Raw genomic sequence first — 49,190 nt, forward strand, 5'->3', positions numbered from 1 at the left:
CACCAGTGGTGCCGATGGCGCGGATGCTACCCCTTCCGGCAGCTTGTCAACACTGGTTCGGACACCGCTTCGATGGGCCATCCGGGCAGTACAGGAGGGGCGGACACTCCGAACACCACCCCCCGGGGTGAGGGCGGGATAAGCGACCGACATAATGTCGGCGTGGCGACAGCAACGACAGTAGACACCGGGCACGCGCACCCGTCGGTCAATCGACCGAACCTCACCAGCGTCGGAACCATCATCTGGCTGAGTTCCGAGCTGATGTTCTTCGCGGCCCTCTTCGCGATGTACTTCACCCTGCGATCGGTGACCGGCCCCGACTTCTGGTCGGAGAAGGCCGACACGCTGAACTTCCCGTTCGCGTTGACGAACACCACGATCCTGGTGCTCTCCTCCCTCACCTGCCAGCTCGGCGTCTTCGCCGCCGAGCGCGGTGACGTGAAGAAGCTCCGGGCGTGGTTCATCGTCACGTTCGTCATGGGCGCGGTCTTCATCGGCGGTCAGGTCATCGAGTACACCGAGCTGGTCAAGCACGAGGGCCTGTCCCTCTCCTCCGACCCCTACGGCTCGGTCTTCTACCTGACCACCGGCTTCCACGGCCTGCACGTGCTGGGCGGTCTCTTCGCCTTCCTGCTCGTCCTGGGCCGGACCTACGCGGCTCGGAGGTTCACCCATGACCAGGCGACGGCGGCCATCGTCGTGTCCTACTACTGGCATTTCGTCGATGTCGTCTGGATCGGCCTCTTCGCCACGATCTACATGATCAAGTAGGCGGACCCGAATCCGCGCGCTCGAAGAAGCGCACCCACCAGAAGCATCGACGCAGAAGATCCTGACACCGGGGTAATCCGTGAAAAAGCTCTCCGCACGACGACGCCACCCGTTGGCGGCGCTCGTCGTTCTGCTCCTCGCGCTGGCATGTACCGGGGGGCTGTACGCCGTGTTCGCACCCGCGAGCAAGGCGCAGGCCGACGAAACCGCCCAATCCCTCACCATCGAGGAGGGCAAGAAGCTCTACGCGGTCGGCTGTGCCAGCTGCCACGGCACCGGTGGGCAGGGCACCAGCGACGGCCCCAGCCTGGTGGGCGTGGGCGCGGCGGCCGTCGACTTCCAGGTGGCCACCGGCCGTATGCCGGCCGCCACCTCGCAGGCCGCGCAGATTCCGAAGAAGAAGGCCGTCTACACCCAGGCCGAGATCGACCAGCTGGCGGCGTACATCGCCTCCCTGGGCGCAGGCCCGGCCGTCCCCACCGAGGAGCAGTACAGCCCCGAGGGCGCCGACATCGCCAAGGGCGGTGAGCTGTTCCGCAACAACTGCGCGCAGTGCCACAACTTCACCGGCAAGGGCGGTGCGCTCACGCACGGGAAGTACGCCCCGAACCTCGAGGACGTGGACCCCAAGCACATCTACCAGGCCATGCTGACCGGCCCGCAGAACATGCCTTCGTTCCCCGACGGTTCGCTGTCGGAGCAGAACAAGAAGGACATCATCGCCTACGTCAAGACGGTCAACAGCAGCGACAGCGTGAGCCCCGGCGGTATGTCCCTGGGCGGGCTCGGCCCGGTCGCCGAGGGCCTCTTCGGCTGGGTCTTCGGCCTCGGTACCTGTATCGCCGTCGCCGTGTGGGTCGCAGCCCGGACCGCAAAGGCCAAGAAGTCATGAGTAGCCAAGAGACTCCCGAAGAGAAGATGCCTGCTGTGCAGGACGCCCCGCACGGCGCGGTGCGCGTCGCGGACGAGGAGAACCCGTTCGCCGACCCGGGGCTGCCGCCCCACGAGCCGCGCGTCCAGGACATCGACGAGCGGGCCGCCAAGCGGTCCGAGCGCACGGTCGCCCTCCTGTTCACGCTGTCGATGCTGGCCACCGTCGGCTTCATCGCCTCGTTCGTGGCGATCCCGCACGACGAGTCGATCTACGTTTTCCCGATCGGGCACATCAACGCGTTGAACTTCGCGCTGGGCCTGACCCTGGGCGTGGCACTGTTCACCATCGGTGCCGGCGCGGTCCACTGGGGCCGCACGCTGATGTCGGACCACGAGCTCACCGACGAGCGGCACCCGGTCTCCGCGTCGCCGGAGGTCCGTGAGCAGGTCATGGACGACTTCCGCCAGGGCGCGAAGGAATCGGTGATCGGTCGGCGCAAGCTGATCCGCAACACGATGTTCGGCGCGCTGGCCCTGTTCCCGCTCTCCGGTGTGGTCCTGCTGCGCGACCTCGGGCCGCTGCCCGAGAACAAGCTCCGCCACACCCTGTGGGCCAAGGGCAAGCTGCTCATCAACATGAACACGGACGAGCCCATGCGGCCGTCCGACATCCTCGTGGGCTCGCTGACCTTCGCCAAGCCCGAGGGCCTGGACGAGCACGAGCACGGGTTCCTGAACGAGATCGCCAAGGCCGCCCTGATGCTCGTCCGTATCGAGCCGGAGGACATCAAGGACAAGCGCGAGCTCGAGTGGTCGTACGAGGGCATCGTCGCGTACTCGAAGATCTGCACCCACGTCGGCTGCCCGATCTCCCTGTACGAGCAGCAGACGCACCACGCGCTGTGCCCCTGCCACCAGTCCACCTTCGACCTCTCCGACGGGGCCCGGGTCATCTTCGGTCCCGCCGGTCACGCCCTGCCGCAGCTGCGCATCGGTGTGAACGACGAGGGCTATCTCGAGGCGCTCGGCGACTTCGAGGAGCCCGTCGGTCCTGCATTCTGGGAGCGCGGATGAGTACTACGACCAGCACCACGAATCCGTCGGGCGCCGACCGGCCGGGCCGCTCCCGTGGAAAGGCCCCGGCCGGCGAACGCGTCGCCGACTGGGCCGACGGCCGGCTGGGGATCTACTCCCTGGCCAAGGCCAACATGCGCAAGATCTTCCCCGACCACTGGTCGTTCATGCTGGGTGAGATCTGCCTCTACAGCTTCCTCATCATCATCCTCACGGGTGTGTACCTGACCCTGTTCTTCCACCCGTCGATGAACGAGGTGGAGTACCACGGCAGCTACATCCCGATGCAGGGCCAGCTGATGAGCGAGGCGTACAAGTCGACGCTCGACATCAGCTTCGACGTCCGCGGCGGTCTGCTGATCCGGCAGATCCACCACTGGGCCGCGATCGTCTTCATCGCCGGCATGTTCGTGCACATGATGCGCGTCTTCTTCACCGGCGCGTTCCGCAAGCCGCGTGAGATCAACTGGCTGTTCGGCTTCCTGCTGTTCGTCCTCGGCATGTTCACCGGTTTCACCGGTTACTCGCTCCCGGACGACCTGCTCTCCGGCACCGGTGTCCGCTTCACGCAGGGCGCGATCCTGTCCGTGCCGATCGTCGGTACGTACATCTCGATGTTCCTGTTCGGCGGGGAGTTCCCGGGGGACGACTTCGTCGCCCGGTTCTACTCGATCCACATCCTGCTGTTGCCGGGCATCATGCTCGGCCTCGTGGTGGCGCACCTGATCCTGGTCTTCTACCACAAGCACACGCAGTTCGCGGGTCCCGGCAAGACCAACAACAACGTCGTGGGCATGCCGCTGCTGCCGGTGTACATGGCGAAGGCCGGAGGCTTCTTCTTCCTGGTCTTCGGCGTGCTGGCCATCGTCTCGGCGATCGCGACGATCAACCCGATCTGGAACATCGGCCCCTACCGGCCGGACATGGTCTCCACCGGAGCCCAGCCCGACTGGTACATGGGCTTCGCCGAGGGCCTGGTCCGTGCCATGCCCGGCTGGGAGATCAACTTCTGGGGCCACACGCTCGTCCTGGGTGTCTTCATCCCGCTCGTGGTCTTCGGACTGTTCCTCGGGGTGATCGCGCTCTACCCGTTCATCGAATCCTGGGTGACCGGGGACAAGCGCGAGCACCACATCCTGGACCGGCCGCGCAACGCCCCGACCCGGACGGCGTTCGGTGTCGCCTGGATCACGGGCTACATGATCACGCTGATCGGCGGCGGCAACGACATCTTCGCCACGCACTTCAACCTCTCGATCAACGCGGTCACCTGGTTCGTCCGGATCGGATTCTTCGTGGGACCGGTCGTCGCGTTCATCGTCACCAAGCGGATCTGTCTCGGCCTCCAGCGCCGGGACCGGGACAAGGTGCTGCACGGCCGCGAGTCGGGCATCATCAAGCGCCTGCCGCACGGTGAGTTCATCGAGGTCCACGAGCCGCTCAGCCAGGAGCAGCTGCACACCCTCACGGCGCACGAGCAGTACCAGCCGGCCGAGATCGGCCCGCTCGTCGACGAGAACGGTGTCGAGCGCAAGGTGAAGCCGGTGGAGAAGCTGCGCGCCAAGCTCAGCAAGGGCTACTACGGCGAGGAGTCCCAGATTCCGAAGCCGACCGTCGAGGAGTACAGGGAGATCACGAGCGGCCACGGCCACCACTGATCCCCCACCGCTTCAACCGCCTGCCCAGGCGGCCAAGTCGCCACACGACTGCGAAGGGCCCCCGTCCGAGGACCGGACGGGGGCCCTTCGTCGTGCCCCGGGGTCGATAGGGTGGGGGCGGAACCCCAGCCATCCGTCCGTCGAAGACCCATCTGTCTGCCGAGGACGTCGAGGACCCAGGAGCGGCCGATGAGCGCTGTGACCCCCGCAGGAGGCAACACCGCGGCGGGCCGCTCCTGGCCCACCCTGCTGAACGGTCTGCTCGACGGCCACGACCTGTCCGCCGACGACACCGCCTGGGCGATGGACCTGATCATGCGGGGTGAGGCCACCGACGCGCAGATCGCCGGGTTCGCCGTCTCCCTGCGGGCCAAGGGCGAGACGGTCGAGGAGATCACCGGCTGCGTCCGGGCGATGTACGACCACGCCATCGGCATCGAGGTGCCCGGCGAGACCGTCGACATCGTCGGCACCGGCGGCGACGGCGCCAGGACGGTGAACATCTCCACGATGTCCTCCGTCGTCGTCGCCGGCACCGGGGCGAAGGTCGTCAAGCACGGCAACCGGGCCGCCTCCTCCGCGTCCGGCGCCTCCGACGTCCTCGAGAAGCTCGGCGTCAACCTGGAGCTGACCCCGCAGCGGGTCGCCGAGGTCGCCGAGGAGGCCGGGATCACCTTCTGCTTCGCGGTGAAGTTCCACCCGGCGCTGCGCCACGTGGCCGCCGCGCGAGGACAGCTGGGCATCCGGACGGTGTTCAACTTCCTCGGCCCGCTGGCCAACCCGGCCCGGGTCAGGGCCCAGGCCGTCGGGGTCGCCGACCGGAGGATGGCTCCGATCATGGCCGGCGTGTTCGCCGGGCGCGGCCACTCCTCGCTGGTGTTCCGCGGCGACGACGGTCTCGACGAGCTGACCACCACCGGCCCCTCGACCGTGTGGGTGGTCCGGGGCGGCGAGGTGACCGAGGAGCGCTTCGACCCGCGCGACGTCGGCATCGAGCCCGTGCCCCTGGAGGCCCTGCGCGGCGCCGACGCCTCGTACAACGCGGAGGTCGCCCGGCGGGTCCTGGACGGCGAGCGCGGCCCGGTGCGGGACGCGGTGCTGCTGAACTCGGCGGCGGCGCTGGTGGCGCTCGAACCGGGCACGGGGACGCTGGCGGAGCAGATCCGGGCCGGGATGGCCAAGGCCGCCGCATCGATCGACTCGGGCACCGCCCGGCGGGCTCTGGAGCGCTGGGTGCTGGCCAGCAACGCGTGAGCCGCGTACGAGCGGTACGGCAGGTGTGAGGGCGCGGTCCGGTCCGTCCAGGATCCGGACCGCGCCTTGCGCGTGCCGCAGGCCCGTGTGGCAAGATGTGGGACCAGGTCATGAGCGACAGCCATCAGGCCCCGGCCGGCTGTCCGGCAACCCTCCGTCCGTGGCGGGGTGCCCCGGGTGAGGACCAGGCCGTGAGCAGCAGGGCTCGCGGCAAGCGCGGACCCCTCGCACTCGATCGAGTGAGACACCAGGGGTCCTGGTCGTTCGAGGGAGCCTTCCGTTGAGCAAGCGAATGCGTTAGGGCGCTTCTGACGGGCCTTTCCAGGCCGCAGAGCCCCGCCTCCGCAGATTCCTCTTCGTCTTCTTCTCCCACGCTCGAGCCGTGTGTGCCCGCGTGGTGATCTTGCCTGCTGTCACGGGAGTCCAGCCATGTCTGTTTCCACGCTTTCCCCCCTCTCCACCGCTCCCGCCGCTCCCGGCATCGCCGGCGCCGCCGCCGCACCGCCCGGCTGTGCCCCGCTGCCCGTGCTCGGCCGGGACGTCGCCGTTCCGCTCGTCACCGGCGGGGAGGTCACCTACGCCGCGCTCGACTACGCCGCCAGCGCCCCGGCGCTCCAGCGCGTGTGGGACGACGTGGCCGCGTACGCGCCGTACTACGGCAGCGTCCACCGCGGCGCCGGCCACCTCTCCCAGCTCTCCACCGAGCTGTTCGAGAACGCCCGCAGGACCGTCGCCGGATTCCTCGACTGCCGGGAGGAGGACCAGGTGGTCTTCACCCGGTCCACCACCGACTCGCTCAACCTGCTCGCCGCCGCGCTCCCCGACGACTGCCAGGTCTTCGTCTTCGAGACCGAGCACCACGCCGCCCTGCTGCCCTGGCGCGGCGCCCGCGTCACCTTCCTCGACGCCCCGGGCAGCCCGGAGCAGGCCGTAAGGACCCTGGAGCACGCCCTCGCCGCCCGTGACCCCCACGGCCCCGCCCTGGTCTGCGTCACCGGTGCCTCCAACGTCACCGGCGAGCTCTGGCCCGTACGGGAGCTGGCCGCCGCCGCCCACGCGCACGGCGCCCGGATCGTCCTGGACGCCGCCCAGCTCGCCCCGCACCGCGCGGTGAGCCTGCGCGAGCTGGACGTCGACTGGGTCGCCTTCTCCGGGCACAAGCTGTACGCCCCGTTCGGCACCGGCGTCCTGGCCGGCCGCGCCGACTGGCTGCGCCGGGCCGAGCCCTACCTCGCGGGCGGCGGCGCCAGCCGCAGGGTGGCCCGGCGCGCGGACGGGGGAGTGGACGTCCAGTGGCACGACGGCGCCGCCCGCCACGAGGCCGGCTCGCCCAACGTCATCGGCGCCCACGCCGTCGCCTCGGCCTGCAAGGCGCTCGGCGAGGCCGGGTTCGGCGCGCTGGCCGCCCACGAGGAGCGGCTGATCCGCACGGTACGGGACGGACTCGCGGACGTGCCCGAGGTGCGCTTCCTGTCGCTGTTCGGGGACGGCGCGCCGCGCGTCGGCGTGCTCTCCCTCGTCGTCGACGGCTGGAACAGCTCCCACTTCGCCGCGGCCCTCTCCGCCGAGTACGGCATCGGCGTACGGGACGGACTGTTCTGCGCCCACCCGCTGCTGCGCGTCCTGCTCGGCGGCGATCCGCAGGACCGGGGCGAGTGCGGTGCCCCCGGGACGGCGCCCGGCGAGACGTCCCTCCACGCGATCCGCGTCAGCTTCGGCGCGGGCACACCGGACGAACACGTGGAGCGCTTCGTCCGCGCCGTCCGCGAGCTCGTGCGCGGCGGCGCCCGCTGGAGCCCCCGCACGGCCCACGGCCGCTGCGTGCCGGACACTCCTGCGTGAGCCCCGGCCACCCGCCCCGGTACGCGCGCCCCCCGCGGCCCCCTCTGCCGTACCGGGCGGCCCGGGTGCCTCGGGCCGGCCCGCTCAGCTGTCCAGACCGATCGCGAACGCGGCCTCCAGATCGTGCTGCGAGTACGTACGGAACGCCACGTGCGTGTCCGTGCCCTCCACGCCCGGGATCTTGTTGATCCGGCCCGGGATGACCTCCGCCAGGTCCTCGTGCTCCCTGACCCGGACCATGGCGATCAGGTCGTAGGTGCCGGTGACGGAGAAGACCTCGCTGACGCTGTCCAGCGCGGCGATCCGCTCCGCGATCTCGGGGATCCGGTCCACGCTGGTCTTGATGAGGACGATCGCGGTGATCACTGCTGGTTCTCTCCCTCGGGGGCCGGAGCTGGGGTTGTCCTCACTGTAGTCGCCGCCGTGGACCGCACCCACGCCCAGCAGAAGCCCAGCACGAAGCCCACCAGGTGGGCCAGGTACGCCACCCCCGGCCCCTCGGAGGCCCGTCCCGCCGCCAGCCACTGCAGTGCCGCCCAGAACGGCAGCACCACCCAGGCCGGGAAGCGCACCGGCAGGAAGAACAGGAACGGCAGCAGACTGGTCACCCGCGCCCGGGGGAACAGGAAGAGGAACGCGCCGAGGACCCCCGAGATCGCCCCCGAGGCGCCGACCAGGGACTGCGTCGCGTCCGCGTTGGCGGCGGCGTACCCGAGCAGGGCGAGGTAGCCGCAGCCGACGTAGAACAGGAAGAACCGCAGGTGGCCCATCCGCGCCTCGGTCATCGTCCCGAAGACATGGAGGAAGAGCATGTTGCCGAGCAGATGTACCCAGCTGCCGTGGACGAACAGGGCCGTGGCGGGAGTGAGAACGCTCCAGAGGGATCCCTCGAACACGTCTGCGGGGATCACGCCCCAGTGGCGGAAGTAGCCGCGCTGCGCGGCGAGCAGCTCGTCCCCGGTCCCGTACCCCGGATCGAGCCCCGAGGCCGGACCGATCAGGAAGACCAGGCAGCATGCGGCGATGAGGGTGTGGGTCACCGGCGCCGAGGGGCGTTTCAGTGCCCCGGAAACGGTCGCGCCCCAGTTGCGGATCATGAATACAGAGCATGGCGCAACCGGACGCAACCGCACAGACCGCCTCGCCGCCGTGGACGGGCGGGCGGCGAAGACCTGCCAGGCCGTAGGGTTACGTGCCACACGCGCCGGGTGCCCGGCGCGTCACGGACACTGGAAGGAAGGCGAACAGCCACGATGACGGTTCCCCTGCCGACTGCCTCGACGCGGTGGCGCTGCACCCTCTGCGGCAACCTCACCCGTTTCGACGTGACCCGCTCGTCCAAGGTCGTGGAGTACGTCCACCTCGATCTCGCCGGGGAGCCGAAGGTCGAGGAGCGCGAGGTCCTCGGTGAGACGATCGAGTCGGTGCGCTGCCGCTGGTGCAACGCCGTGGACCAGGTGGAACTCGTCGACAGGCCGGGCGCCGGCTCCTGAGGGGAGCGGGCCCCGCCCGGGGGACCCCGTACGCGGGGTCGGACACAGGCATTGGGGTGTGACGGATGGTGGAGACCGCGGGCGGGGGGCCGGAGGACGGCACCGCCGAGGTGTTCGACCGTCCGCTGCCCGAGGGCGTGCGCCGCCGGGTGGTCCGGATCGTCTCCGACGGCTTCGGCCAACTGACCGTCTCCGAGCTGCCCGCCCAGCTCAGGCAGTACGCCCGGTTCACCCCGAGCCGCCGCGCCAAGTTCGCCGGCAACGCGATGGCGGCCGCCCTGGAGACCGACCCGCTGTTCCGCCGGCGCATCGGGGAGCGGCTGAGAGAGGCCCAGCCGGAACTGGCCGGCGTCCTCGAATCGGGCTCCCCGCCCCCGGCCGCGGACCCGCTGGACGTGGCGGCCGCGGCCTACGTCGTGCGGCCGCCCGGCTGGGTGAAACTGGTGACCGCCGCCGGCGAGGAGGCCCAGCGCGCCGACGCCGAGCGCGCCGACGACGAGACCCGCGCCGAGCTGGAGCGGCTGCGCGGCGAACTCGTCCGCGCCCGCGAGCACACCAGGGCCGAGACCGAGCGGCTGCGCACCGACCTGGAGGCGGCCAGGAAGGAAGCGGACTCCCTGCACCGCAAGCTGCGGTCCGCGCTCAGCGACGTCAAGCGCGGTGCGGCGGCACTGCGCAAACTGCAGGGCGAGATGGACGCCGTCCGCGCCGACGGGCAGGTCCAGGTGTCCGCCGCCGAGAGCGAGTCCCGGCGGCTCAAGGCACGCCTCGGCGAGTCCGAGGCCGCCCTCGAGGCCGCCCGCCGGGCCGCCCGTGAGGGCCGCAGCGTCGAGGACATGCGGGTACGGCTGCTCCTGGACACCGTGCTGGACGCCGCCCAGGGGCTCCGTCGCGAGCTCGCGCTGCCTCCGGTGTCCGTCCGGCCCGCCGAGACCGTGGACGCCGTCGAGCCCGGCAGCATGACCCCCAAGGACATCGCCGCCCGCGCGCTGTCCGACGACGACCCGGCCGTCCTGGACCAGCTGCTGGCGCTGCCGCAGGCGCATCTCGTCGTCGACGGCTACAACGTCACCAAGACCGGCTATCCCCAGATGCCCCTGGAGAAGCAGCGCCTGCGACTCCTGGGCCAGCTCGCCCAGCTCGCCGCGCAGACCGGCGCCGAGGTCACCTGCGTCTTCGACGGGGCCGAACTGGCCGCCCCCGTCCTGCTCGCGCCGCCGCGCGGAGTGCGCGTGCTGTTCTCCAAGCCGGGGGTCACCGCCGACGAGCTGATCCGCCAGCTGGTCCGCGCCGAGCCGCCGGGGCGGCCCGTCATCGTCGTCTCCACCGACCGCGAGGTCGCCGACGGAGTGGCCAGGGCGGGCGCCCGCCCGGTCGCGTCCGCGGTCCTGCTGAGGCGCTTCTCCCGGGCGTAGGCCGCGAAGCGCGGTACGTCCCATCGGAAACGTATACCCCAACCGCAACGTACCTGTCGATTGCCCGGATTGGCGCGATAACGGCGCAACGCAGTGTCAGTGCGACGTCACCGCAGGTGAGTTGATGGCAAAGAAACCCGATGTGGCCGAGAATTCACGGCCGGGGATTTGAAGTGATCACAAGAGAATCACTAGGGTCAGGCCTCGAACCTCCGCTCGGTTGATCGTTCACATGGGGTGGCGACGGCGGAGGCCCCGCCCACCGGCGTGTCGGTAGGCGGCTGGAGGAAGAAGGAGCTCGCCTCCGTGGCGTCCCACCGTCGTCCCAAGCAGCCGAACCGGGCACGTGTCACTGTGCTCACCACCGCTGCCGCAGCTGCCGTCGTCCTGAGTTCGCAGGCCGCCAACGCGGCCCCCAGCGAGAAGCCGAGCAAGGACGAGGTGAAGGCCAAGGTCGACAAGCTCTACGAGCAGGCTGAGCAGGCCACCGAGAAGTACAACGGCGCCAAGGAGAAGCAGGAGAAGCTCCAGAAGGAGATCTCCACGATCCAGGACAACGTCGCCAAGGGCCAGCAGGAGCTCAACGAGCTGCGTGACGGCCTCGGTTCGATGGCCAGCGCCCAGTACCGCAGCGGCGGCATGGACCCCTCGCTCCAGCTCTTCCTCTCCGCCGACCCGGACGACTACCTCGACAAGGCGTCCGCCCTCGACCAGTTGAGCACCCAGCAGGTCGACGCGCTGAAGGAGATCCAGGAGAAGCAGCGCGAGCTCGCCCAGCAGCGCTCCGAAGCCTCCGGGAAGCTCGAGGACCTCGCCTCCACCCGCACCGAACTGGGCAAGAAGAAGACCGAGGTCCAGAGCAAGCTCGGCGCCGCGCAGAAGCTGCTCAACACCCTCACCGCCGAGGAGAAGGCGCAGCTCGCCGAGGAGGAGGAGCGCGCCACCCGCGCCAGCGAGCGCGAGGTCCTCAAGGCCACCAGCACCGACACCGGCAGCTCCGCCTCGGTCGGCAGCGGATCCGGCCGCGCCGGCGCCGCCTTCGCCGCCGCCCAGAGCAAGCTCGGCTCCCCGTACGTCTACGGCGCCACCGGCCCGTCCTCCTACGACTGCTCGGGTCTCACCTCCTGGGCCTACGCCCAGGCCGGCGTCGCCATCCCGCGCACCTCCGAGGCACAGACCGGCGCGGGCACCAAGATCTACTCGGAGAGCCAGCTCCAGGTCGGCGACCTGGTCTTCTTCTTCAACGACCTGCACCACGTGGGTCTCTACGCGGGCAACGGCCAGATCATCCACGCTCCGCGCAGCGGCACCGTCGTCCGCTACGAGTCGATGAACACCATCGGCGGCCCGTTCATGTTCGGCGTCCGCGTCTGACGTGGTGCCGCGTGCCCCCGTTCGGGGGAATCGCGGCACCGCCGACCGGCCCCACGCCCCGCCTGTGACCTGCGTCAGAGGCGGGGCGTCACCGTGTGTGGCCGCCGAGGGCGTTGGTCGCCCGCCCGTCCCACGGCTACTGTCTCCCGCGTTTCTTGTCCGCCAGCGGAAGGAGCGCGGTTCCCCGTGGGGTCCCATCGCCGCCTTGAACCGTCCCCCGGCCCCGGCCGGGGCACCACCGTCACCGTCGGTCTCCTGTCCGCGGCGGCAGCCGCCCTCGGAGCCGTACCGGCCACGGCCGCCCCGCACGAAGACCCGAGGGCCGCGGTGGACCGCCTCCACGAGGAGGCCGAGCGGGCGACCGAGGCGTACAACAAGGCCGACGAGCGCGCGGACACCCTGCGGGGTCAGGTCAACGCGGCCCGGGACGAGATCGCCCGGCAGCAGGAGCGCGTCAACACCATGCGGGAGTCGCTCGGCTCGCTGGCCGGCGCCCAGTACCGCTCCGGCGGGCTCGACCCGTCCCTCGCGCTGCTGTTCTCCGACGACCCCGAGGACTACCTCGAGCGGGCCTCGGTGCTCGACCGCCTCACCGCCCGCCAGGCCGGTGAGCTGAGGGAACTCCGGGAGGCGGTGCGCTCGCTGGACCAGGACCGCGCGGAGGCCTCCCGCAAGCTCGGCGAGCTGGACCGCAGCCGCAAGGCGGTCGCCGCCCACAAGAAGACCGTCGAACGCAAACTCGCCCAGGCCCGGCGGCTGCTCGACACCCTCCCCGACGACGGGCGCGCCGCGCACGGGCGGAGCACCCGCTCCGGCCGCGGCGGCCCGCCCGTCCCGGACGGCGCCGCCGCCTCCGGCCGTGCGGCAGCCGCCGTCGCCGCCGCCCGCTCCGCCCTCGGCAAGCCCTACGTCTGGGGCGCCAACGGGCCCTCCGGCTTCGACTGCTCCGGCCTGATGCAGTGGTCGTACGCGCAGGCGGGGATCGCCCTCCCGCGCACCTCGCAGGCCCAGCGGCACGCGGGCACACAGGTCCCGCTCGCCCAGGCCCGGCCAGGCGACCTGGTCGTCTACCGGCCCGACGGCAGCCACGTCGGCATGTACACGGGCAACGGCCAAGTGATCCACGCCCCCTACCCCGGCGCCCCCGTGCGCTACGACCCGGTCGGCATGATGCCCGTCTCGTCGGTCACGCGGGTCTGAAGCGGGACGGGCGGGGGCCGGGGCGGGCTGCCCCGGGCGGCCCGGCGGCCGTACCCTCACAAGGGTGGCTGGTCGAAGGCGGGTGCCCGGGGTGCCGGTGGCGGCGCAGTGTCTGCTGCTCGTCTCCCTGCTCGTCGCCCTGGTCGCGTGCGGCCAGGGGCCGGCCGCCGACGGCGTCCGCACCGAGGTGCAGGCACTGCTCGACCGGCGGGCCGACGCCGTACTCGGCCGTGACGCCGCCGCCTACGCCCGCACCGGCACCCGGGCCGGGTACGACAGCCTGAGCGAGGTGCCCCTGGCCGACTGGAGCTACCGGGTCACCGACGTGTACCGCACCGGCGCCACCGCCACCGCCACCGCCGACCTCGGGTACCGCGTCGAAGGCTACGACCGGGCCCCCGTCACCACCGCCCGCGCCCTGCGGCTGAGCCGGGACGAGGACGGCCGGTGGTCCGTCGACTCCGACCTGCCCGCCGGGAAGTCCGGCCGCCAGCTGTGGGACCAGGGCGCGGTGCGCGCCGTGCACGGCGAACGGAGCCTGGTACTCGGTGTCGGCCGGCCCGACGCCGAGCTGCGCGACTACGCCGCACTGGCCGACCACGCGGTGCCCGCCGTGTCGGACGCGTGGGGAACCGACTGGCCGCGGCGCGTCGTCGTCCTGGTCCCGCGGTCCCTGGAGGACATGGCGGGACTGCTGGGCTCGCCCGCCTCCTCCTACCGGGGGATCGCGGCCGTGACCACCGGCGAGACCGGCGGCGACGCGCAGGCGCCCGCGGACCGCGTCATCGTCAACCCGGACGCCTTCGGGATGCTCGGTGACCCGGGCCGGCAGGTCGTCCTCACTCACGAGACCACCCATGTCGCCACCCGCGCCCACACCACCGCCGCGACCCCGCTGTGGTTGTCGGAGGGCCTCGCCGACTGGGTCGGCCACCGGGACGGCGACCGCCTCCCGGCCGAGGCGGCGCCGGAACTCGCCCGCGCGGTGAGCCGCGGCGAGGTGCCCGCCGGACTGCCGGCCGACGACGACTTCGGCTTCACCGACGACGCCGACGGCCTCGCCCGCGCCTACGAGAGCGGCTGGATGGCCTGCCGCCTCGTCGCCGAGCGCTGGGGCGAGGAACGCCTCGGCGCGTTCTACCGGGCGGTGGGCGCGAGCGGGCAGCGGGACGGCGCGGTCCAGGACGCGATGCGGCGCGTCCTCGGCACCACGCCGGAGGAGTTCACCGTGCAGTGGCAGGAGTACCTGCGCGAGCAGTTCGACTGAGGCGCGGGGAGCGGGATCAGGGGGAGACCGGGGCCTTCGCGGTGCGGGCCGCCGCCGTGGTGGGGGCCGGTGCGGCCGGGAGGCCGTGGGTGACCGTCGAGCGCCACAGGGTGCGGGCGGCGAGGAACGCGGCCGCCACCAGCAGGCCGTTGCGCACGGACAGCAGGGTGACGCCGAGCGCGTCACTGGCCACGACGTGCGCGAACCACAACGGGAACTCGAGCATCGTCACGAACGACGCGACCAGCACCAGGGCCACCGGCGGCCGCATCCGGCTCCCGCGACGGCACAGGCAGACCGCGGCGAGCCCGACCAGCCACACCATGTACTGCGGGCTGATCACCCGGCTGGTGGTGGTGAACATCAGCACCGCCACGAACGCGGCGTCGACGAAGGTGTGCGCCTCGAAACGCCGGGCCAGCAGCCGCCACAGCAGCAGCCAGGCCAGTGCCGCCCCGCTCAGGAACATCGCGCCCGCGCTGACCCACTCCACGTACGGGCCGAGGAACTCCACCGAGCCGTAGTTCAGCAGCACCTCACCGTCCCAGCCGTGGTGCCGGGCGACGTGGAAGACCAGCGCGCCCAGCGACTCCACCTCCGTGCCCCGGTCGCGCTGGAACCCCAGGAACGCGAACGCGCCCGGCATCAGCACCGCGAAGACGGCCGCCGCGCCGGCCCCGGTCACCACGGCCGCCACCCACGCGGAACGCCGGCGCACACCGAGCAGCAGCAGCGCCGGCCACACCTTCAGCAGCGCGCCGAACGCCGCCAGCGCCCCCAGCAGCCGGGGACGCCGCGTCCCGGCCAGCAGCGCGGCCACCGCCACCGCGGTCACCATCACGTCGTAGCGGGCGTAGACCGTCGGCCCGAGCAGCGGCACACCCGCCACCCACACCCAGGCACCGAGCCGGGTTCGGCCCGGCCTTCCGCCCGCGTACAGCAGCAGGGTCAGGGTGGCCAGGTCGGCGAGGCACACCAGGACGAAGAACGCGGTCGCGTACTGCAGGAACGGCAGCAGACCGGGAGAGAGGACCGCCAGGGCCGCCGCGGGCGGGTACTGCCAGGTGACGTCGTCCAGCGGGAACGTTCCGGCGCGCAGGACGCCGTACCACTCCCGGTAGATCACGGACACGTCGCTGGTGACGTCCGGGCCGGGGAAGACGAGCACCTTCAGGACGAACAGCAGCAGCAGGGCTCTCGTCAGTCCCCACACCAGCAGAGGCCGGAACAGGGCCTGCCGGCGTACCGGAGGCCGGGCCGGGGACCCGCGCCATCCTGTCGTGTCCACGTGATCCCTGCCCGTCCCTGCGCGTCCGTGTGCGGTCCTGAGGGGCCATGATGTCCCGCGCCCCTGTGAGAGTGCCACAGCGGCCCGCCGCGCCCGCGGACCGGGCGCACCGGTTCGGTAAGGTCTGCCTCGATGCACAAGACGTTGATCGTGACCAACGACTTCCCGCCCAGGCCGGGCGGGATCCAGGCGTTCCTGCACAACATGGCGCTGCGCCTGGATCCCGCACAGGTCGTCGTGTACGCCTCGACCTGGAAACGCTCCCGGGAGGGTGTCCGGGCGACGGCCGCCTTCGACGCCGAGCAGCCCTTCACCGTCGTACGCGCCCGTACGCCGATGCTGCTGCCGACCCCGCAGGCGACCCGGCAGGCCGTCGGGCTGCTGCGTGAACACGGCTGCACCTCGGTCTGGTTCGGGGCGGCCGCGCCGCTCGGGCTGATGGCACCGGCGCTGCGCCGGGCGGGCGCCGAGCGGATCGTGGCCACCACCCACGGCCACGAGGCGGGCTGGGCGCAGCTGCCCGCGGCCCGGCACCTGCTGCGCCGGATCGGGGAGTCCACGGACACGATCACCTACCTCGGCGAGTACACGCGTGCGCGGATCGCCGGCGCGCTCACGCCCGAGGCCGCCGCGCGGATGGCGCAGCTGCCGCCCGGGGTCGACGAGAAGACCTTCCACCCCGGCTCCGGCGGCGACGAGGTCCGGGCCCGGCTCGGCCTGACGGGCCGTCCGGTGGTCGTCTGCGTCTCCCGGCTGGTGCCGCGCAAGGGACAGGACACGCTGATCCGCGCGATGCCCGAGATCCTCGCCGCCGAGCCGGACGCCGTGCTGCTGGTCGTCGGCGGCGGGCCCTACGAGAAGGACCTGCGCCGGCTCGCGCACGACACCGGGGTGGCCGGCTCCGTACGCTTCACCGGCGCCGTGCCCTGGTCCGAGCTGCCCGCCCACTACGGGGCCGGCGACGTCTTCGCGATGCCGTGCAGGACCCGGCGCGGGGGACTGGACGTCGAAGGGCTCGGGATCGTCTACCTGGAGGCCTCGGCCACCGGCCTGCCCGTCGTCGCCGGCGACTCGGGCGGAGCCCCGGACGCGGTCCTCGACGGCGAGACCGGCTGGGTCGTCCGCGGCGACACCCCCGCCGAGTCCGCCGACCGCATCATCACCCTCCTCGCCGACCCCGAGCTCCGCCACCGCATGGGCGAACGGGGCCGGGCCTGGGTCGAGGAGAAATGGCGCTGGGACCTTCTGGCGGACACCCTGAAAACCCTGCTCCGGACCGGAACCGGCCCCTTCGGCGTCTGAGGGAGCGGGGGAGCGGGGGAGGGCCAGGGGGAGGAGCAGGGGCCCGGGGCAGAGCCCTCGGGGCTCGGTGAGGGAAGGGGCGGTGGGTGCGGAAAGCCCTACGCCGAGTAGATCGCCTCGACCTCGTGGGCGAAGTCCTTCGCCACCACGTTCCGCTTCAGCTTCAGCGACGGGGTCAGATGTCCCGACTCCTCCGTGAACTGAGAAGGCAGCACCCGGAACCTCCGCACCGACTCCGCCTTGGAGACCGCCGCGTTCCCGTCGTCGACGGCGTCCTGGATCGCCGCCAGCAGTTCGGGGTCCTCGCTCAGCGACGCCGCCGTCGATCCCTCCGGCTTCCCGTGCTCCGCCGCCCAGCGCCCCAGGAACTCGTCGTCGAGCGTGATCAGCGCGCCCACGAACGGCCGTCCGTCGCCGACGACCATGCACTCCGCGACCAGCGCGTGCGCGCGGATCCGGTCCTCGATCACCGCCGGGGCGACGTTCTTGCCGCCCGCCGTGACGAGTATCTCCTTCTTGCGGCCGGTGATCCGCAGATACCCGTCCTCGTCGAGGGTGCCGATGTCGCCGGTGTGGAACCAGCCGTCGGCGAGCGCCTCCGCGGTCGCGGCCGGGTTGTTCCAGTACTCCTTGAACAGGTGCTCGCCGTGCAGCAGCACCTCGCCGTCGTCGGCGATGCGGACCACCGAGCCGGGCAGCGGCTGCCCGACCGTGCCGATCTTCTGCCGGTCCCAGGGGTTGAACGTGGTGGCCGCGCACGACTCGGTGAGCCCGTAGCCCTCCAGCACCGTGAAACCGATGCCGCGGAAGAAGTGTCCGAGGCGCTCGCCCAGCGGGGCACCGCCGGAGATGGCGGCCTCGCCGCGCCCGCCGAGCACCGCACGCAGCTTGCCGTACACGAGTTTGTCGAACACCCTGTGCTTGATCTTCAGGCCGAGGGACGGCCCCGACGGCGTGTCCAGCGCCTTGCTGTACGCGATCGCGGTGTCCGCCGCCTTGTCGAAGATCTGGCCCTTGCCGTCGGCCTGGGCCTTGGCGCGCGCCGAGTTGTAGACCTTCTCGAAGACCCGCGGCACGCCCAGGATCAGCGTCGGCCGGAACGAGGCCAGTTCGTCGGTGAGCTGCTTGATGTCGGGGACGCAGCCCAGTTTGATCGGCGCGATCATCGGCGCGATCTGCACCAGCCGGCCGAAGACGTGGGCGAGCGGGAGGAAGAGCAGGACCGAGCACTCGCCGGTCCGGAACAGGGGACGCAGCCGCTCCACGACGTTGCCGCACTCGACGAAGAAGCTGCGGTGGGTGAGCACACAGCCCTTGGGGCGGCCGGTGGTGCCGGAGGTGTAGATGAGGGTCGCCGGGTCGTCGGCCCCGGCGACGGAGCTGCGTTCCTCGACCGTCTCGTCGGCGACGTCCCGGCCGAGGAGGCCCAGTTCCCCGACCGCGCCGCCCTCGCCCGTGCCGCGGTCGATCTGCCACACGTGCTTCAGTGCCGGCAACCGGTCGCGCACCGCGTCGACCGTGGCCGCGTGGGAGTCCGACTCCACCACACAGGCGGTGGCGCCGGAGTCGCCGAGGATCCAGGCCACCTGCTCGGGCGAGCTCGTCTCGTACACCGGCACCGTGACCGCGCCGGCGCTCCAGATCGCGAAGTCGAGCAGTGTCCACTCGTAGCGGGTGCGCGACATCAGGGCGACCCGGTCACCGGGCCGGACCCCGGAGGCGATGAGCCCTTTGGCGGCCGTCCGTACCTCGGCGAGGAAGGCGGTGGCCGTCACGTCCTGCCACACGCCGCCGACCTTGCGGGCGATGACGGCCACCTCGGGGTGCTGCGCGGCGTTTCTGCGGACTATGTCGGTCAGATTGCCGTCCGCAGGGACCTCGTACAAAGCCGGAAGGCTGAACTCGCGCAAGACTGCTGCTCCTCTTAGGGCGCCGGCGCCACGACGGTGTGCGATGCGACGACAGTGCGGTCCAAGGCTCGGGCGGGTGCTCGAAGATTCACCTGTTGAAATCCTGAGCACGACTGGACTGCCCGGACGTTACCCGCCGGTATGGCCGGAACGACAGGGGGGCCCGGCGAGATGTTCGCTGCGTCACACAAGTTGGTGAACGGGTTGATTGCCATCGCGCACAGTAGTCCACGCCCTTGAGGGGAGCCAGTACGCGCAGGTCCGGCCGCCACTGTTCACAGGGGCCGCCCTCTGGCTAGGCTTGATCGCCATGGCATCCACACCGGCCGAAAACCGCCGTACGCGCGTTCACGTGGTCAGCGACGTCCACGGCAACGCCCGCGACCTGGCCACGGCCGGCGAGGGTGCCGACGCCCTGATCTGCCTGGGCGACCTGGTGCTCTTCCTGGACTACGCCGACCACTCGCGCGGCATCTTCCCCGACCTGTTCGGCACCGAGAACGCCGACCGCATCGTGGAACTGCGCACCGCGCGGCGCTTCGAGGAGGCACGCGCCTTCCAGGCCCGGCTGTGGGCGGGCATCGGCGCGGACCGCGCCGCGGCGATCCACAAGGCGGTGCGGGGGCAGTACGCCGAGATGTTCGCCGCCTTCCCCACCCCCACGTACGCCACGTACGGCAATGTCGACATACCGGCCTTGTGGCCGGAGTACGCGGGGCCGGGCACCACCGTCCTCGACGGCGAGCGGGTGGAGATCGGCGGCCGGGTCTTCGGCTTCGTCGGCGGCGGACTGCGCACGCCCATGCGCACACCGTACGAGATCGATGACGAGGAGTACGCGGCGAAGATCGAGGCCGTCGGCGAGGTCGACGTGCTGTGCACGCACATTCCGCCGGAGGTTCCGGAGCTGGTGTACGACACCGTCGCGCGCCGTTTCGAGCGCGGCAGCCGCGCCCTGCTGGACGCCATCCACCGCACCCGGCCCCGGTACGCGCTGTTCGGGCATGTGCACCAGCCGCTGGTGCGGCGCATGCGGGTCGGGGCCACCGAATGCGTGAACGTGGGGCACTTCGCGAGCCGGGGCCGGCCCTGGGTGCTCGAATGGTGAGGATGCCCCAGGTCGGGTGACGTGCCCCGGCGGGGTGCGCGATAGCCTTCCGCTGCACGGGCGTGCGCGTGGGCCGCGCACGGCGATCCGACTACGGCCCGCATCTGGAGGAGCCACGGCGATGGCGGAACACACCAGCTCGAGCATCACGATCGAGGCGGAACCGGCCGAGGTCATGGAGGTGATCGCCGACTTCGCCCGCTATCCGGACTGGACCGGCGAGGTGAAGGAGGCGGAAGTCCTCGCGACCGACGGCCAGGGCCGTGCCGAGCAGGTACGCCTCGTCATGGACGCCGGCGCGATCAAGGACGACCAGACCCTCGGGTACACCTGGACCGGCGAGCACGAGGTGTCCTGGACGCTGGTGAAGTCCCAGATGCTGCGCTCCCTCGACGGCTCCTACCTGCTGAAGCCGGCCGGCGCGGGCACCACCGAGGTCACCTACCGGCTCACCGTCGACGTCAAGATCCCGATGCTCGGCATGATCAAGCGCAAGGCCGAGAAGGTCATCATCGACCGGGCCCTGGCGGGACTGAAGAAGCGGGTGGAGTCCGGCGAGGAGCCGGGCGCCGCGTAGCACCGGCCGCGGGCGCGTGCACCGGTACCGTTCATCCCCATGCGTACCCTCCTGATCACGGGCCCCGGCGGCAACGGACGTACCACCGTCGCGGCGGCCACCGCGCTCGCCGCCGCCCGTGCGGGCGCCCGTGTCCTGCTGCTCGGCACCGACCGGACGGACACGCTGGGAACGGTGCTGGGCACGCCCGTCACCGCCGCGCCCGCCGAGGTCCTCCCGGGCCTCACCGCACGGCGGGTCGACGCCGGCGAGGACTTCCGCGCCGACCTGGCCGCACTGCAGGACCGGGCCGCCCCGGCGCTCGACCTGCTCGGCGCGTCCCGGCTCGACCCCGAGGAGTTCGGTCCGCTGCCCGGAGCCGAGGAACTCGCCGTACTGCGCGCCCTGCGGGACGCCGCGCTGCCGGACGTGTACGACCTGCTCGTCGTCGACCTGCCGCCCGCCGAGCGGGCCCTCGCCCTGTTCGCCCTCCCCGAGGACCTCCGCCGCGGCATGCGCAGGCTGCTCCCGCCCGAACGCCAGGCCGCCCGCGCCCTGCGCCCCGTGCTCGGCCGCCTCGCCGGGGTCCCGATGCCCGCGGACTGGCTGTACGCCACGGCCGCCCGGTGGGACACCGGACTGGCCGCCGTCGAGGCCGTCCTCGCCGACCGGGACACCGCCGTACGGCTGGTCGCCGAACCCGGCCCCGCGGGCGCCGACGCCGTACGCACCGCCGGTCTCGGCCTCGCCCTGCGCGGACTGCGCACCGACGTGCTGGTCGCGGGCCGGGTACTGCCCGAGAGCGTCGACGACAGCTGGCTCGCCGGCCCGGCCGCCCAGCAGCGCAAGACGCTGGACGAGTGGCGCCAGACGTACGACGTGCGCCCCGTCGCCCACCTCGGCCGCGACCCGCGCGGCCCGGACGACCTGACCGCGCTCGCCGTCCCGGGCGCGCCCGCCGCACCCGGCGTCAAGGCGGGGCCCGCCACGGCCGGGTGGCCCGTCACCGACCGGCTCGCCGACGAGGGCGTCCTGGTCTGGCACATCCCGCTGCCCGGCGCCCGGCGCGAGGAACTGGACCTGATCCGGCACGGCGACGCACTCGCCGTCACCGCGGGGCCGTTCCGCCGGACGGTCCCGCTGCCCTCCGCGCTGCGCCGCTGCACCGTCGACGGCGCGGCCCTGCGCGAGGGGGAACTGCGCATCCGGTTCCGGCCGGATCCGCGCCTGTGGCCGCGCACCCCGTGAAGCCGGTACGCCCGTTCGGGTACCGTCGGAGGGGCCGACCGTAGTCAGGAGTCCGTCATGAGCGAACAGCTCCCCCCGCCCGACGACACCGGGGACGCGCCCGTGGGCGGTTCCGCGTCCGACGCGCGCACGGCCGCCACCGACGACGTACGGCCCGGTGACGCCGGCCCACGGGCCGTCGACGCGGACGCCTGGGCGACGGCGTGCGCCGAGGACCTCGAGGCGGAGAGGGCCCGCCGCCGCGCCCGGTACGGACCGCCGCCCGCCTCGGCCGCCGAGGAACTGCGCAAGCTCGTCGACGTGGTCGCCGAGAAGTTCGACCAGCTCACCGGGGGCCGGTCGCCGCTGTTCGGCGCGGTCGCCGGACCGGCCGCGCAGCAGGCGGTGCGCCAGGCCGTCCAGCAGGCCAAGGCGGCCGTGGAACCGGTCGTCGAACGCAACCCCGACGTCTTCGACCACCTCGCCGCCGCCGGCAACGAGCTCCTCGCCGCCTACCGCTCCGCGGTCCAGGACCAGGAACGCCGCTGGACCACCCGCGACCCCCGCCCCTGGGACCCGGACGAGGTCAGGGACGCCCCCGGCGCCGAGGACACCCCCGGCGCCGAGGACGCCTCCGGTGCCGAGGACGCCAAAGGCGGGAGCGGGAAGCACGACCGAGGCAACGGCGGCGACGCCGACGCGGGTGACGACCGCCGCCGCGACCCCGGCGACGGGCCCGGACCCGGCGGGGAACGCATCGACCTGGACTGAGGGTGCCCGATACCGGGAAGCCGGCGCCAGGGCCTCGGGTACCGTGGGCGGTAGCGGGGCTCGACCGGAACTGAGGGATTCATGGGACTCACCATCGGCGTCGACATCGGCGGCACCAAGATCGCGGCCGGCGTGGTCGATGAGGACGGCAACATCCTCTCGGTCCACAAGGTGCCGACCCCGGGCACGCCCGACGGCATCGTGGACGCCATCGCCTCCGCGGTGGACGGAGCACGCACGGGGAACGAGATCGTCGGCGTGGGAATCGGTGCCGCCGGATACGTCAACCGCCAGCGCTCGACGGTGTACTTCGCCCCCAACATCGACTGGCGCCAGGAGCCGCTGAAGGAGAAGGTCGAGGCCCGCGTGGGTCTCCCGGTCGTCGTGGAGAACGACGCGAACGCGGCGGCCTGGGGCGAGTACAAGTTCGGCGCCGGCAAGGGCCACCGCAACGTCATCTGCATCACGCTCGGCACCGGCCTCGGCGGCGGCGTCATCATCGGCAACAAGCTGCGCCGGGGCCACTTCGGCGTGGCCGCCGAGTTCGGGCACATCCGGATGGTGCCGGACGGCCTGCTGTGCGGCTGCGGCTCGCAGGGCTGCTGGGAGCAGTACGCCTCCGGCCGCGCCCTCGTCCGGTACGCCACCCAGCGCGCCAACGCGACCCCGGAGAACGCGGAGACGCTGCTCGCCCTCGGCGACGGCACCCCCGACGGCATCGAGGGCAAGCACGTCTCCATGGCCGCCCGCCAGGGCGACCCGGTGGCCGTCGACTCCTACCGGGAGCTCGCCCGGTGGGTCGGCGCCGGTCTCGCCGACCTGGCCTCCCTCTTCGACCCCTCCGCCTTCATCGTCGGCGGCGGTCTCTCCGACGAGGGGGAACTGCTCCTCGACCCGATCCGCAAGTCGTACAAGCGCTGGCTGGTGGGCGGCAACTGGCGCCCGGTCGCCGACGTCCGGGCCGCCGAGCTCGGGAACAAGGCCGGCCTGGTGGGCGCGGCCGACCTGGCCCGGGAACCCGACCCCGTCATGTGACACCCCCCGCCTGCGACGCCGCCCGCCCGCCCCCCTCCCGGGGCCACGGCGGGCGTCGTCGTTCCCGGGGCCGGCTCCGCTCAGGAGCCGGCCCCTCCGACACGCCGGCCCCTCCGACACGCCGGCACCGCCGACCGGGTGGCTTCGCCGGGTGATGCCGATCGCCCGTCGGTCAGCCGGTCGCCTTGACGGGGGCGCTGCTGCGTCCATGGCGCCGACCGCCGAGCTCGACGTCGAGAGCCTCCCGGGCCACGCGCACGTCCTCGGCGTGGAGGGGATCCCGCAGCCGCTTCCCCCTCTCTTCCTCCGAGACGTACTCCACGCAGTCGACCACCCACCAGATGTTGCCGAAGGGGTCCTTGACACGTCCCCCGCGCTGCCCGAAGGCGTCGTCCGTCACGGGAGCGACGACCCGGCCGCCGGCTGCGACGGCCCGGGACAACGCCTCGTCCGCGTCGGCGACGAACACGCGCAGCGGGCTCGGGACGGCCGGCCAGTCGTCGTGCCGGTCGAAGGCCGGCACGACGGTGTCACCCACCCGGATCTCACCGTGCCCGATCAGACCGTCCCCGGTCGGCACCCGCCCGAGCTCCTCACCGCCGAACGCCTCGGTGCCGAAGCCGAGGAAGGCCCCCGTGGCGTCGGTGACGACCCAGGGCACAACAGTGGTGCAGCCCTCCGGCACGGTGTTGCTCCGCTCCGGCATCGCGGACCTTTCGCCGACGCCGGTGGCCGACGGCGACGGTAGGTGCCGGTCCGGTCGATTGCTGTCCTGAGCGGCGACCGGTCCCGGGCCGTGACCGGCCCCGCACCTGCGCACCGGAGGTGATCCACCTGCCCGAGAGCGTGAACATCCCAGCCGTCGTCCACATACCGCCCGTCCGGTCCCATGCCGGTCATGCGTCCGCCCGTGCGTGTCCGAGGGGGAGCCCGGAGGCGGTGTCCCTGGCCGAACACCCGGACCGGCCCGTACGCGTCGGCCTGTGCACGTCGGCCCGTACCGTGCTTTCGAGCGTGCGGGTCGGCGTATCTTGATCCGCATGGCGACGACTCCGCTGCTGCCCGACTCCCGGACAGAGTCCGACGGCTCGGCCGTGGTCCGTGTCCTGGGTTACAACATCCGGTCGATGTACGACGACACGGACGCCCTTGCCCGGGTGATCACCGCCTGCGCCCCCGACCTGGTCCTGGTCCAGGAGGCGCCGCGGTTCTTCCGCTGGCGCAAGAAACTGGCCCGGCTGGCCTGCGCCTCCGGGCTGGTGACCCTCTCCGGGGGTGCCACGGCCGCGGGCCCCGCGATCCTGTGCTCGCTGCGGGCGACCGTCGAGCGCACCGAGGACGTCCTGCTGCCGCGCACCCCGGGACTGCACCGGCGCGGCTTCGCCACCGCCGTCGTACGGTTCGGCGGGGCCCGGCTCGGGGTGCTGAGCTGCCACCTGTCGCTGCGGAAGGACGAGCGGTACGCGCAGGGCGGCATGCTCCTCGACCGGCTCGCCGGGATGGGCGTGGAGCACGCGGTCGTGGGTGGTGACCTCAACGAGCGACCGGACGGCCGTACCTTCCGGCGGCTGGGCGACTCCCTCACGGACTGCTGGGCCGCCGAACCCTGGGGCGGCGAGCACACCTCGACGCCCACCGAGCCGCACCAGCGCATCGACGCCCTGTTCGCCACCAGGGGCGTCGAGGTCCTGGGCTGCGGCGTCCCGCTCGACCAGCCGGGGGTGACCGAGGCCGACCTGAGGGCGGCCACCGACCACCTGCCGGTCCTGGCCGCGCTCAGAGTGCCGGCCGCGTAGTGCGCGCGGGCGAGCGCCCGGTCTCAGACCACCGCACCCCGGCCCGGATCGTCGTCCTCCTCGTCGCCGGTGCGCATCCGCATCACCAGCGTGGCGAAACCGCCCAGGAAACCGCCGATGCAGAGCGTGGTCAGCCACCAGGTCATCTCCCAGCCGAGCAGGATCGCCAGCAGGAGCAGCACCGGGCCGCCCAGCACTCCCAGCCACGCGAACCTGGACGTCACGTCGGCCTCGGGCAGCGGCGGGGGCTCCGGCGGGACGAAGTGGCCCTCGTCGCCGTCGTCGGCGTCCTCCTCCGACGGCTCGGACACGCTGTAGTCGCGCGGACCGCCCACGCCCGGGGCGAAGGCGACCGAACCGCCCAGCGGCTTGGCCGGCTCGTCCCCGGCCCGCGTCGGCGCCTCGGCCGGTGCCCCGTCGTCGGCGGCCCCGGTACGGGTGTCGGTGTTGGTGTCGGACTCCAGCAGCGCCAGATCCTCGACCGACTTGAACGGCTTGGCACCCGCCGGGTCCGGCGGCTCGTCACCGTACCCGGCGACGATCGCCTCCCACGCGGCGTCCTCGTCGAAGGGAGCGCCCTGGTCCCGACGGGCCGGGCTGCTGCCGTCACGCCCCTGGCCCGCACGTGCCTCGCTCGCCTCGCGCCCCTCCTGGTCCTCACGCCTTTCGCGGTCCTCGCGGTCCGAGTCGTGCTCAGCCACCTGTGGTCGTCCCTTCCTTGCCGAGACCGGGCTCCTTGACGGCGCCGGGTGCGAGCCGGCCGATGAACGCGGTGCTCTCCTGGAAGATCCGCTCCGCGTCGTAGTCCAACGTCGCCACGTGGTAGCTCTGTTCCAGCAGGACCTCCGTGACGTCGAGCGACGAGACGCGGCCGAGGATCCGGGCCGAGTCGGCGGGCGGCACCACGTGGTCCCGCGGACTGCGCAGCAGCAGCAGCGGCTGGGTGACCTGGGGAAGCTCGCCGTCGAGCATGCGCAGGAAGGTGCGCAGGGAGTGGGCCGCGTGCAGCGGCACCCGGTCGTAGGCCAACTCCTCGACCGACGGCTTGGCGATGTCGCTCGCGATGCCCTTCGCCGCCGGAACGAGATGACGGAGCACCGGGAGGGCGTGCGCGACCACACCGTGCACCCGGTTCGCCGGGTTGACGACCATGACCCCGCTCACCGCGTCGCCGTGCCGCGCGGCCAGACGCAGGGCCAGCGCACCGCCCATGGACAGACCGGCCACGAACACGCGCGAGCAGCGGTCCCGCAGCAGTCGCAGCTCGCGGTCCACCTCCGCGTACCAGTCCTGCCAGCCGGTGGCACGCATGTCCTCCCAGCGGGTGCCGTGCCCCGGGAGCAGCGGCAGCGAGACGGTCAGGCCGCGCGCGGCGAAATGCTCCGCCCACGGGCGCAGCGACTGAGGCGAACCGGTGAAGCCGTGGCAGAGGAGGACAGCGGCCTCCCCGCCCTCATGGCGATACGGCTCGGCTCCGGTCAGGAGCGGCACTTTCGGCCTCCCGGTCGTAAGAGTCGTCAAGGGCGTGGACGTCGTGGAAAGGGTGGAGGAAGTCCACGGGCCGCACACGGGTTGCAGGACCTTCACCGTACGCGACCGTACTGACACCGACCAGGGCCGTCGGAGCCATTGACGGTGCTCCGGGTTAGGGTCTGTGCCACACGCACAGGAAGGCACTCGGTTGTTGTACGGCGCGATGAAGGTCACCGTCGGAGGGTCGCTGAAGCTTGCCTTCAGACCCTGGGTGGAGGGCCTGGAGCACGTCCCCGCGGAAGGCCCCGCCATCCTGGCCAGCAACCACCTGTCGTTCTCCGACTCCTTCTTCCTGCCGGCCGTCCTCGACCGCAAGATCACCTTCATAGCCAAGGCCGAGTACTTCACCACACCGGGAGTGAAGGGCCGGCTGACGGCCGCCTTCTTCAGGGGCGCGGGCCAGCTCCCGGTGGACCGCTCCGGCGCGCGCGGAGCCGGTGAGGCGGCGATCAGGAGCGGCATGCAGGTCCTCGAACGCGGCGAGCTGTTCGGCCTCTACCCCGAGGGCACGCGCTCGCCCGACGGCCGTCTCTACCGCGGCAAGCCGGGCGGCCTCGCACGCGTGGCGCTCGCCAGCGGCGCGCCCGTGATCCCGGTCGCCATGATCGACACGGAGAAGGTCCAGCCGCCGGGGAAGGTCGTCCCGAAACTGGTCCGGCCCGGTATACGCATCGGCAAGCCGCTGGAGTTCAGCCGCTACGAGGGCATGGAACACGACCGTTTCGTCCTCCGCGCGCTGACCGACGAGGTCATGTACGAGATCATGAAGCTCTCCGGCCAGGAGTACGTGGACATGTACGCGACCGCCATGAAGCGGCAGCTCGCGGAGGCCGCGAAGGCAGCGAAGGCCGCGAAGACCGGGAGGGACGCGGAGAAGGCCGCGAAGGCCGAACTCGCCCGCGCCGAGAAGGCGGAGAAGGAAGCACGGCGGGAACCGGCTGCCGGGCGGCGGCGGTCCGACCCCTAGGGCGTGTGGACGGGGGCGGGCCCGGGGCGAAGACGGGGGACGACATGCCCAGGCAGGAGAGAGTCATGAGGATGTCGGTCGAGCAGCCGCTGTGGCGCGCGCTCGCCGGGTACCGGGTCCTCGCCATGGTGTACGCGGTCGGCCTGTTCGCCACCGCCTACGAGCACTTCGAGCGTCCCTGGCTCGCCGTCGCCTACTTCGCCCTGCTGGCCGTGTGGACGCCGGCCACCCTGCCCCGGGTCGCGAACGCCGAGGGCTGCACCAAACGCTTCCTCGCCGCCGACCTGACCGTCGCGCTCACCGGCATCCTGCTCACCCCCCTCGCCGACGACCCGGAGCGGATCGCGGCCGGCGGTCCGACCATGCCGTCGATATGGACCGCGGGCGCGGTGCTCGCCTTCGCCATCAAGGGCGGCTGGCGCTGGGCCGCCCTCGCCTCCACCCTGGTCGCCGCCGCCAACCTGATCGAACGCGGCGGCCCCGCCCGCGACACCGTGCACAACGTGGTCCTCGTCTGGGTCGCGTCCATCGCCATCGGCTACGTCGTCGAGGTCGCCCGCGCCTCCGAGCGCACCCTCGCCCGCGCCCTGGAGATCGAGGCCGCGACCAGGGAGCGGGAGCGGCTCGCGCGGGACATCCACGACGGCGTGCTCCAGGTGCTCGCGATGGTGCAGCGGCGCGGCGCGGTGATCGGCGGCGAGGCGGCCGAGCTGGGCCGGATGGCCGGCGAGCAGGAGGTGGCGCTGCGCACCCTGGTCTCCGGCGGCCTGGTCCCCGTCCCCAGGGCGCCGCGGGACGCGGCAGGGGGAGCGGCGGCACGGGCCGCGGACCAGGTGCGGGACGACCAGGACGACCCCGGCGGCGACCCCGTCGACCTGCGTGCCCTGCTCGCCCCGTACGCCGGCGCCCTGGTCGGCCTCGCCGAACCCGGGGCGCCGGTGCCGCTCGCCCCGGCCGCCGCGCGGGAACTCACCGCCGCCGTCGGGGCCGCCCTGGACAACGTACGCAGACACGCGGGGCCGAACGCGCGCGCCTGGATCCTGGTGGAGGACGAACCGGACGAGGTGATCGTCACCGTCCGCGACGACGGGCCCGGCATCCCCGAGGGCCGGCTCGCCCAGGCCGAGGGCGAGGGACGGCTCGGGGTGGCCCTGTCGATCCGGGGGCGGCTGAGCGACCTCGGCGGCAGCGCGGAACTGGTCTCGGTGCCCGGCCAGGGCACGGAGGTCGAGCTGAAGGTACCGAAGGACAGCGACGGCGAACGGGACGCACGGGGGAAGGCGGAGCAGCGATGACGACGGACACCGCGGGTGGAGCGACGGCAGGCGGGGAGCCCGGAGGAGGGCAGGGCCCGGTGAGGGTCATGGTGGTCGACGACCACCCCATGTGGCGCGACGCCGTCGCCCGGGACCTGTCCGAGTCCGGCTTCGAGGTGGTCGCCACCGCGGGCGACGGCGACCAGGCCGTGCGCCGCGCCAGGGCCGCCGCCCCCGACGTCCTCGTCCTCGACCTGAACCTGCCCGGCAAGCCCGGCGTCCAGGTCTGCAAGGAGGTCGTCGCCGACAACCCGGCGCTGCGGGTGCTGGTGCTCTCGGCGAGCGGCGAACACGCCGACGTCCTGGAGGCGGTGAAGTCCGGGGCCACCGGCTATCTGCTGAAGTCCGCCTCCACCGAGGACCTGCAGGACGCGGTGCGCCGTACGGCCGTCGGCGACCCGGTGTTCACCCCGGGCCTGGCCGGGCTGGTCCTCGGCGAGTACCGCAGGCTGGCCTCCGCCCCGGCACCCGTCCCGGAGAGCGGCGCGTCCGGGGCGCCCCGGCTGACCGACCGGGAGACCGAGGTGCTGCGCCTGGTCGCCAAGGGCCTCAGCTACAAGCAGATCGCCGAACGGCTCGTCATCTCCCACCGCACGGTGCAGAACCACGTCCAGAACACGCTCGGCAAGCTCCAGCTGCACAACCGGGTGGAACTCGTCCGCTACGCCATCGAACGCGGCCTCGACGACGCGTAGCACCGGCCGGGCACCCCGAACCGTCCAGCGGCGGCCCCTCTCCGCCAGAGCCGGTGCCCGGGGCCGAAACGCGCCGCTGCTGCCCCGTCCGGCCCGTGCCCGTCCGTGCCCGGCCCCGTATATTCGCGCGTGCGGCAGCCGTCGCGTACGGAAGTGTTTCGGGCAAGACCCCCGGAGGGACCCTGTGGAGATCCTCGCGTTCGGTGTGCAGGCCGACGAGAAGCCCCTGATCGAGCGGGCCTTCCAAGGGCACCACGAGGTGCGCGGCCTGCACGTCTTCCTCAACGAGGACACCGCGCCCATCGCGGCGGGCCACGAGGTGATCTCCACCAGCGTCAACTGCGACCTCGGCGCAGGTGTCCTGGAGAGCCTGGCGGCCGGCGGCACCCGGATGATCGCCCAGCGGTCCACCGGCTTCAACAACGTCGACCTGGAGACGGCCGAACGGCTCGGCCTGACGGTCGCCCGGGTGTCGTACTACTCGCCCCACTCGGTCGCCGAGTTCGCCTGGGCCCTCGCCATGGCCGTCAACCGGCGTATCGTCCGCGCCTCCACCCGCACCCGCGACTTCGACTTCCGGCTCGACGGGCTGATGGGCCGGGACATGCACGGCCGCACCGCCGGCGTCATCGGCACCGGCAAGATCGGCGAGGCCTTCGCCCGGATCGCCCACGGCTTCGGCATGCGGCTGCTCGGCTGGGACGTCGCCGAGAACCCCGCCTGCCGGGACCTCGGCATGACCTACGTCCCCAAGGACCAGCTGCTCGCCGAGTCCGACCTGGTCAGCCTGCACGTTCCGCTGTTGCCGGAGACCCTCCGCCTGATCGACGGGGCCGCCCTGCGGACGATGCGGGACGACGCCATCCTGGTGAACTCCAGCCGCGGCGGACTCGTCGACACCGCCGCCCTCGTCGCCGAACTGCGGGCGGGCCGCTTCACCGGGGTCGGACTGGACGTCTACGAGGCGGAGGCGGGCCTGTTCTTCCTCGACAAGTCCCTGGAGGCCATCGAGGACGACACCCTGGCCCGCCTCGTCACCTTCCCGAACGTGCTGGTCACGTCCCACCAGGCGTACTACACCGTGGACGCCGTCGGCCAGATCATCGACACCACGCTGCGCAACGTCCTCGACTACACCGAGGGCCGCCGCTCGGAGAACGTCCTGGTCCCGCGCAGCTGACCCATCAGCTCGGCGACGATCGCCGCGCCGTTCAGGGTGAGCACCGACTCGGGGTGGAACTGCAGTGACGCGAACCGGGGTCCGCGCAGCGCGTGCACCTCCCCGTCCGCCGCGCGGCTCACCTCGACGCCGTGCGCCGCCAGCTCCGCCGCCCTCCCGTCGTCGCAGCGCGCGACGAAGCTGTTGTAGAAGCCGACCGTCTCCGGCCGCCCGAACAGGTCGATCTCCGTCTGCGCCCCCTGGTACGGCACCTCCTTGCGGACGGTCCCCAGGCCCAGCTCGGCCGCGATCAGCTCGTGGCCGAGGCAGACACCGAGGACGCCGTGCCGCTCGTCCCCGAGCACCGCGGCGGTCAGGCCGCGCAGGAACCGCATCCTCGGGTCCGCCGTGTCGGACGGGTCACCGGGGCCGGGACCCAGCACCACGGGCCCCTCGTGCCCGAACACCGTCTCCCGCAGCCCCGGTTCGTCGTACCGCCGGACGGTGACCGCGAGCCCCGACGAGCGCAGCACATGCGCGAGCATCGCCGTGAAGGTGTCCTCCCCGTCGACGACCAGGGCATGCCCCTCCAGCGCGGCCGACGGCTCCCGCATCCGCAGCCAGAACGGGGCCAGCGAGGCCCGCCGCCCGTCCAGCGCCGCCCGCACCCGGGGGTCGTCCGCCAGCCGCGGCCGTACGGACTCCTCGCGCGGGCGCCCGGGACGCACCCCCAGCGCGGCCAGTACCCCGGCCGCCTTCGCGTGGGTCTCGGCGACCTCGCCCGCCGGGTCCGAGCCCCGCACCAGCGTGGCGCCGACCGGTACCCGCAGCCGCCCGGCCGCGTCGATGTCGGCGGTGCGGATGAGGATGGGGGAGTCGAGGGTCTGGGCCCCGCCCGCGTCCCGGCCGAGCAGCGCCAGCGCACCCGCGTAGTAACCGCGTCCGGCGCCGTCTTGCCCGAGGGGCTCGTACCGCTCGATCACCCGGCAGGCGTTCTGCACCGGCGACCCCGTGACGGTCGCGGCGAACATGGTCTCCTTCAGCACCTCCCGCACATCCAGCGAGGACCGGCCGCGCAGTTCGTACTCGGTGTGCGCGAGGTGCGCCATCTCCTTCAGCCGGGGTCCGACCACGACCCCGCCCCCGTCGCCGACGGTGCACATCATCTTGAGTTCCTCGTCGACGACCATCGACAGCTCCTCGATCTCCTTGCCGTCGGCGAGGAACTCCAGCAGATGCCCCAGGGCCGGCCCGCCGGCCGGGTAGCGGTAGGTGCCGCTGATCGGGTTCATCACGACCGTCCCGCCGGACGCGCGCACATGCACCTCGGGGCTCGCCCCGACCAGCGTCCGGCCTCCCGCCGCCTGTCCGGTGTGCACCACGAACGTCCAGTACGCGCCCCGCTCGCCCGCCAGCAGCCGCCGGAACAGCGCCAGCGCGTCGGCCCGCCCGAACCCGGGGATCTCCCCCTCGTACGTCCGCCGGATCACGAAGTTGGCGCCCTCGCCCCGCCCGATCTCCTCCCGCAGCACCCGCCCGACGATCCCGGCGTACTCCTCGTCGCCGACGTCGAAGCCGCCGCCCTCCACCCGCACGTCGTGCGTGGGCAACTGTGCCAGGGCCTCGGCGAGCGGGAGCTCGTGGCGCTCCTCGGGGGTCAGCACCAGCAGCGGGGTGCCGTCGTCGCGCACGTCGAAACCACGCTCCCGGATCTGCCGGAAGGGGATGAGCGCCAGCCCTTCGTCGGGCAGGTCCGCCAGGCGGTCACGGGAGGTGACGGGGCCGAGCAGCAGCTCCACCACGGTGTCGTCGCGGCCCGGTGTGCGGCGGCGCAGCAGGGCGAACGGACGGGAGTCGTCCAGCAGGTCGAGCAGGTTCACCGGGCGGTTCGTCGATCGGTCCATCGGTCGTGGTCCCTCGGTACGGGAGGGCCGGCCCGCGGGCGCCGCGCTGTCCGCGAACGCCGAAGGCCGCCCCTCGGGCGGCCTTCGCGAAGTCTTGCGTACGCGCTACAAGGTCAGTGGGCCGCCGGAGGAGCGGGCCACCACCAGTTCAGTGCGGAAGGGTTCTGAGCCGAACCGTTCCGGGCCGAAAGCGCGAACATGGGACGCACCCTAGCGCATGCTCGGTGCCCGGCCCCGGCGGGTGCGCCGCCCGTCCACGGAACGTATCCCCCGTCTCACTTGCTGGGCGTGGCCCGGAAGGCACCATCCCACCCCGTAATGTTGAGGCGTGACCGTGAACGCTAAGACCAGCCCGAGCGCTGGCAACACCTGGCGAGACCTGCCCGCGGCGCAGCAGCCCGAGTACCCCGACACCGAGGCTCTGCGCGCAGTGATCGCGGACCTCGAGTCGTATCCGCCGCTCGTCTTCGCGGGCGAGTGCGACCAGCTGCGCGCCCGGATGGCGGCCGTCGCCAAGGGAGAGGCGTTCCTCCTCCAGGGCGGCGACTGCGCCGAGTCCTTCGACGCGGTGTCCGCCGAGCACATCCGGGCCAAACTCCAGACCCTGCTCCAGATGGGCGCCGTACTGACGTACGCCGCGTCCGTGCCCGTGGTGAAGGTGGGCCGGATCGCCGGCCAGTACTCCAAGCCGCGCTCCAAGTCGACCGAGACCCGCGACGGCGTGACGCTGCCCACCTACCGGGGCGACTCCGTCAACGGCTTCGACTTCACCGAGGCCGCCCGCGTCCCGGACCCCGAGCGGCTGAAGCGGATGTACCATGCCTCGGCGTCCACGCTGAACCTGGTGCGCGCCTTCACCACCGGCGGTTACGCCGACCTGCGCCAGGTGCACGCCTGGAACCAGGACTTCGTGAAGTCGTCCCCCTCGGGCCAGCGCTACGAGCAGCTCGCCCGCGAGATCGACAACGCGCTGAACTTCATGCAGGCCTGCGGGGTCGAGCCGGAGGAGTTCAAGACCGTCGAGTTCTTCTCCTCGCACGAGGCGCTGCTGATGGACTACGAGTCGGCGCTGACCCGTGTCGACTCGCGCACCGGGCAGCTGTACGACGTCTCCGCGCACATGGTGTGGATCGGCGAGCGCACCCGGCAGCTGGACCACGCGCACATCGAGTTCGCCTCGCGGATCCGCAACCCCGTCGGCGTCAAGCTCGGCCCGACGACGACGGCCGAGGAGGCGCTGCAGTACATCGAGCGTCTCGACCCGGACCGCGAGCCCGGCCGGCTGACCTTCATCGTCCGCATGGGCGCGGACAAGATCCGCGACAAGCTGCCCGAGCTGGTCGAGAAGGTCACCGCCTCCGGCGCCACCGTCGCCTGGGTGACCGACCCGATGCACGGCAACACCTTCGAGGCGGCCTCCGGCCACAAGACCCGCCGCTTCGACGACGTGCTCGACGAGGTGAAGGGCTTCTTCGAGGTCCACAAGGAGCTGGGCACCCACCCCGGCGGCATCCACGTGGAACTCACCGGCGACGACGTCACCGAGTGCGTGGGCGGCGGCGACGAGATCTTCGTCGACGATCTGCACCAGCGCTACGAGACCGCCTGCGACCCGCGGCTCAACCGCAGCCAGTCGCTGGACCTGGCGTTCCTCGTCGCCGAGATGTACCGGGACCAGTAACACCGCTCACCCGCGAAACGGCTGGGGTGGGGCGCGGATCACACAGGATCCGCACCCCACCCCGCTTTTCTGCCCTCCGGGCGACAGGTAAGGTTAGGTTAGCCTCACCGATCAGGGGTCGGGACGGCACGGCCCAGTACTACGTCGGGAGGTGAACCGCGTGTTCGTCTGCAGCTGCTTCGGGGTGACCGAGGAACAGGTGAGGAGTCACGCGGACGCCGGGGCCTGCACGCCTCGGCAGATCGCCTCCGCCTGCAAGGCCGGCACCGACTGCGGCGGCTGTGTGCGGCGCATCCAGGCGCTGCTCGGCCGCGGCGCCTGCCCTCGCCGGCAGGTGGCCGACCAGGGCCGGCCGCCCCTCGCCACAGAGCTGCCCGAAGCCGCGTAAGGCCCGTCGGCCGTCGGCTCAGCGGGTCGAGAACCCGCCCGTCCCCGGGCCCGAGGGGTCCGGCTGGGACTGCTCGATCACCGTCGACAGGTACAGGGCCTCACCCAGCTTCTCGATGAGTTCCAGCTGGGTGTCCAGGTAGTCGATGTGGTGCTCCTCGTCGGCGAGGATCGCCTCGAAGATGTTGGCGGACGTGATGTCGTTCTTGCGGCGCATGACCTCCACGCCCCGGCGCAGGCGGTCGATGGCCTCGACCTCGACCTCCCGGTCGGCCTGGAACATCTCCGTCACCGTCTGCCCGACCCGCACGTGGAAGAGCCGCTGGTAGTTGGGCAGGCCGTCGAGCAGCAGGATGCGGTCGGTGAGGACCTCCGCGTGCCGCATCTCGTCGAAGGACTCGGCGCGCGTGTACTCGGCGAGTCTGGTCCAGCCCTTGTGGTCCTGCAGCTTCGAGTGCAGGAAGTACTGGTTGATCGCGGTCAGCTCGGCGGTCAGCTGCTCGTTGAGGAATTCGATGACCTCGGGGTCGCCCTGCATCGCAGAAGCTCCTTCCACGCGGATGTACGGGCCAGGTGCGCCGCATGATTCCACCGGTGGAGAAAATCGTCCAGTAAGCATTGACTTAGTAAGTAAGGGCATGCTTGCGGGTTTTTGATGCCGATTGTCCGTCTTCGTGGGGCCCCGGTCCGATGCGTCACGCGAGGTCTGTCAGGATGGAAGCATGGGTCAGCCGGCGGAACGCGAATCGGAGGAGCGCCCGGCGCGGGAAGGGGCACGGTTCGAGCTTCCGCCGGGACAGCGCCTGCAGAAGGGCTGGCCGGTCACGCACTACGGGCCGGTGCCCAGGTTCCGGTCCGAGCGCTGGGACTTCAGGGTGTTCGGCGCCACCGCCGAGGGCGACAAGTACTGCTGGAACCACGAGGAGTTCACGGCCCTGCCGTACCGCAGCGTCGTGGCCGACCTGCACTGCGTCACCAAGTTCAGCATGCTCGGCGCCGAATGGGGCGGCATCCCGGCGCGCACCCTCCTGGAGCTCGCCCCGCCCGCGCCCGACGTCACCCATGTGATGGTGTGGGCCGAGTACGGATTCAGCTCCAACCTGCGCCTGGCGGACTTCTCGTCCGAACGGACCCTCTTCGCCACCCACAAGGACGGCGAACTGCTGACCGCCGAGCACGGATTTCCGCTCCGTCTGGTCGTTCCCCACCTGTACGCCTGGAAGGGGCCCAAATGGGTCCGCGGAGTGGAGTACATGACCGACGACCGCCGCGGTTTCTGGGAGGAACGCGGCTACCACAACGTCGGCGACCCCTGGAAGGAACAGCGCTACTCGTACCAGGAGGAGCCCGGGGACGGCCCCGAACTCTGAGCCGGTCCGGCGTACGTCCGCCAGGACCGCGGGCGCACAACGGGCGGACCGGGTGGGACTACGGCTCCCGGAGCTTCTTCAGCCGCTCCATGTCCGCGGCGTGGCCCTCCTTGCCGCCGGGCGTCTCGATGACCAGCGGTACGCCCTCGGTCGCGGGGTGCGTCATCAGCGCGCGGAACGGCTCCTCGCCGATACGGCCGTCGCCGATGTTCGCGTGACGGTCCCTGTGGGCGCCGGCCACGTCCATCGAGTCATTGGCGTGGATCAGTTTCAGCCGCCCCTCACCGACCGTGTCCACCAGCAGATCCAGGGTCCGGTGCATGCCGTCCGGCCCGGTCAGATCGTGACCGGCCGCGAAGACGTGGCAGGTGTCCAGGCAGACGCCCAGTCTCGGATGGGCGTCCAGCACCTCGAAGTACGGTCCGAAGTCCCAGGTCCGCGAGCAGAGGGAGGAGCCCTGGCCGGCCGTCGACTCCAGCAGCAGGAACGGGTCGTCGTCATGGGTGAGCTCGTCGAGCAGCGGCAGCAGGTACTCCCGTACCTGTGCCAGCGCCACCGACCGCTCGCGTCCGCCGGTCGCGCTGCCGGTGTGGACCACCACGCCCAGCGCCCCGATCTCGCGCCCGCGCCGCAGCGAGTGCCGCAGCGACTCGGCGGACCGTTCGGCGGTCGCCCGGGTGTGGGACCCGAAGTTGATCAGGTACGGGGCGTGCACGTACACCGGGATCGCCTCGGCCGCGCACGTCTCGCGGAAGGCCTCGTCCTGCTTCGGGCTGCCGGTCGGCGTCGCCCAGCCGCGCGGGTTGGCGACGAAGACCTGCACGGCCTCCGCGCGCAGCTCACGGGCGTAGGACAGACCGACGGAGTGCAGACCGCCGGCCACGGGGACATGGCCGCCGACCGGGTTGCGGGCAGGGCCGGACAGGTGACTCTTCACCCGTCCAGGGTGTCATGCGTGTGCCCGGGGCCCGCCGGCGGACCAGCGGGTCAGCGGATCTTGAGGGTGATCGTCGAACCCTCGGGCGCGGTCTCCCCGCCCGCCACGGACTGCTCGTCGACGGTGTCGCCGAACAGGCCGAGCAGTCCGCGGTCCTCCTCGACCCGGAACCCGGCCGCCTCCAGCCTCCTGGTGGCCTCGTCCACGCCGTCACCGACCACGTCGGGAACCTCGATCATCTCGGGTCCCTCGGACAGCGTCAGTGTCACGGTGTCCCCCTCGACGGCCTCGCCGCCCGCCTCCGGACTCTGCCGGGCCACCCGGCCCGCGTCGTGTTCGGAGGTGATCCGCCCGGTGGCGATCTCCACCTCGAGGCCGGCCTCCTCCAGCTCGGCGCGCGCGTCCTGGAGGTCCTCGCCGGTCACCTCGGGGATGTCCACCGGGTTGCCCTTGCTCACGGTGAGTGACACCGCCGAGCCCGCACGGACCTCGGTGCCCCCGGCCGGCCCGGTGGAGATCACCGAGCCCTTGGCCACGTCCTCGCTGAACTCCCGGGTGGCCATGCCGGGCTCCAGGCCCACGTCCTTGAGCGCGGACCGCGCCTCGTCCAGCGCGACGCCGTCCACATCGGGCACCCGCACGGTCTCCGGCCCCTTGGAGAGGGTCAGCGAGACCGAGTCGGTGGTGCGGATGCGCTCGCCCGCCTTCGGGTCCGTACGGATCACCGTGCCCCGCTGCACGGAGTCGCTGTACGCCTCCCCGACCTGCCCGACGTCCAGTCCGGCCCGGGCCAGCCGGTCCCGGGCCTGCTTCTCGGTCTTCGCCAGCAGCGGCGGGACCTTGGTGAACTGGCCCGAGTTGATGTACCAGACGCCCGCTCCGGCCCCGAGGACCAGCAGCACCACGACGACGACCGCCATCGGGCCGCGCCGCAGCGCCGGAGCGCGCAGCCCGGGACCGCGCCGGGGCGGCAGCGGCGCCGGGGACCGGAGCCGGCTGGTGCGGTGGTCCGTGTCCTCGTTGACGGGCAGCGGGCGGGGCACCGTCAGCGCGCGCGGGATGACGCTCGTACGGTCCTCGGCGTTGTGGTGCTCCGACGACAGCGCCTGCGGCGGAGTCGCGTCCAGCTGCGCCGCGTCGAGGCCGCCGCGGGCCTCGCGGACCTGCGCGAGCAGCGCCACCGCGTCGTACGGGCGGACCTGTGGATTGCGCGCGGTCGCCGACGCGACCAGCTCGTCCAGCGCGTACGCCATGCCGGGCACGGCGGCCGACGGCGGCGGCACGTCCTCGTGCAGATGCTTGTAGAGCACGATCGCGGGGGAGTCCCCCTCGTGCGGCCGCTCACCCGTGAGCATCTCGTAGAGCAGGATGCCGCACGCGTAGACGTCCACGCGGGGATCGGCGGCACCGCTCTCGATCTGCTCCGGCGCCAGGTACGAGACCGTGCCCAGCACGGTTCCGGTGGTGTTGGTCACCGTGTCCACGCCCCGGACCAGGCCGAAGTCGGCGACCTTGACCCGGCCGTCGTCCCCTATCAGCACGTTCTCCGGCTTCATGTCCCGGTGCACGAAACCGGCACGGTGGGCGGCGCCGAGCGCGGCCAGCATCGGCTCCAGGATGTCCAGCGCGGCCCGCGGCTGCAGCGCCCCGCGCTCGCGCAGCACGTCCCGCAGGGTGCAGCCGGCGATGTACTCCATCGCCAGATACACGTACCCCCGGTCGGTGCCCTGGTCGAAGACCTGCACCACGTTCGGATGGGCCAGACGGGCCACCGACTTCGCCTCGCGGATGAACCGGTCGACGAAGGAGCCGTCGGCGGCGAGCGCCGGGTGCATCACCTTGAGCGCGAGCACACGGTCGAGACGGGTGTCCACGGCCCGGTAGACCGTGGCCATCCCGCCGACCGCGATACGCGCCTCGACGCGGTACCGGCCGTCGAGCACCTGCCCGACCAGAGGGTCCTGAAGGGTCGTGTCCACGCAGGTGAGTCTACGAGCCGCCGCCGACACCCCCCACCGCTTCGTCGCGGATCGCACCGCGACTGCAGCGGACCTGTGACGCGCCCCACGCACACGGCCCGGGACGGACGCGTGCCCGGCCCGGACCGCGGGGCGGGGGCCGGCGGCGACTCCCCCGGGGAACGCGCACCTCGCGACCGACCGGAAACGGGTGCGCACGGGCGGGAGGACGCTCAGAACGCCGGCCGCTCCGGGTCCAGCACGGCGAGGCCCTCCGCAGGAGACGACGCCTCGGCGAAGTGCCGCCGCGGAATCCGCCCCGCCCGCCGCGCCAGCCGCCCCGCCTCGACCGCGCCCCGCATGGCGGCCGCCATCAGCACCGGCTCCTGCGCCCGCGTCACCGCCGAGGCGAGCATCACCCCCGCGCACCCCAGCTCCATCGCCAGCGCCGCGTCCGAGGCCGTACCGGCGCCCGCGTCCAGGATCACCGGCACGCGCGCGTGCTGCGTGATCAGCTCGAAGTTGTGCGGGTTGCGGATGCCGAGTCCCGACCCGATCGGCGACCCGAGCGGCATGACCGCCGCACAGCCGACGTCCTCCAGTTTCCGTGCCAGCACCGGATCGTCATTGGTGTACGGCAGCACCGTGAACCCGTCGTCGACCAGGGTCTCCGCCGCCTCCAGCAGCTCGATCGGGTCCGGCAGGAGGGTGCGCTCGTCGGCGATGACCTCCAGTTTGACCAGATCGGTGCCGAGCGCCTCCCGCGCGAGGCGCGCGGTGAGCACCGCTTCACCGGCGGTGTAGCAGCCCGCCGTGTTCGGCAGCACCCGGATGCCCAGCCTGTCCAGCACCGACAGGACCGAGCCGTGCACCGAGGCGTTCACCCGCCGCATCGCGACGGTCGTCAGCTCCGTCCCGGACGCCACCAGCGCCCGCTCCAGCACCTCGAGGCTGGGCGCCCCGCCGGTCCCCATGATCAGCCGGGACGTGAAGGACGTACCGCCGAGAACGAACGGATCGTCGGCCATGGTCAGCCTCCTTGGACGGCGGTCAGGACTTCCACCCGGTCCCCCTCGGAGAGGGACGTGAGCGGCCACTGCGCGCGCGGGACGACGGTCTCGTTGAGGGCGGCGGCCACCCCGGAGGGAGCCGAGGTCAGGGCGGCGACCAGTGCGTCGAGCGCCGTACCCGGAGCCACCTCGCGCGGCTCCCCGTTGACGGAGACGGACACGGTGTCGGTTCGGCCGGCCGCGGCCTTCGCCGGATCGTTCATGCGGGCTGCTCCGTGAGTGCGGTGACGGTGAACCGCCGGGGAGTGAAGGGGCGTGCCTCCGCCGGGAGTTCACCGGTGGTCAGGACCTCGGCCAGGGCGTCGCCGGTGACCGGCGTGAGCAGCACGCCGTTGCGGTGGTGCCCGGTCGCGAGCACCAGCCCCGCCAGCGCGGACGGACCGAGCAGCGGCGCGTTGTCGGGTGAGCCGGGGCGCAGCCCGGCCCGGGTCTCGGTGAGCGGCAGTTCGGTGATCCCGGGGACGAGTTCGTGGGCGTCGCGCAGCAGTTCGTACACCCCGCCCGCGGTGACGGTCGTGTCCCAGCCCTGTTCCTCGCTGGTCGCCCCGATCACCAGTTCGCCGCTCTCGCGCGGCACCAGATACACGTGGCTGCCGCGCACCACCGCGCGCACCGTCCGGTTCAGGAACGGGCCGAACCGGTCGGGCATCGCCAGCCGGACCACCTGCCCCTTCACGGGACGCACCGGAGGCACTGCCTCCGGCGGGATCCCCGCCAGCCGCCCGCTCAGGCTGCCCCCGGCGAGCACCACCTGGCCGGCGCCCAGCCCGGTGCCGTCGGCGGTGACCACGCCCGTGGCCCGCTCCCCGGTGACGGTGAGCCGCTTCGCCCACGCGCGGTGCAGGACCACGCCCGCCCGCTCGCAGGCCGTCACCAGCGCGGCCGCCAGGCGCCGGGGGTCGATCTGGTGGTCGCCGTCCACCCGCAGCCCACCGCGCACCCCCGGTGCGAGCATCGGTTCCAGGCGACGGCAGTCCCGCCCGGACAGCCACTGTGCGTCGAGTCCCGACTGCTGCTGCAGGGCGTGCAGTTCGCGCAGATGCGCGCGGTCGTCGGCGTCCAGCGCGACCGCGAGGGTGCCGCAGCGGCGGTAGCCGAGGTCGTGGCCGGTGGTCTCGGTGAGCTCGGCGGCGAAGTCGGGGTAGCGGCGCGCGGAGGCGAGATTCAGACCGAGCAGGGTCTGCTCGCCGTAGTGCAGTTCCGTGACGGCGGCCAGCATCCCGGCGGCCACCCGGGCGGCGCCGGCGCCCGGCTCGGGGTCCAGCACGGTCGTGGCCAGCCCGCGCTGCGCGGCCCGCCAGGCCGTGACCAGACCGATGATCCCGCCCCCGACGACGAGGACGTCCGGAGAACGTCCCGGGGTGTGCGGGGTGCCCGAGGCGTCCGGGGTGCCCCGGGTGCCCGAGGTGCGTGTGGGCGGCATGGGCGTCCAGCCCCTCCCTTCGCCGGCATGACCCGGATCAGGTTCATACGGTCGGAGGCCGCCAGCCTCCCTCTCAGCCCGGTGCGTCCGGACTCCCGCGCGTGTTCTACGGTGACCAGCCTAGCCCCGGAGCAATGCCGGAACAACGAACGTGCAAGGAGCCCCCGCATGGCCGGTTCGCTCGACGGCCTGGTCCTCTCCCCGGTCGCCGACCAGGCGCCGGGACAGGTCGGTACCCGCACCCGGTTCGTCTACCACGAGCAGGGCGGTCTGGTCTGGGCCGAGTACGCGGGCGGTGACGTCGTCCGCGGACACCTGGTGGGCACCAGGGAGGGGGACCGGCTGGACTTCCGGTACGTGCAGCTCAAACAGGACGGCACCACCTCGAGCGGACACTGCGCGTCGACGGTCGTGGAACTGCCCGACGGGCGGGTGCGGCTGGAGGAGACCTGGGAGTGGGAGTCGCAGCCGGGCAGCGGTACCAGCGTGGTGGAGCAGCTCGCGACCCCCGGGGCCTGACCGGCCGCAGGGCAGGTGTCTATGGTGATCAGGTGAGCGAGCAGACACAGGAACGGGGGCCGACGGGGCCGCGGCGCGTGGTGGTGGCGGGAGCCGGGATGGCCGGCGTGCAGACCGCCGTCGCCCTCCGCGAGCAGGGCTTCGCCGGCACCGTGACCCTCATCGGCGCCGAGCCCCACCAGCCGTACGACAGGCCGCCGTTGTCCAAGGCCGTCCTGCTCGGCACGGCGGAGGACTCCGCCCTCGACGTGGACTTCGAGGCACTCGGCATCGAACTGCGGCTCGGCTGCGAGGTGTTCGGGCTGCGCCCCGCCGACCACGAGCTGGACACGGAGGCCGGGCCGGTCCCCTACGACGTCCTGGTCGTCGCGACCGGCGCCGAACCGGTCCGGCTGCCGGGCGCCGGAGGTGTCCCCGGCGTCCACCTGCTGCGCACCCTGGACGACGCCGAACGGCTGCGGCCCGTGCTCGCGCGCCGGCAGGACGTCGTGGTCGTCGGCGCCGGCTGGATCGGCGCGGAGTTCGCCACGGCGGCGCGCGAGGCGGGCTGCGCGGTCACCGTCGTGGAGGCCGCCGGCCGCCCGCTGGCCGAGGCGCTGCCCGCCGAGGTGGCCGCCCCGATGACAGCCTGGTACGACGACGCGGGAGTGGAGCTGCGCACGCACGCGCGCGTGGAGCGCGTCGAGCCGGGCGCGGTGGTGCTGGACGACGGCTCACGGCTGCCCGCGGACGCCGTCCTCGTCGGGATCGGCGCCCGCCCCGCCACCGCCTGGCTGGCCGGCTCCGGCATCGGGCTGGGCCAGTACGGCGAGGTGGCCGCCGACGCCCGCCTGACGACCTCCGTACCGGACGTGTACGCGGTCGGCGACTGCGCGTCCTTCCCCTCGAAGCGGTACGGCGAACGCCTGCTGGTGCACCACTGGGACAACGCCCTGCAGGGCCCGCGCACGGTCGCGGCGAACATCGTGGGGGCGGCCACCGGTGAGCCCCCGGCGGTGTACGACCCGGTGCCGTACTTCTGGTCCGAGCAGTTCGGACGCTTCGTCCAGTACGCCGGACACCACGCGGACGCCGACCGGACGGTCTGGCGCGGGGAGGCGGACGGCCCGGCGTGGACGGTCTGCTGGCTCCGCGGGTCCCGGCTGGTCGCGCTGCTGGCCGTGGGCCGCCCCCGCGACCTGGCCCAGGGGCGCCGGCTGATCGAGGCGGGCACGGCGGTGGACGGGACGCTGCTGGCCGACCCGACGAGGCCGCTGAAGTCGGCGAGGGCGGCGTGAGCGCCGGGTCCCCGGTGCCCTCGTGTCCCGGCGCCCGGACGTCCGCCCGGGCTGAAACATCCGCCCAGGTGGAGGGGTCCGGCTTCCGGCTGTCGGTGGCAGGTGGCACGCTTGTCCCGTGACCGAGATTGACGCAAAGACCGATGCTCTCGTCCCCGCCTGGCTCACCCTGCCCGACATCGCCGAGATGTTCGGCGTCGAGGTGACGCGCGTCCGGCAGCTGGTCAAGGACGGCCAGCTCATCGCCGTACGCCGAGGTGAGAACCGCGCACTGCACGTCCCCGCGGCCTTCATCGACGGGGACAAGGTCGTCAAGGGCCTCTCCGGGACCCTGACGCTCCTGCGGGACGACGGCTTCACGGACGAAGAGATGCTGGACTGGCTCTTCACCCCCGACGAGAGCCTGCCGGGCACGCCCGCGCAGGCGCTGAGCGAGAACCGTGGCACGGAGGTGAAGCGCCGGGCCCAGGCGCTCGCCGTCTGACCCCGGGGCGGGACGTGGGACCCGCACGTGCGCCGGTACGCACAGCGGTGCGCGTACCCGGCCTGTGCCCGCACCCGTGCCCGTGGCCGGACGCGAACCGCCACCGCCCCGACCGCCACCCGGCGCCGCTCGCCCGGGGCGCCGGGACGGGCGGCGCGGCAGCGGCGCCGGACGGGGCCTGGGCGCGGCCGGGTCTCCCGGTCGCCGGGGCGGCGGCATAGGGTCCGTTGCGGCGCGTGCTCCGCCGGCCCCGGGTGGGCCGGCGGCATCCGCCGACGACCCACCCGGGTCCGCCCCGCGCCGGCCGGGCCCGGCCGCCACCGACACACGGGGGACTCCCGCATGCCCGACACCGCCGCAGGCACCGCCCCGCGCGCCCGCCTCGCCGACTCCCTGGTCTACCTCTGCACCGACGCCCGCAAGCGGCAGGGCGACCTTCCGGAGTTCCTGGACGCGGTCCTGGCCGGCGGCGTCGACATCGTCCAGCTCAGGGACAAGGGCATGGAGGCCGCCGAGGAACTGGAGCACCTGGCGGTCCTCGCGGACGCCTGCGCACGGCACGGCAAGCTGCTCGCGGTGAACGACCGCGCGGACGTCGCCCACGCCGCCGGTGCCGACGTGCTGCACCTCGGGCAGGGCGACCTCCCCGTCCCCGCGGCCCGGGCCGTCCTCGGCGAGGACATCCTGATCGGCCGCTCCACGCACGCCGAGTCCGAGGCCGCCGCGGCCGCCGTGCAGGACGGCGTGGACTACTTCTGCACCGGCCCCTGCTGGCCCACCCCCACCAAGCCCGGCCGGCACGCACCCGGCCTCGGCCTGGTCCGGTACGCGGCCGCCCTCGGCACCGACCGCCCCTGGTTCGCCATCGGCGGCATCGACCTCGGCAACCTCGACCAGGTGCTGGACGCCGGCGCCCGCCGGGTCGTCGTCGTACGGGCCATCACCGAGGCGGACGACCCGGGCGCGGCGGCGGCCGAGTTCGCGAGGCGGACGCGGCAGGCGGCATCGGGCATCCGCCCCTGACGGTGTCCAAGGGGTGGACAACAAGTCGGCAATTCCGGCAAATACCCCACGTTCTGTTGGGGGACCGGCGCCCCCTGGCTAACCTGCCGGTATGGCCCTCGGAACCCCATCCGTCAGGACTGATCACGCGCGCACCGTGCGTGACATGCTCGCTGCCGGGAAGACGACGTACTCGTTCGAGTTCTCGGCGCCCAAGACGCCCAAGGGCCAGCGGAACCTCTGGAGCGCGCTGCGCAGGGTCGAGGCGGTCGCCCCGGACTTCGTCTCCGTCACCTACGGGGCCGGAGGGTCGACCCGCGCGGGCACGGTCCACGAGACCGAGCAGATCGTCGCCGACACCACCCTCACCCCGGTGGCCCACCTCACCGCGGTCGACCACTCCGTCGCCGAACTGCGCAACATCATCGGCCAGTACGCCGACGCCGGGATCCGCAACATGCTCGCCGTGCGGGGCGACCCGCCCGGCGACCCGATGGCCGACTGGATCCCGCACCCGCAGGGTCTGACCTACGCCGCCGACCTCGTCCGGCTCATCAAGGAGTCGGGCGACTTCTGCGTCGGTGTCGCCGCCTTCCCGGAGATGCACCCGAGGTCGTCCGACTGGGACGCGGACGTCGCGAACTTCGTCGACAAGTGCCGGGCCGGCGCCGACTACGCGATCACCCAGATGTTCTTCCACCCCGAGTCCTACCTGCGTCTGCGTGACCGGGTCGACGCGGCGGGTTGCGGGACACCGGTGATCCCCGAGGTCATGCCGGTGACCAGTGTGAAGATGTTGGAGAGGTTGCCGAAGCTCAGTAACGCGTCGTTCCCGGATGCCCTGAAAGAGCGGATCCTCACAGCGGCGGACGATCCGGCGGCGGTACGCTCCATCGGTATCGAGTTCGCCACGGAGTTCTGCGCACGGCTGCTGGCCGAGGGAGTGCCCGGACTGCACTTCATCACGCTCAACAACTCCACGGCGACGCTGGAAATCTACGAGAACCTGGGCCTGCACCACCCACTGCGGGCCTAGACCGGTCGCTCCGACATACGACACACTGCGTAGCGGCCACTGGGAGAGGGGCGTACATGGGCTGGACGGTCCTCTACATCGCGTTCGGCGTCGTCGCGTTGTGGCTGCTCGGCGAGGTGCTGCTGCAGTACAAGGCACGTCTGCGCTGGCGGCTGCTCGCCTTCGCGGGCTTCCTGGGCGTCGTGCTCGGCGTGCTGATCCCGTCCGTTCCCGTCATCGGGCTGGGCGCGATCGCCTTCGCGGTCGGCCAGACCTACGTCACGCTGTCGTTCCGCCGCGGCTTCGCGGAAGGCTGGGCGGTCAACGCCCCGCTGCTGTCCGCCGTCAAGGGGGGCCGCGGCGACCGCGGCGACCGCGGGCACCAGGATGAGGCACCGGAGGCCGCCGGCCCGGAGGCCGCCGGCGACGGGTACGGGGACGAGGCCGCCGGCGACGGGTACGGGGACGAGGCCGCCGGCGACGGGTACGAGGACGCCGGCCGGCGCCGCGACCGGGACTCCTACGGAGCCGACGACGACTACGACCGCGACGACGTGTTCACGCCCGTGCGCGGCGAGCAGCAGGCGGCCGCCGGGACCACCGCCGTCCACGAGCCGCAGCCCATGCCCGACGACACCGGCTCGTACGGCGTCTACCACGACAACGGGTACGGCACCCCGGCCCAGGACGACCCGTACGCGGCGAGCGCCCAGGATTCGTACGGGGCCACCGCGCAGAGCGCCGACCAGGGCTACGACACCGGCCAGAACCACGCGTACGACTACTCCGGTTACGGCCGGCAGCAGGCCTACGACACGGGCCAGCAGCAGTACGCCGCCTACTCCGACCCGTACATCGGCAATCCGACCTACGAGGGGACCTCGTACGACACCGGATACGCCGACCCGCAGCAGCAGTACGGCCAGCAGGGCTACGGCGGCCAGGACCAGTACGGCGGCGACTACGGCGGCGAAACCCCGGCGGGCGGCCTGTGGGTCCCGCAGCAGCGCAGCACCGACGACCTGTACGGCGGTGAACTCCCGCCGGAACAGCCGTACCCGTACCAGGACAACGGCCGGCAGGACCAGACCCCCGGCAACGGGAACGACAGCGGGTACGACGAGCAGCAGTACCGCTACTGACCCGGCCCGGCCCGTCGTGGCCGCTCACTGGGATCCGCGGAACTCCGGTCCCTCCACGATCAGTCCCGCGACCAGCGCGCCCGACATCCCGGCGTGCGGGAGGCCCCCGCCGGGGTGCGACCAGCCGCCCACCGTCAGCAGCCCCGGTACGCCGGTGCTGTTGGACGGGTGCAGCAGGCGCCCGCCCGCCGCGGCCAGCGCCGGGACCGGTACCGCTCCGCCCTCCGCGCCGGTCGTCCGCGCGACGTCGTCCGGGGTGCGGACCTCGCTGTACAGGAGACGGTCACGCAGGCCGGGTACGGCCCGCTCGGCGGCGGCGATCATGTTCCGCGCGTGCTCGTCCAGCGCCGGTCCCGCGGATCCCGCGGGCACCGCGGAGGTGAGGGTGACCGCCTCGTGGTCCGCGTCGGGGACCAGGGCGGGGTCGTCGGGCCGCAGGACCGTGACCGTGGGGTGCGCGGGCAGGCCCGCGGGGGAGCCGAACAGGGACGCCAGCTCGGACCCCCGGTCCAGGGTGTGCACGACCGTCCGGTGCGCCGTCCCCTCGGGACGTCCGCCGCGCAGCGCCAGCAGCACCGTCAGACGGCTCGCCGCTCCGGAGCGGCCCGGAACCTCCCCGTCACCCCGCACCCGCGCCCCCCGCGTCAGCCGGTCCAGCACGCCGGGGGTCACTCCGGCGATCACACGGTCCGCCTCGGCCACCGCCCCGCCCCGGCCGCCGTCACCGGCGGTGGCGCCGGAGACCCGGGAGACGTCCTCGGCGAACTCCACGCCCGCCGCCCGGCCGTCCTTCTCCAGCACCCCGGTGACCTCGGCGCCGAAACGGAACTCCACCCCGCGGGCCAGGCACCGCTCGTACACCGCGCGGGCCAGCTCCCGCATGCCGCCGCGGACGTACCAGGTGCCGAAGGCGTGCTCCATGTACGGCAGCACCGCCGCGCTCGCCGGTGTGGACCGGGGGTCCAGACCGTGCTCGATCGCGTGGCTCTCCAGCAGGGAGGCCAGCCGGGGATCGCGCAGTTCCCAGGCGGCGACCTCGGCGAGCGTGCCCGCCGTGCGCGTGCGCAGCAGCTTCCTGTGGGGGACGGCCGGGTAGGGCTCACGGTCGGCCAGCACCTGCCAGTTGGGCCACAGCGGCTCCTCCAGGAGCGGTCTGCGGGTCCTGTCCCAGGCCTCGCGGGCCCGCACCAGGAAGTCGCCCCAGCGCCTGGCGGCGGCAGGCCCGAGGGCCGCGTCCAGGGCGGAGACGACACCCGCGCGGGACGCGTTCGGCAGCGGGAGACGCGTGCCGTCCGCGAACACGTGCTCCGACGACGGGTCGACCTGGACCAGCTCGACGCAGGACTCCAGCGGTTCCTTGCCCGTCTTCAGGAACAGATCGCGGTAGACCGCGGGCAGCGGAAGCAGCCCGGGGCCGGTGTCGAAGACGAAGCCCTCCCGCTCCAGCCGGCGCAGCGCGCCGCCGTACGTGTCCGTCCGCTCGTACACCGCCACCCGGTGGCCCGCGACGGCCAGCCGGGCAGCGGCCGCCATCGCGCCCAGGCCGGCGCCGACCACCGCAATCCGTGCCATGCCGGAGACATTACCCGCCGGTCACCGACAGACGTTCCCGGGCCGTCCGGGCGGGGCCGGTGGCCCGCGAACGCCGGCCTGCAGCCGCCACCCCGCCGTCAGTGCGGTGCCGCGGCGGCCCGCGGCCACGGCCAGGAGGGAGCGGCGGGCGGCGAGCTGCCGGGCCCGGTCGACGGCGAGGGCGCCGGCTCGCCGTCGTGGTGAGCAGCCGGCGGCACGGCGTTGTGGGGGCAGGTGAGCAGGACTGAGTACCCGTACCCAGTCCCCGAGATGAGTACGCGCACGGATGGGCGACGACCTGCGGAAACGAGAGAGTGGGGACCACGGAGAGGGGCACGGCTCCGGAGCCGGCGACACGGGGCGCCGGAACGGTCGGGGCCCGCGATCCGCTCCTTCCGCCGGCGTCGTCGGCGGGAGCGAGGCACGGGGGAGCCCGGGGGCGACCGCAACGGGGGCGTGCGGGGGGACGTACGGGGGAGCACGGAAGGCGCCGGGGGCCCGGGGGGGGGGGGGGGGGGGGGGGGCCCCCCCCGCCCCCCCCGCCGCCCCCCCCCCCCCCCCC

At 72.7% G+C, this 49,190-nt stretch carries 46 protein-coding genes and 2 riboswitches; of the genes, 31 read left to right on the forward strand and 15 right to left on the reverse strand.

The window, feature by feature from the left end; all coding sequences use genetic code 11:
* Nucleotides 1-162 precede the first annotated feature (162 nt).
* The 6 genes from ORI94_RS02490 to ORI94_RS02515 all read left to right on the forward strand — a co-directional run bounded on the left by ORI94_RS02490 (nucleotide 163) and on the right by ORI94_RS02515 (nucleotide 7,475).
* Nucleotides 163-774: a cytochrome c oxidase subunit 3 gene (locus tag ORI94_RS02490; RefSeq protein ID WP_266072024.1), complete on the forward strand. Its 612-nt coding sequence runs from the start codon at nucleotides 163-165 to the stop codon at nucleotides 772-774.
* A gap of 79 nt (nucleotides 775-853) precedes the next feature.
* Nucleotides 854-1,666, forward strand: coding sequence for a c-type cytochrome (locus ORI94_RS02495; RefSeq protein ID WP_266072025.1), 813 nt, complete (start codon nucleotides 854-856; stop codon nucleotides 1,664-1,666).
* Entirely contained in the window at nucleotides 1,663-2,721 is a 1,059-nt protein-coding gene (locus tag ORI94_RS02500; protein ID WP_266072026.1) for a ubiquinol-cytochrome c reductase iron-sulfur subunit, read from the forward strand. The genes ORI94_RS02495 and ORI94_RS02500 overlap by 4 nt, the downstream gene beginning before the upstream one ends.
* Entirely contained in the window at nucleotides 2,718-4,379 is a 1,662-nt protein-coding gene (locus tag ORI94_RS02505) for a cytochrome b (RefSeq protein ID WP_266072027.1), read from the forward strand. Before ORI94_RS02500 ends, ORI94_RS02505 begins: the two co-directional genes overlap by 4 nt.
* 189 nt (nucleotides 4,380-4,568) lie before the next feature.
* Nucleotides 4,569-5,633, forward strand: a complete 1,065-nt coding sequence (gene trpD / locus ORI94_RS02510) for an anthranilate phosphoribosyltransferase (protein ID WP_266072028.1) — start codon at nucleotides 4,569-4,571, stop codon at nucleotides 5,631-5,633.
* Between the two features lie 106 nt (nucleotides 5,634-5,739).
* A riboswitch (SAM riboswitch) is annotated at nucleotides 5,740-5,856 on the forward strand.
* Nucleotides 5,857-6,062: 206 nt separating this feature from the next.
* Nucleotides 6,063-7,475, forward strand: coding sequence for an aminotransferase class V-fold PLP-dependent enzyme (locus ORI94_RS02515; protein ID WP_266072029.1), 1,413 nt, complete (start codon nucleotides 6,063-6,065; stop codon nucleotides 7,473-7,475).
* 84 nt (nucleotides 7,476-7,559) lie between these two features.
* Here ORI94_RS02515 and ORI94_RS02520 read toward each other — a convergent pair whose 3' ends face one another.
* Both ORI94_RS02520 and ORI94_RS02525 read right to left on the reverse strand, forming a co-directional pair.
* Nucleotides 7,560-7,841, reverse strand: coding sequence for an Lrp/AsnC family transcriptional regulator (locus ORI94_RS02520; RefSeq protein WP_257849471.1), 282 nt, complete (start codon nucleotides 7,839-7,841; stop codon nucleotides 7,560-7,562).
* Nucleotides 7,838-8,572 (reverse strand): rhomboid family intramembrane serine protease, encoded by a 735-nt coding sequence (locus ORI94_RS02525; protein ID WP_266072030.1) that lies wholly within the window; start codon nucleotides 8,570-8,572, stop codon nucleotides 7,838-7,840. Before ORI94_RS02525 ends, ORI94_RS02520 begins: the two co-directional genes overlap by 4 nt.
* Nucleotides 8,573-8,728: 156 nt before the next feature.
* Here ORI94_RS02525 and ORI94_RS02530 point away from each other — a divergent pair, with 156 nt between their 5' ends.
* The 5 genes from ORI94_RS02530 (at nucleotide 8,729) to ORI94_RS02550 (ending at nucleotide 14,224) form a co-directional block, all read left to right on the forward strand.
* Nucleotides 8,729-8,968: a hypothetical protein gene (locus tag ORI94_RS02530; protein ID WP_042165845.1), complete on the forward strand. Its 240-nt coding sequence runs from the start codon at nucleotides 8,729-8,731 to the stop codon at nucleotides 8,966-8,968.
* 65 nt (nucleotides 8,969-9,033) lie between these two features.
* Nucleotides 9,034-10,383, forward strand: a complete 1,350-nt coding sequence (locus ORI94_RS02535) for an NYN domain-containing protein (RefSeq protein ID WP_266072031.1) — start codon at nucleotides 9,034-9,036, stop codon at nucleotides 10,381-10,383.
* A gap of 306 nt (nucleotides 10,384-10,689) precedes the next feature.
* A complete protein-coding gene (locus ORI94_RS02540) occupies nucleotides 10,690-11,757 on the forward strand; it encodes a C40 family peptidase (protein WP_266072032.1) in 1,068 nt (355 codons plus the stop codon).
* Nucleotides 11,758-11,943: 186 nt separating this feature from the next.
* On the forward strand, nucleotides 11,944-12,957 hold the full coding sequence (locus tag ORI94_RS02545; RefSeq protein ID WP_266072033.1) for an NlpC/P60 family protein: 1,014 nt from the start codon (nucleotides 11,944-11,946) through the stop codon (nucleotides 12,955-12,957).
* Between the two features lie 64 nt (nucleotides 12,958-13,021).
* On the forward strand, nucleotides 13,022-14,224 hold the full coding sequence (locus ORI94_RS02550) for a hypothetical protein (protein WP_266072034.1): 1,203 nt from the start codon (nucleotides 13,022-13,024) through the stop codon (nucleotides 14,222-14,224).
* A gap of 16 nt (nucleotides 14,225-14,240) precedes the next feature.
* Here ORI94_RS02550 and ORI94_RS02555 read toward each other — a convergent pair whose 3' ends face one another.
* Complete coding sequence (locus tag ORI94_RS02555) at nucleotides 14,241-15,455, reverse strand: glycosyltransferase family 87 protein (RefSeq protein WP_266072526.1); 1,215 nt, start codon at nucleotides 15,453-15,455, stop codon at nucleotides 14,241-14,243.
* A 189-nt stretch (nucleotides 15,456-15,644) separates the two neighbouring features.
* Between ORI94_RS02555 and ORI94_RS02560 the strand changes: the two genes are divergently transcribed.
* Nucleotides 15,645-16,814 (forward strand): glycosyltransferase family 4 protein, encoded by a 1,170-nt coding sequence (locus tag ORI94_RS02560; protein WP_266072035.1) that lies wholly within the window; start codon nucleotides 15,645-15,647, stop codon nucleotides 16,812-16,814.
* A gap of 98 nt (nucleotides 16,815-16,912) precedes the next feature.
* Here ORI94_RS02560 and ORI94_RS02565 read toward each other — a convergent pair whose 3' ends face one another.
* The gene (locus tag ORI94_RS02565; RefSeq protein WP_266072036.1) at nucleotides 16,913-18,724 is read right to left on the reverse strand and encodes an AMP-dependent synthetase/ligase; all 1,812 of its coding nucleotides are present in this window, start codon (nucleotides 18,722-18,724) and stop codon (nucleotides 16,913-16,915) included.
* A 310-nt stretch (nucleotides 18,725-19,034) separates the two neighbouring features.
* Between ORI94_RS02565 and ORI94_RS02570 the strand changes: the two genes are divergently transcribed.
* From ORI94_RS02570 to ORI94_RS02590, 5 genes are all read left to right on the forward strand, one after another.
* Entirely contained in the window at nucleotides 19,035-19,832 is a 798-nt protein-coding gene (locus ORI94_RS02570) for a metallophosphoesterase family protein (protein WP_266072037.1), read from the forward strand.
* Between the two features lie 121 nt (nucleotides 19,833-19,953).
* Nucleotides 19,954-20,409: an SRPBCC family protein gene (locus tag ORI94_RS02575; protein WP_266072038.1), complete on the forward strand. Its 456-nt coding sequence runs from the start codon at nucleotides 19,954-19,956 to the stop codon at nucleotides 20,407-20,409.
* A 39-nt stretch (nucleotides 20,410-20,448) separates the two neighbouring features.
* Nucleotides 20,449-21,636 (forward strand): ArsA family ATPase, encoded by a 1,188-nt coding sequence (locus tag ORI94_RS02580; RefSeq protein WP_266072039.1) that lies wholly within the window; start codon nucleotides 20,449-20,451, stop codon nucleotides 21,634-21,636.
* A gap of 57 nt (nucleotides 21,637-21,693) precedes the next feature.
* Entirely contained in the window at nucleotides 21,694-22,386 is a 693-nt protein-coding gene (locus ORI94_RS02585) for a DUF5304 family protein (RefSeq protein WP_266072040.1), read from the forward strand.
* A gap of 81 nt (nucleotides 22,387-22,467) precedes the next feature.
* A complete protein-coding gene (locus ORI94_RS02590; protein ID WP_266072041.1) occupies nucleotides 22,468-23,421 on the forward strand; it encodes an ROK family glucokinase in 954 nt (317 codons plus the stop codon).
* A gap of 172 nt (nucleotides 23,422-23,593) precedes the next feature.
* Here the strand turns inward: ORI94_RS02590 and ORI94_RS02595 are convergent, their stop codons facing one another.
* Complete coding sequence (locus ORI94_RS02595) at nucleotides 23,594-24,127, reverse strand: VOC family protein (RefSeq protein WP_266072042.1); 534 nt, start codon at nucleotides 24,125-24,127, stop codon at nucleotides 23,594-23,596.
* Nucleotides 24,128-24,461: 334 nt separating this feature from the next.
* Here ORI94_RS02595 and ORI94_RS02600 point away from each other — a divergent pair, with 334 nt between their 5' ends.
* Nucleotides 24,462-25,217, forward strand: a complete 756-nt coding sequence (locus tag ORI94_RS02600; RefSeq protein ID WP_266072043.1) for an endonuclease/exonuclease/phosphatase family protein — start codon at nucleotides 24,462-24,464, stop codon at nucleotides 25,215-25,217.
* Nucleotides 25,218-25,240: 23 nt separating this feature from the next.
* On the opposite strand, the gene ORI94_RS02605 is transcribed toward ORI94_RS02600, so the two are convergent.
* Together ORI94_RS02605 and ORI94_RS02610 are read right to left on the reverse strand one after the other, a co-directional pair.
* Entirely contained in the window at nucleotides 25,241-25,918 is a 678-nt protein-coding gene (locus tag ORI94_RS02605; RefSeq protein WP_266072044.1) for a hypothetical protein, read from the reverse strand.
* Nucleotides 25,911-26,708, reverse strand: a complete 798-nt coding sequence (locus ORI94_RS02610; RefSeq protein ID WP_266072045.1) for an alpha/beta hydrolase — start codon at nucleotides 26,706-26,708, stop codon at nucleotides 25,911-25,913. The genes ORI94_RS02605 and ORI94_RS02610 overlap by 8 nt, the downstream gene beginning before the upstream one ends.
* A 205-nt stretch (nucleotides 26,709-26,913) precedes the next feature.
* Here ORI94_RS02610 and ORI94_RS02615 point away from each other — a divergent pair, with 205 nt between their 5' ends.
* From ORI94_RS02615 to ORI94_RS02630, 4 genes are all read left to right on the forward strand, one after another.
* On the forward strand, nucleotides 26,914-27,717 hold the full coding sequence (locus ORI94_RS02615; protein ID WP_266072528.1) for a lysophospholipid acyltransferase family protein: 804 nt from the start codon (nucleotides 26,914-26,916) through the stop codon (nucleotides 27,715-27,717).
* A 44-nt stretch (nucleotides 27,718-27,761) separates the two neighbouring features.
* A complete protein-coding gene (gene macS / locus ORI94_RS02620) occupies nucleotides 27,762-29,012 on the forward strand; it encodes a MacS family sensor histidine kinase (RefSeq protein WP_266072046.1) in 1,251 nt (416 codons plus the stop codon).
* Entirely contained in the window at nucleotides 29,009-29,728 is a 720-nt protein-coding gene (locus ORI94_RS02625) for a response regulator (protein ID WP_266072047.1), read from the forward strand. Before macS ends, ORI94_RS02625 begins: the two co-directional genes overlap by 4 nt.
* 184 nt (nucleotides 29,729-29,912) lie before the next feature.
* Nucleotides 29,913-30,908, forward strand: a complete 996-nt coding sequence (locus ORI94_RS02630; RefSeq protein WP_266072048.1) for a 2-hydroxyacid dehydrogenase — start codon at nucleotides 29,913-29,915, stop codon at nucleotides 30,906-30,908.
* Here the strand turns inward: ORI94_RS02630 and ORI94_RS02635 are convergent.
* Nucleotides 30,860-32,791 carry an anthranilate synthase family protein gene (locus ORI94_RS02635; protein ID WP_266072049.1) on the reverse strand — a complete coding sequence of 644 codons (1,932 nt, stop codon included), beginning with the start codon at nucleotides 32,789-32,791 and terminating at the stop codon, nucleotides 30,860-30,862. The two genes, ORI94_RS02630 and ORI94_RS02635, sit on opposite strands and share 49 nt — an antisense overlap.
* A gap of 328 nt (nucleotides 32,792-33,119) precedes the next feature.
* On the opposite strand from ORI94_RS02635, the gene ORI94_RS02640 reads away from it, so the two are divergent.
* On the forward strand, nucleotides 33,120-34,472 hold the full coding sequence (locus ORI94_RS02640; protein ID WP_266072050.1) for a class II 3-deoxy-7-phosphoheptulonate synthase: 1,353 nt from the start codon (nucleotides 33,120-33,122) through the stop codon (nucleotides 34,470-34,472).
* A 151-nt stretch (nucleotides 34,473-34,623) separates the two neighbouring features.
* Entirely contained in the window at nucleotides 34,624-34,860 is a 237-nt protein-coding gene (locus ORI94_RS02645; protein ID WP_266072051.1) for a (2Fe-2S)-binding protein, read from the forward strand.
* An 18-nt stretch (nucleotides 34,861-34,878) separates the two neighbouring features.
* Here ORI94_RS02645 and bfr read toward each other — a convergent pair whose 3' ends face one another.
* On the reverse strand, nucleotides 34,879-35,397 hold the full coding sequence (bfr, locus tag ORI94_RS02650) for a bacterioferritin (RefSeq protein WP_042165887.1): 519 nt from the start codon (nucleotides 35,395-35,397) through the stop codon (nucleotides 34,879-34,881).
* A 184-nt stretch (nucleotides 35,398-35,581) separates the two neighbouring features.
* Between bfr and ORI94_RS02655 the strand changes: the two genes are divergently transcribed.
* Complete coding sequence (locus ORI94_RS02655; RefSeq protein ID WP_266072052.1) at nucleotides 35,582-36,229, forward strand: sulfite oxidase-like oxidoreductase; 648 nt, start codon at nucleotides 35,582-35,584, stop codon at nucleotides 36,227-36,229.
* A gap of 58 nt (nucleotides 36,230-36,287) precedes the next feature.
* Here ORI94_RS02655 and ORI94_RS02660 read toward each other — a convergent pair whose 3' ends face one another.
* The 5 genes from ORI94_RS02660 to thiO all read right to left on the reverse strand — a co-directional run bounded on the left by ORI94_RS02660 (nucleotide 36,288) and on the right by thiO (nucleotide 41,617).
* Entirely contained in the window at nucleotides 36,288-37,166 is an 879-nt protein-coding gene (locus ORI94_RS02660) for a deoxyribonuclease IV (protein WP_266072053.1), read from the reverse strand.
* A 50-nt stretch (nucleotides 37,167-37,216) separates the two neighbouring features.
* Nucleotides 37,217-39,145 (reverse strand): Stk1 family PASTA domain-containing Ser/Thr kinase, encoded by a 1,929-nt coding sequence (gene pknB / locus ORI94_RS02665; protein ID WP_266072054.1) that lies wholly within the window; start codon nucleotides 39,143-39,145, stop codon nucleotides 37,217-37,219.
* 212 nt (nucleotides 39,146-39,357) lie between these two features.
* Nucleotides 39,358-40,152 carry a thiazole synthase gene (locus tag ORI94_RS02670; RefSeq protein ID WP_266072055.1) on the reverse strand — a complete coding sequence of 265 codons (795 nt, stop codon included), beginning with the start codon at nucleotides 40,150-40,152 and terminating at the stop codon, nucleotides 39,358-39,360.
* 2 nt (nucleotides 40,153-40,154) lie between these two features.
* Nucleotides 40,155-40,355, reverse strand: coding sequence for a sulfur carrier protein ThiS (gene thiS, locus ORI94_RS02675; protein WP_266072530.1), 201 nt, complete (start codon nucleotides 40,353-40,355; stop codon nucleotides 40,155-40,157).
* A gap of 38 nt (nucleotides 40,356-40,393) precedes the next feature.
* The gene (thiO, locus tag ORI94_RS02680) at nucleotides 40,394-41,617 is read right to left on the reverse strand and encodes a glycine oxidase ThiO (protein ID WP_266072056.1); all 1,224 of its coding nucleotides are present in this window, start codon (nucleotides 41,615-41,617) and stop codon (nucleotides 40,394-40,396) included.
* A riboswitch (TPP riboswitch) is annotated at nucleotides 41,615-41,726 on the reverse strand. (Overlaps the previous gene by 3 nt.)
* A 59-nt stretch (nucleotides 41,727-41,785) precedes the next feature.
* On the opposite strand from thiO, the gene ORI94_RS02685 reads away from it, so the two are divergent.
* The 6 genes from ORI94_RS02685 (at nucleotide 41,786) to ORI94_RS02710 (ending at nucleotide 47,056) form a co-directional block, all read left to right on the forward strand.
* Nucleotides 41,786-42,136: a hypothetical protein gene (locus ORI94_RS02685; RefSeq protein WP_266072057.1), complete on the forward strand. Its 351-nt coding sequence runs from the start codon at nucleotides 41,786-41,788 to the stop codon at nucleotides 42,134-42,136.
* Between the two features lie 32 nt (nucleotides 42,137-42,168).
* Nucleotides 42,169-43,413, forward strand: a complete 1,245-nt coding sequence (locus ORI94_RS02690; RefSeq protein ID WP_266072058.1) for an NAD(P)/FAD-dependent oxidoreductase — start codon at nucleotides 42,169-42,171, stop codon at nucleotides 43,411-43,413.
* Between the two features lie 118 nt (nucleotides 43,414-43,531).
* Nucleotides 43,532-43,897: an Rv2175c family DNA-binding protein gene (locus ORI94_RS02695; RefSeq protein ID WP_042165905.1), complete on the forward strand. Its 366-nt coding sequence runs from the start codon at nucleotides 43,532-43,534 to the stop codon at nucleotides 43,895-43,897.
* A 342-nt stretch (nucleotides 43,898-44,239) separates the two neighbouring features.
* Nucleotides 44,240-44,920: a thiamine phosphate synthase gene (gene thiE / locus ORI94_RS02700; protein WP_266072059.1), complete on the forward strand. Its 681-nt coding sequence runs from the start codon at nucleotides 44,240-44,242 to the stop codon at nucleotides 44,918-44,920.
* A gap of 91 nt (nucleotides 44,921-45,011) precedes the next feature.
* A complete protein-coding gene (gene metF / locus ORI94_RS02705; protein ID WP_266072060.1) occupies nucleotides 45,012-45,935 on the forward strand; it encodes a methylenetetrahydrofolate reductase [NAD(P)H] in 924 nt (307 codons plus the stop codon).
* 56 nt (nucleotides 45,936-45,991) lie between these two features.
* On the forward strand, nucleotides 45,992-47,056 hold the full coding sequence (locus ORI94_RS02710) for a hypothetical protein (protein WP_266072061.1): 1,065 nt from the start codon (nucleotides 45,992-45,994) through the stop codon (nucleotides 47,054-47,056).
* Nucleotides 47,057-47,080: 24 nt separating this feature from the next.
* Here ORI94_RS02710 and ORI94_RS02715 read toward each other — a convergent pair whose 3' ends face one another.
* Nucleotides 47,081-48,628 (reverse strand): phytoene desaturase family protein, encoded by a 1,548-nt coding sequence (locus ORI94_RS02715; protein WP_266072062.1) that lies wholly within the window; start codon nucleotides 48,626-48,628, stop codon nucleotides 47,081-47,083.
* Between the last annotated feature and the right edge of the window lie 562 nt (nucleotides 48,629-49,190).

This window comes from Streptomyces sp. NEAU-W12 (genome assembly GCF_026242095.1).
In the GTDB taxonomy this organism is placed as follows: Bacteria; Actinomycetota; Actinomycetes; order Streptomycetales; family Streptomycetaceae; genus Streptomyces.

Coding starts and splice junctions, on each gene's coding strand:
- ORI94_RS02525 (WP_266072030.1), bottom strand. CDS start 8,572: ATGATCCGCAACTGGGGCGCGACCGTTTCCGGGGCACTGAAACGCCCC.
- macS (WP_266072046.1), top strand. CDS start 27,762: ATGCCCAGGCAGGAGAGAGTCATGAGGATGTCGGTCGAGCAGCCGCTG.
- bfr (WP_042165887.1), bottom strand. CDS start 35,397: ATGCAGGGCGACCCCGAGGTCATCGAATTCCTCAACGAGCAGCTGACC.
- ORI94_RS02635 (WP_266072049.1), bottom strand. CDS start 32,791: ATGGACCGATCGACGAACCGCCCGGTGAACCTGCTCGACCTGCTGGAC.
- ORI94_RS02625 (WP_266072047.1), top strand. CDS start 29,009: ATGACGACGGACACCGCGGGTGGAGCGACGGCAGGCGGGGAGCCCGGA.
- ORI94_RS02535 (WP_266072031.1), top strand. CDS start 9,034: ATGGTGGAGACCGCGGGCGGGGGGCCGGAGGACGGCACCGCCGAGGTG.
- thiE (WP_266072059.1), top strand. CDS start 44,240: ATGCCCGACACCGCCGCAGGCACCGCCCCGCGCGCCCGCCTCGCCGAC.
- ORI94_RS02505 (WP_266072027.1), top strand. CDS start 2,718: ATGAGTACTACGACCAGCACCACGAATCCGTCGGGCGCCGACCGGCCG.
- ORI94_RS02595 (WP_266072042.1), bottom strand. CDS start 24,127: ATGCCGGAGCGGAGCAACACCGTGCCGGAGGGCTGCACCACTGTTGTG.
- ORI94_RS02575 (WP_266072038.1), top strand. CDS start 19,954: ATGGCGGAACACACCAGCTCGAGCATCACGATCGAGGCGGAACCGGCC.
- ORI94_RS02685 (WP_266072057.1), top strand. CDS start 41,786: ATGGCCGGTTCGCTCGACGGCCTGGTCCTCTCCCCGGTCGCCGACCAG.
- ORI94_RS02500 (WP_266072026.1), top strand. CDS start 1,663: ATGAGTAGCCAAGAGACTCCCGAAGAGAAGATGCCTGCTGTGCAGGAC.
- ORI94_RS02615 (WP_266072528.1), top strand. CDS start 26,914: ATGAAGGTCACCGTCGGAGGGTCGCTGAAGCTTGCCTTCAGACCCTGG.
- ORI94_RS02655 (WP_266072052.1), top strand. CDS start 35,582: ATGGGTCAGCCGGCGGAACGCGAATCGGAGGAGCGCCCGGCGCGGGAA.
- ORI94_RS02530 (WP_042165845.1), top strand. CDS start 8,729: ATGACGGTTCCCCTGCCGACTGCCTCGACGCGGTGGCGCTGCACCCTC.
- ORI94_RS02710 (WP_266072061.1), top strand. CDS start 45,992: ATGGGCTGGACGGTCCTCTACATCGCGTTCGGCGTCGTCGCGTTGTGG.
- ORI94_RS02580 (WP_266072039.1), top strand. CDS start 20,449: ATGCGTACCCTCCTGATCACGGGCCCCGGCGGCAACGGACGTACCACC.
- ORI94_RS02590 (WP_266072041.1), top strand. CDS start 22,468: ATGGGACTCACCATCGGCGTCGACATCGGCGGCACCAAGATCGCGGCC.
- ORI94_RS02570 (WP_266072037.1), top strand. CDS start 19,035: ATGGCATCCACACCGGCCGAAAACCGCCGTACGCGCGTTCACGTGGTC.
- metF (WP_266072060.1), top strand. CDS start 45,012: ATGGCCCTCGGAACCCCATCCGTCAGGACTGATCACGCGCGCACCGTG.
- ORI94_RS02600 (WP_266072043.1), top strand. CDS start 24,462: ATGGCGACGACTCCGCTGCTGCCCGACTCCCGGACAGAGTCCGACGGC.
- ORI94_RS02560 (WP_266072035.1), top strand. CDS start 15,645: ATGCACAAGACGTTGATCGTGACCAACGACTTCCCGCCCAGGCCGGGC.
- ORI94_RS02585 (WP_266072040.1), top strand. CDS start 21,694: ATGAGCGAACAGCTCCCCCCGCCCGACGACACCGGGGACGCGCCCGTG.
- ORI94_RS02670 (WP_266072055.1), bottom strand. CDS start 40,152: ATGGCCGACGATCCGTTCGTTCTCGGCGGTACGTCCTTCACGTCCCGG.
- trpD (WP_266072028.1), top strand. CDS start 4,569: ATGAGCGCTGTGACCCCCGCAGGAGGCAACACCGCGGCGGGCCGCTCC.
- ORI94_RS02715 (WP_266072062.1), bottom strand. CDS start 48,628: ATGGCACGGATTGCGGTGGTCGGCGCCGGCCTGGGCGCGATGGCGGCC.
- ORI94_RS02515 (WP_266072029.1), top strand. CDS start 6,063: ATGTCTGTTTCCACGCTTTCCCCCCTCTCCACCGCTCCCGCCGCTCCC.
- thiO (WP_266072056.1), bottom strand. CDS start 41,617: ATGCCGCCCACACGCACCTCGGGCACCCGGGGCACCCCGGACGCCTCG.